Source organism: Bacteroides caecigallinarum (assembly GCF_016901995.1).
Classification (GTDB): Bacteria; Bacteroidota; Bacteroidia; order Bacteroidales; family Bacteroidaceae; genus Phocaeicola; species Phocaeicola cellulolyticus.
Window position 1 is genome coordinate 1 of sequence record NZ_JACJLE010000026.1, and the last position, 51284, is coordinate 51284.

Consider the following 51284-nt stretch of genomic DNA (forward strand, 5'->3'; position numbering starts at 1 on the left):
GCACAGAATACTCTTTTCATACAGGCAATACTATAATTCAGAAATTTCGTACCTTTGCATAAATTCTTAACAATAACAGGATATAAATGGCAGGAATTTACATACACATACCGTTCTGCAAAAGAAGATGCATATACTGTGATTTCTTCTCTACTACGGCTTCCGAAAAGAAAAACGAATATATCAAGGCTCTGTGCAAGGAAATAGCCGGAAGAAAAGACTATCTGGGCGATGAAACCATAGACACTATTTACCTTGGCGGCGGAACGCCATCGCAACTGGAAAAGGATGATTTCACAAATATATTCAGAACCATATATGACAATTACAGCGTAAACCAGAATGCCGAAATCACAATAGAAGCAAATCCTGACGACCTGACAGACGAATATGTGGGAATGCTCTCTACCCTTCCTTTCAACCGTCTGAGCATGGGAATACAGACATTCAACGATGATATCCTGTCTCTTCTGAAAAGACGCCACAACGCACAGCAGGCCATAGAGGCTTTTGGCAGATGCAGGAATGCAGGATTCCGCAATATAAGCATCGACCTTATGTACGGACTTCCAGGCGAAAGTATGGATACATGGAACAAAGATCTTGACACAGCCATCTCGCTGAAACCGGAACATATTTCGGCATATCATCTGATATACGAGGAAGGAACCGCGCTATACAAACTGAGAGAAGAAAACAAAGTGAGAGAAGCCGACGAGGATTTGAGCAATTCACTGTTTGAAACACTCATCACACGTCTGAAAGAAAACGGATATGTGCATTATGAGATTTCAAATTTCTGCCGTCCCGGAATGCACTCACGACATAATTCAAGTTACTGGACAGGGATAAAATACCTTGGATGCGGCCCGTCAGCCCATTCATACGACGGATACTCACGGCAATGGAATATTTCGTCACTTGATAAATACATAGAAGGCATAAACAAAGGTTCGGATATATCAGAAATTGAAGAGCTGGACTTATATACCCGCTACAACGATTTCGTAATCACATCAATCCGTACCGCATGGGGAATGCCACTGGATAAGCTAAAAGCCGAATACGGGAACGCTCTTTACGACTATTGCCTGAAGATGGCCCGCCCACACATCAGTCAGGGAACACTTGAAATAAAGGACAATACCCTGAAACTGACTCAAAGCGGAATTTTCATATCAGACGGAATAATGAGTGACATGCTTTGGGTGGAATAAAAAATGCTCCCCCGATTTATCCATCAAGGGAGCATTTTCATATATATGAACAGTAACAATTATTACTTAGCCAGGCTATATACTATATCCATGATCAGCTTGCCAAGTTCATCGGCAGCCTCCATAGTAGAAGCTTCAGAATAAACACGAATGATAGGTTCTGTATTACTCTTGCGCAAGTGTACCCATTTATCTGCGAAGTCAATCTTGACACCGTCGATGTCGTTGATTTCCTCATTCTTGTACATTTCCTTAACTTTCAGCAGGATAGCATCAACATCTGTTTCAGGAGTAAGGTCGATACGGTTCTTCGCAATGAAGTATTCAGGATATGTTGCGCGGAGCTCTGTCACCTTCTTGCCTTCGTGAGCAAGGTGGCTCAGGAACAATGCTATACCAACAAGAGCGTCACGTCCGTAATGTGATTCAGGATAGATAACTCCACCGTTACCTTCACCACCGATTACAGCGTTTGTAGCCTTCATCTTTGTTACTACGTTCACTTCACCTACTGCAGACGCATTATATTCCATACCATATTTGCGAGTAACATCGCGCAAAGCACGAGTTGAGCTGAGGTTTGAAACAGTATTTCCTGGAGTGTGCTTCAATACATAGTCGGCAACAGTCACCAATGTATATTCTTCACCATACATTGAACCGTCTTCGCTGATGATAGCCAAACGGTCAACGTCAGGGTCAACAACGAAAGCTACATCATTTCCACCCTTCTTCATAAGTCCCATGATGTCGCTCAAGTTCTTTTCAAGAGGTTCTGGGTTGTGCTGGAAGTCACCTGTTGGCTCGCAGTATAGTTTTTCTACATGCTGAACGCCCAACTGTTCGAGCAACTGAGGAAGGATGATACCACCCACAGAGTTCACGCAGTCAATAGCCACACGGAAGTTAGCCTTACGGATAGCCTCAACGTCAACGAGTTTCAAAGCCAATACGCTGTCAATATGGCGCTGGTTGTATGTATTGTTTTCTGTATATTTACCAAGATTGTCTATGTCGGCAAATGTAAATTCTTCGGCAGCTGCAATACGCAACACTTCATTACCTTCGGCAGCATTAAGGAATTCTCCGTGTTCGTTCAGAAGTTTCAGAGCGTTCCACTGTCTTGGATTATGACTTGCAGTAAGGATGATACCACCGCAAGCACCTTCCATAGTAACGGCAAGTTCTGTAGTAGGAGTAGAAGCAAGACCAATGTTTACAACATCGAATCCCATACCCATAAGAGTACCGCAAACTACATTCTTCACCATTTCGCCGGAAATACGTGCATCGCGTCCAACAACGATTTTATTGCTTTTCACAGTTGTTGTCTTACGAATCAGCGTAGCATATGCTGAAGTAAACTTCACAATATCCAACGGATTAAGTCCTTCACCGGCCTGGCCACCTATAGTGCCACGGATTCCGGAAATTGATTTGATTAATGTCATAGATTATATTAATTTAGGTCATAAGTTATTTCATAATAACAAGGATATACATAACGTGTAGCAAATGAAGCCGTACCTTCGCTATGAGGTACAATTAATCTTACACGTGCAATTTTATCAGACGGAGGAGCTGAAATATATGATTTCATTTTCAGATAAGCAAACGGAACAAGCCATCCTGACGGAAAGTCTGCAGTTTCGTAAAAACTATACATAGAACTTTGAGCCATATCTGTAAATGATGCAGAGTAAGATCCGGACGAACCGATAGTGAGCAAGAAATTCTCAGAATATGGTGAATATATGTTATGCGCCAATGTATCTCCTGCAGAAAAACCTAACTCCTCAACATCCTTTATACAAATCTCGAGAAAACGAGAAGAAATATTATACCTCCCTTCCTTGAGAATTTCACCGTCTCCACGATACTGAATGTTCATATACACACCACTCTTGTCGAACAATACAAATTCGTTCTCCTTAGTCACCGTATCATTCTCTATGAATTCCTTCTCAGAGATAACCTTTATATTATTCTCCAGAATAAACTTGTTGATGGCATCGGCCTCTTCTTCCTTCATTTCGGCATAAGTCTTTCCATCATTACAACTCTGAAGTCCGAAAGACAATGCATATAACAATACCGATAAATAGAATAGTTTCTTCATTATTTTAAAAATTTACAGGGCAAAATTAATAAAACTATTTATATCCCCATACTAAATTAGTCGATGTAATAGTTAATTTTGTAGAAAAATATGCTAGAAATCAATTCTTAAGCAGCAGATCTTCATATTTCACAAGTGCCTGCTTGAACAATCCTATAGCTTCGTCCATTGTTCCGTAAAATTCACCACCTGAAGCATTAAGATGCCCTCCTCCATTGAAGAATTCCTCTGCGACCTTGTTGCAAGGGAAATTACCAACCGAACGCAATGACACTTTTATCATATTCTTTTCCGTATCTTCACGCAAGAAGACAGAGAAACATATACCTTTCATCTGAAGAGGTATATTTACAAATCCCTCTGTGTCACCCTTTACATACAGGAATTTCTTCTGCTCGTCTTTAGTAAGCCATATCAGAGCTGAACGGAACTGATGGAATACTTCCATCTTATCGTAAAGTACATAACCCATCAGACGGAGACGGCCTTCGGAATATGTATTGAATACCTTGCGATAGATATCATCCTTGTCAATTCCTTTAGAAAGGAGCTCGCTGATGATGAAATATATCTCACGGTCGTTAGAGTTATATGTAAACCCTCCTGTATCTGTCATCATTCCGGTATAAATACACTGTGCCCCTTCGTATGTTATGTCGTCAAAACATCCCAGACGGCATATCAGACGGAATATCAATTCTGATGTTGAAGATATTTTAGGATGAGAAATTGTAATCTTACAGAATGGTTCCGGATTTAGATGATGGTCTATCATAACCTTACGCGCCTGCGATTCCGCCACAGGTTTTGCCACTGCATCTATTCTCGACAAAGCATTGAAGTCCAGACAGCATATCACGTCAGCCTCGGCTATCAGCTTATCGGCAAACTCGGCATACTTGTCATATCTGATTATATCCTTTGCTCCCGGCATCCATTGAAGGAACTCAGGGAAAGCATTCGGAACTATCACATGCACATTCTTTTCCATTCCGAGCAAGAAATGGTAAAGCCCCAACGATGAGCCCAAAGCATCGCCATCAGGCGAAACATGTGTTACTATAACTATTTTGTCAGCCTTTTCGAAATAGGTTTCTACCTTGTCAATGTTCGCTTGTAAGATTATCTTTGAAAGCATATTTATTGTTTGTGTTAAATTGTTGGCAAATGTACTCTTTTTTTTCTATTTACAGAAGTATTCTAAAGGAAGCTTGAGCGGATTTTTCAATACATCTTATATTAAGCCTCTCGCATTCCTGTTTCAAAAATCTCCTGTACCTTTCACTTATCGAACTATCTATTATCACATTTTTTATCTTAAACAAACCGGACAACCCTGTAATGTTTCCATCAAATCCCTTACATATATATACATAATCAAGTGTAGCAAGTTGCGATGTACCGGCAAGCCGTATGTTTTTCCAGCGACCGGAGTCCATCACCCCTACTCTAATTCCGTTTATCTCATGAAGCCCGTTTTCGGACGTAACGGTATCAAGATTTTTACCATTTCTTATATATAGGCCGGAACGTGCAAAAAACAATGACGGAGCATCATCCGTCCGTATCTTATAGACTTCAATAATGGCAATAATGCAAAGAATGGAAAGCATCTTCAATAAATCTCCAGGACGACGCTTCTTCAAAAATACATATAGTATCAACAAAAGAACTGAAAACAGAAGGACCTGAAGTTCATTGAAACTGACGGAAGTAATCTGTGAGCCTTGCATTCCATGAACAAACTGCATCGAAGCGTTCAGTATCCCGGTCACTCCATCCAACAGCCAGACACAAACATTCCCTACCATAGGTATATACGAGAATAATAAAGAAGCCATAGTAAGCGAAAGGATACAAACCGCCAATGGCCCCACCACTATATTAGCTATTAGGAAGTATGTTGGGAAAGTACCGAAATAATATAATATAAGAGGCAATGTCCCCAACTGTGCAGCCATAGAAACAGACATTGCGCCCCATAAATAGCGTATCAACCTGTTTGAACTCTTTATCCATCCGAAAATGAGCGGATAGAAAAGAATAATGGAAAGCACTGCTACAAACGACAGCTGAAAACTTATATCGAAAAGATACATTGGGTTATATACCAGCATTACGAATGCTGTCAACGACAACGAAAAGAATCCGCAAAAACCGTTTTCCACCAGAACCGATGCCACCAGATAAAGCGTACACATAGTAACTGCCCTTACTACTGAGGGACTAAGACCGGTGATAAATGCAAATATCCATAGAACCGTCGCCACAGCAAGTGACTGAACGATTCTTCCTCCTCTCAATTTTCTGAGAGGCCACAATAAAAGATAAAGAATACCCGACAATATTCCGACGTGCAATCCTGACAATGCCAGTACATGACTTGTTCCCGCCGCACTATACACAGCTTTTAACTCCGGAGTAAGCTCACTCTTGTCGCCAATTGTCAAAGCTGAAACTACAGCCAGTTCATTATCGCCCATGTCCCAACTTTCAAACTTCCCGGCGATGATATCCCTACATCTCAACGCTATGTGCCTTATTGATTGCGGATGTTCAACTCTGACGGCTTCCCAATTGCCGGAGAAAGCCAATGCTGTTCCGGATATTCCTTTGGTGAAAAGGTACCTTTCATAATCAAATCTCATAAATTCGATATCGGAAAGCGGTTTGGATATGGCTGAATAAAAAACAATACCGTCACCGCACTGGGGAATATATGTCGCAGAATCCGGAATATAATATAAAAGAATATTCCGGTTAATTGACTTTCCGTATATACTGTCGGCTGTTGAAGGAATTGCAAGGTTAACCCTTACTTCTGAACATAAGGTTTTGCCACGAACTTCAGGAGTGGTTTCTACCACGCCATAATAACACTGTTCCTTGTCACTCCACTCATATTCTATATTTTTCCTTTTCTGAACAATCAGTATTCCACCTATAAGAAAAAAGCATGCGGAAACTATAACTCCTAAAGAATAATTCAGACGAAGAGTCCTGAATTTAATCACCACGGAAAAGAACAATGGCAAAAAGACTGCCCAAAGTACGAGAAGTAAAAACCGTAAAGACACATCCGGCAGAAACCTGTCGAAGAAAAAAATTCCGGCTGCCATAAAAACTGCCAACCGGAATAAGGGATAGTTAACCAAATAGGAATTTCTCTCCAATCTGAGCAATTATAGGTTTTTCATTTTATGAATCATGTCTATCATGTCCGGAGCCTTGAAAATGGCATTTCCTGCCACAAGCACATCAGCACCGGCATCGACCAGCTGTTTACCTGTCTCCAAATTTACACCGCCATCCACCTCTATCAATGCTTTTGAATCTGTTTCTTTTATCAATTCTCTTAACTGACGGACTTTATTCAGAGTATTTGGAATAAATTTCTGTCCTCCGAAACCCGGATTTACACTCATAAGAAGAACCATGTCAAGATCGGCAATAATATCTCTCAGTGCATACACCGGAGTAGCAGGATTAAGTGTGACACCGGCTTTCATGCCATTGTCTTTTATCATCTGTATCACACGATGAAGGTGCGGACAAGTTTCATAATGTACATTCATCATCATTGAACCCAAGGCCTTTACTTCCTTTATGAACTTTTCGGGCTGTACAATCATAAGATGAACGTCAAGAGGTTTGTTGCAAAGTCTGGACACATATTCCAGGACAGGGAAGCCAAATGATATATTTGGAACGAACACTCCGTCCATTATATCAATATGCAACCAGTCCGCCTCACTGCGGTTAATCTTGTCCAAATCATCTTTCAGACAACCGAAATCGGCCGACAGCAAAGATGGAGAAATCAAAACTTTATTCATTTCAGAACTATTATATATTAGTATAAGAACAAAGATATGAATTCTTTTCCGAAATAAAAAATACGAGGCATGGCTAATATTGTTTAGCGACATCACAAGACCACAAAAAATAAGTGAACAAGACATGAACTGTGCGTTCAGTACTTGTTCACTACTTTTCACTTGTTGTTCAAATAAGATATATAGAGTTATTATTTGTTCAGGTTAAACCTTAATCCCAACTGGAGATTAAAGTTGAAAGGCTTGTCCTTGCGGATAGTTATAATGTCCGTATTATCGTCAAAATAATATATCATACCCGGTTCAAGATACAGGCTCAACAATTTATTGAAGTTTGCCTGCAAACCTACCGATGCTAGAACAGAGAATTGCAACGGTTTCACATCCAGCTTCTCATTTCCGAAACTTTTCCTGTTATTATCATCCACGCAAACTGTCTCTACCGAACCTGAAACACATTTCTCCATCATACCGCCTGCCGAAGCATAAAAAGAAAAAATGCTGTTACTCCATACAGAGCGCTGCACCTTCAAAGGGATACCCACATAATGAAGCTTTTGCTTGTCCTCGATATATGATTTTGCCCCGGAGCGCAATTCAGAATAAAGGTAAGTATAATTAAGTCCGGACTCCAACGCCCAATCCTCATTCAGATTCCATTTGACTGATGCTCCTACAGTGACCGGCATATGATGTTTTATATCCGTATATGTCTGTCTTCCCATGTTATTGAACAACATCTGGCTGTATGAAGCCGTTGCATCAGAAACCTCACCTACCACAACATCGTTTACCTGCGATACAGACTTTGTAGGTATAGCCAGACGCGACATACCACTGAAGCTGTTACTTGAAGAATAAGGTATATTGCCTGTCATCACGCCAAGCTGAACGCCGCTACCTTTACTGCGTTTGCTATCCGACATAGCCAGATAAGAAGCATTGCGTCTCACTGTTTCACGGTCTTCCCTCATTCTTTTCATTCTGTTCTCCTTTATCGAAGCTTCATCCTCTGCATCTACTTCTTTTTTAAGTTCAGAATCCGTGCTTTCAGTGTCAACAGTCTGTATATTTTCAGATAGAGCAATGCGGGCAACGTTCAGACTATCGGCATTATTACCTGAAGCCAAGTTTACAATGGTTTTCGATGAATAATTTACAGCCTCAGCTTGTAGCTGTTTGTCACTACTCTCCACAGTCTGAACCTCCTGGATGACATTATCGGATTTATATTCCTGACGTATTTCATTATTATCTGTCAATGCCGAATTTACCTCTTTCAATTCGGAATCGGTACTCCAATACCATACCGAAACACTTGATATCGCCAATACCAAAGCGGCAGCTGCGGCAACAAACGTCCATTTTCTCCACATCGGTATAACCTTTGGAGCCGGAGTCGATATTTCAGATTCTATCTTCTCCCATAAGCCAACAGGGAGAGGCTCCGAATAGTTGTCCATCCGGCTACGAATATCATTTATCCATTTGTCTTTCATTTCATTCATAAGCTCTTCCTGTATTCATTAATTTTTTTCATTAACAATGTCTTTGCTCTATAAAACTGCGACGACGAAGTATGTTCTGATATACCAAGCATGGCAGCTATCTCCTTGTGGCTTTTCTCTTCGAATACGAACAGATTGAAAACCGTTCTATAGCCGTCCGGCAATTCCTTTATCATCCTCATTAATTCCTTGTTCGGAATATTGTTCACATCACCATCATCGTCAAGCTGCGTATCGGGCAATTGCTCCACCAAGGTTTCCTGTTGCATCTGAACATTTTTTTTTCTCAGATAGCCAAGCGCCTCATTCACCATCACCCTGGAAAGCCAAGCCTTTAACGAACCATCGCCTAAAAATTTAAACTGGCCTATAGACTGATATATCCTAATCATGCCATCATGAAAAACGTCCTGGGCTGTATCACGGTCACCAATATACCGAAGACATATAGCCAATAGCTGACCACCATAAACCTCATAAAGCCGTTTTCTGGCATACGGGTCCGCATCCACACATTTTAAAGCTAATTCTTCTTCGGTCATATTTGATTTTTTGTTCTAATTATATAATGTAGTGATAGCAAAATTACTGCTTTATGTAACACAATTTTTTTTATTCTTTTTTTTTAACATGAATATATGCAGTAATCAACACTATGACACATTTTCAAGACAAAGAATCGTAAATCACACATAATATGAAACTTAAACATAAAATAATCAGTATTATCGGACTTTGCGCTTTTGGTATTTATATGTCATCATGCCTTGACAACGAGAAATACCCGGAACTGCATTCCACAATGGGAACTATCACCGATATAGAAACCCCGTCAATAGAATCCGACTCTTATGGAAAACTCTTACCGCAAAACCCTGATATTATAAAGATGTATGATGCTGACAGCATAGGACAAAGGGTTCTTGTCAGTTTAAGCTTTCCTAACGCTGAAGAAAAGAATAAAGAAGATTCAGGAAAAGAAGTTACTATATACGATTTTTATAAGGTGCTGACCAAAAAAGCAAATGATACAAGAAATCAGGACAGCGAGCCTATAGAGAATTTCGGAGAAGATATAATAAACATAACAAGTGCCTATATAAGCAAAGAGCACTTGAATATTGAGTTTAATATAAATGGCAATAATGAAACAATCCCTCACCGTATCAGTCTGCTTCTTACAGAAGAAACAAAGATAGACGATGAAGGATTGGTATATGTGGAGTTAAGACATAACAAAAACTCCGACTATGGAAACAAACTCTACTGGGGAGTTGTTTCATACACATTATCAAGTATTCCTGAATACAATGACACTGATTTTAAAGGATTCAGAATATCTTACATGAGTTCAGACAACACTAAATCGGAAATTACAGTAAAGAAACAGGAATCAAATCAGGACAGTGCTGTCAGAAGCATGAAATCCACGCAGGAAATCGGCTACAGGCATTCTCTTTTTGCCGGCCAACTGCAATGACAACACATTGACATATCCATCTGTAGAAGCTACATGCAGATAAGTTTTATTGTCTGTTACTATGCTTCCTGGTTTATATTCATGATTGCAGAAAATCTTTTCTGTCTCAAATATCTTCAGCATGACCGGAGCTGAATCGCCCTGATGAAGTTCCGTCCATGCTGCCGGATATGGCGACAATCCTCTTACGAAGTCATACACTTTCTTTACTCCGGCATTCCAGTCTATACGGCATGTTTCCTTGAAAATCTTAGGAGCCGGACGCAATTCTTCAACTTTTACCAGTTCTTCCTGAGGAGTGGTCTTCACATTTCCTTCAAGTATTGCATCAACAGTTTTCAAAACCAAGTCACCTCCAAGCATCATCAGCTTGTCATAGACTACTTCCACATTGTCTGTATCGGCGATAGGCACTCTTACCTGGTCTATAATCTCGCCGGTGTCTATCTCATGTTTCAGGAAGAATGTTGTTATACCGGTTTCTGTATCACCGTTTATCACAGCCCAGTTTATAGGAGCAGCTCCTCTGTATTGAGGAAGCAATGATGCATGCAGATTGAATGTTCCCATAGGAGGCATGTTCCATACCACTTCAGGCAACATTCTGAAAGCAACGACAATCTGCAAATCGGCCTTCAACGAACGAAGTTCCTCTACGAAAGCCTCATCTTTAAGCTTCTCAGGCTGCAACACCTTCAATCCCTGCGACACCGCATACTGCTTTACCGGGCTAGGCTGAAGAACACTGCCATGACGTCCCATTGGTTTGTCAGGCATAGTAATCACAGCCACAACGTTATATCCACCTACCACAAGTCTGCGCAAGCTTTCAACCGCAAACTCTGGAGTACCCATATATACTATACGCAAATCTTTCTTTTCCATAATCATAAGTTTATTCTGCCGAGAAGTCAACAAGCACCTGACGGTAAGTGTTAAGCATCTTCGACTTAGAAACAAATCCTTTATATTTATTATCCTCATCAACTACCGGAAGATTCCAGGCCTTTGTAGAATCGAATTTCTCCATCACCTCTTCCATGGAATCCGTAGTGACAAGTTTGGCCTTCGGAACAGTCATAAAACTTTCCACAGTATATCTGTGATACAACTCCTGACGGAACATTATATTCCTTATGTCGTCAAGATTGACTATTCCTATGAGCTCGTCATTGGCATCTATCACAGGGAACATGTTTCTGCTGGATTTTGAGATAACCTTCACCATCTGTCCCAAATCCATTTCAGGTTTTACGGTAAGGAAATCTGTTTCCATTATGCTCTCTATATTCATCATTGTAAGCACAGCCTTGTCCTTGTGGTGTGTGATAAGTTCACCTTTCTTTGCCAGACGCATGGAATAAATACTGTGTGGCTCGAACACCTTAATGGTGAGATATGCAAAAACCGAAACTATCATAAGCGGAAGGAACAATCCGTATCCTCCGGTAAGTTCGGCAATCAGGAATACACCGGTAAGCGGCGCATGCATAACCCCGGACATAAGTCCTGCCATACCCATAAGAGCAAAGTTTTTCTCAGGTATATACGTACTTCCTATATTGAATTCATTGCATAAATGCGAAAATACAAATCCGGCTATACATCCCAGAAACAGACTTGGTGCAAATATACCACCGCATCCTCCACCACCATTGGTCGCACTTGAAGCAAATACCTTGAACAGGATGATAAGCAACAGATATACCACTAAAAGACTACTGTGTCCATAGAACAATGAATTATTCATCACCGTATCCCATTCGGCGCTCGACGTTCCGTTAAGAAGAAGGGAAATAGTGTCATAACCTTCACCATACAGAGGCGGGAAAAGGAATATCAGCACACTAAGCATTATACCGCCAAGTACAAACTTGGAGTAAGGACTTGAAAATCGTCTGAAAATATTCTCTATCCAGTTCATGGAACGTGTAAAATACCATGCTATCAAGCCGCAGAACACTCCCAAGGCTATAGCATAAGGGATACGCTCAAGGGCAAAAGGATAATCAAGTGTAAACTGGAACATAGCCTCTGTTCCTGTAAGCAGATAAGACATACATGCCGCCGTGACACTTGAAATCAGCAATGGCAACAAAGAAGCCATTGTCAGGTCGAACATAAGAACTTCAAGCGTAAACACCAGTCCGGCTATAGGTGCCTTGAATATTCCTGACACAGCACCTGCGGCACCACAACCTAAAAGCAGCATAAGAGTCTTATGATCCATACGGAACATGCTTCCAAGATTAGAACCTATGGCAGAACCGGTAAGGACTATAGGCGCTTCGGCACCGACAGATCCACCACAACCGATGGTTATTGCTGATGCACATACGGACGACCATACATTATGTCCCTTTATCCTACTCTGACGACGCGAAATGGCATACAAAATCTTGGTCACACCATGACTGATATCATCGCGAACAATATATCTGATGAACAGTCCGGTTATGAAAATTCCGGCTACCGGATAGACCAGATACAGCCAGTTGGCACCTGTTGTATCAAAGTTTTCAGTAAGGAATTCCTTTATATACTCTACAAGGAATTTCAGGACAAAAGCAGCCAGAGCAGTAAAGATACCTACCAGGAAACTAAGTATGAGTATGAACTGCTTATCGGTGATATGCTTTTCTCTCCACTTTAGAAAACTCTGCAAAAAAGAAAATTTTTCCTTAGTCTTCATTCTCCAGCAAATTTATATCAACTATTCTCTGATAACTTTTACAGTACCACCCTTTCCGAGCTTTATTATACTTGAAGGTTTTGCAGGACCTGTCTCATCTCTTCTGTAATCTACGATGTAGTCAACCGCATTCTTTATTTCCTCGCTTATTTCACTGAACACAGCCGGTGCAGGCTGACCGCTTATATTCGCAGATGTAGAAACAATAGCTTTCTTGAATCTGAAACACAGCTGTTTTGAAAATTCCTCTGATGTAACCCTTATACCCACACTGCCGTCTTCTGCAATAAGATTAGGTGCCAGATTTCTGGCTCCGTCGTAAATTATAGTAAGCGGTTTTGTAGTCATATCTATAAGATCCCATGCTACACTAGGAACATCGCTTACATAAGATTCCACTTTTACAGGACTATCTACAAGCACCAGCATAGCTTTGCTGTCTGCCCTGCGTTTAATTTCGAAAACCTTCTTTACCGCTTCTTCATTTGTGGCGTCGCAACCTATACCCCACACTGTATCTGTAGGATATAGAATAACTCCACCTTTGTACATGACGTCGCATGCCTTTTTAATTTCATCGTTCATCATAAGCCCAATATAATTATTTGTGTGTCTGAACTATCTGTGTCGGAGCCATTTCCGCATTACGCTTTTCTGTCTGCTCCACCACATTCTTGGCAAGTTCTATAAATGCCTGGCCTGTTATAGAATCCTCATTGAGAGCTACAGGAGTACCGTTGTCTCCACCTTCGCAAATGCTCTGTACGATAGGAATCTGTCCCAACAAAGGAACATTCAGTTCTTCTGCAAGTCTCTTTGTTCCTTCCTTTCCGAACAGATAGTACTTGTTTTCAGGAAGTTCGGCAGGAGTAAACCAGGCCATATTTTCCACCAGACCAAGAATAGGGACATTTACCTTGTCATTCTGATACATATTTATCCCCTTACGCGCATCAGCCAGTGCAACTTCCTGAGGTGTACTTACTATCACCGCGCCTGTTATTGCAAGGTTCTGCAATAGAGTGAGATGAATATCGCTGGTTCCCGGAGGAGTATCAAGAACAAAATAGTCAAGTTCTCCCCATTTGGCATCTCCTACAAGCTGTTTCAAGGCATTACTTGCCATAGCTCCACGCCAAAGTGTGGCCTGCTCAGGACTGACGAAAAATCCTATAGACAAAAGTTCGATACCGTATTTTTCCACCGGTACAATCAAATCACGTCCGCCAACTTCTTCTGCATATGGACGAGCGTCTTCCACCTGAAACATCTTAGGTACGGAAGGACCGAATATATCGGCATCAAGCAATCCAACCTTGTATCCCAATTTAGATAGAGCTACAGCTAGGTTTGCCGCTACTGTTGACTTACCTACACCACCTTTACCGGATGATACTGCAATAACATTTTTCACCTGTGGAAGGAGTTTACCAGGTTCAGGACGTGCCGCCTGCTTGCTTTCAGTGGTGATTGTAACTTCTACTTCTTTCGAAACGTATGTATGGATAGCTGTTTCAGCCGATTTGACTACTGATTTCATAAACGGATCTGTAGGCTTTTCGAAAATAATAGAAAAGCTAACCTTCATTCCGTCAATTCGAAGATTGTCGGCAACCATTTCTGCCTCGACAATATTTTTTCCGTTTCCCGGATAACGCACTGTTGAAAGCGCGTCAAGAATTAATTTTGGATATAGTGTCATATATTTTTTATTTAAACATCGTTTAAACAGTATTTAAACACCATTCAAACGCCTATATAGTTTATTTATAGAAAATCTTATTTGCTTGTCTTCAGACCACTTCTTTTGCTGCGGTTATAACTTCTGTAATCATCAAGTTCTATTTCCACGTCCGGTTCCTTCAGTTCACCTTCCTGAGACAATCTGAACTTGATATACTTGATATTCAAACCTCTGTCAAGCCACTGCTGTTCGTAATAAGTACGAATGCTTAGAATATCATCATCCATACCCGAATGATAAAGGTCGTCAGTGATAAACTCCACTGGCAAGTTATTGGCCTCTATCATATATTTGGTATATGTAAACATGAAATTACTGTCTGTTTTAAGATGTACGATTCCACCCGGAACAAGGAATTTCCTGTATCTTTCCATGAAATAAGTAGATGTAAGACGCTTTGTAGCCTTCTTCATCTGCGGATCGGAAAATGTAAGCCATATTTCGCTAACCTCGCCAGGTGCGAAGAAACGGTCTATAATTTCTATATTGGTACGCAGGAAAGCCGCATTTTTCAATCCTTCGTTAAGAGCCTCTGTTGCTCCTGTCCACATACGTGCCCCCTTTATATCAACCCCGATAAAATTCTTGTCTGAATATCGTCTTGCCAATCCTACGGTATATTCACCTCTACCACAACCCAATTCCAAAACGATAGGATTATCATTTTTGAAAAAATCACGGTTCCAGTTGCCCTTCATTTCAAAGTTCACTTCATCAACCACCGAATACGGATATTCGAACACATGCGGATATTCCGCCATATCTGCAAATTTAGCCAGTTTACCTTTTCCCATGTTGAATAAAATCTTTTACAATGCAAATGTAATTCTTTTCAACGGATTTGACAACAAAACAGATAACCGGAAAATTTTAAAGCCTAATAAAAACACAATAAAGGCAGACAACTGAAAAACAGTCATCTGCCTTATCGCTTTTTAATTATCTAATATATAACTGTTATTCCTGAACCTGAGTATCTTCTGTCTGTGCTTCTGCAGGAGATTCTTCAACTACCAGGTTACGATAGATTACAGCAGTACATCCCATTGATATAATCACATATGCAATAACCAAACACAACATCAGCAAAACTCCCAATATTGGTATAAGGCCAAATATAGCTGATAATATACCATATATCAGGCCTAAAACAAATTGCACACCAAAAATAGTCCACTTATATCCATATGTTGCCTTATTACTCTGAACCATAGCCTCGCCGGGAGCCACTCCCTTATCCAACAATATGTATATAGCCAAAGACCATCCTATAGAAATTACAATAGCCGGAATAACCATGAAGAAGAAAGCTGGAATGATAGCCATAGCCATCAAGCCTAACAGGGTGAAATACTCTCCCATAAATTTACGATACTTACTGTCAAAAATAAATACCGGAGATATCACTTTGCCTTTACTCAATTCAATAGGAATAGTAGTCATGGCAATGGTAGTACCCACATTTAAATATGGTATCCATATAGTAACTATCCACAAAACTGTTGCCACCAACAATGATACCGAGTTCTTCATACCCAATGAAATTCCCTCTGAGAGAACATTCATCACCGAAATCTTCTTCTGTGCTTCCATAATAAATTAGTTTAAATAATACTTTGATTACAAATATAATATTTTAATTTACATTTTCCAACTGATATCTTTTTATTTAATTAAAAAGATAAATTATTCAGCGTTAAAATAACATTTAGAACAGCGAAAGCCTATGTATATTTATAAATCAAAGTAAATACAAAACTATTCTATTGCAAAACCTTTGCAAAACGGGTTATAAGAAGCGATACAATTGTCAATGAAATGCCAACCATAACAACACCGGTCCATTGCATGTAGTGCCAGAATGATCCGGCAAGGAACGTACCCAAAGCACCGCCTACAAAATAGGTTGTCATAAATATGGTATTAACTCTGTTTGAAGCATTGGGAACAGAAGTCAGAACATAGGTCTGGTTACTCAACTGTACACACTGCATACCTACATCCATAAGCATTATTCCGACTATAAATCCGGTGTAGGTGTTCTGCAAGAAATACATTATCCCCCACGCCACAATAATTATTATACATCCGATATAATTAAGTCTTTTAACTCCCAATATACGAACATAACGTCCAACAAGAGATGCCGTCAATGCTCCTGCAACACCACATAGTCCCATCATACCAATCACATTATTGCCTGCATACAAAGGTGCACCACTTAATTTGAAAGCCAGACAAGCCCACAGACAAAGGAAACTACCGAAACACAATCCCGCACGTAAGGAAGAAAGCCTTATATCAGGACGCTGCCTGAAAATTTTCATCAATGACTGCATCAAATCTTTATATGTTCCTTTGTAATTGACTGTCATATCAGGAATAACCCTAACAACCACAAAGATACAAACGAACATTATTACTGCAGCAATATAATACATGGTACGCCATCCCCAATACTCTCCTACAATGCCGCTTATGACTCTTGAACCTAGGATTCCAGTAAGAAGTCCGCTCACCAATACACCTACATTCTTCGATTTATGTTCCGGCTTCGAGAACTGTGACGCTATCGGTATGAATATCTGAGGCATTACAGAACAGATACCAGTAATTAAAGACGAAGCCAAGACAAGCCCAATATTTTCTGAAAAGGCAATTGACACCATAGAAAGAGAAAGTAACGAAAAATTCACCACAATTATATTGCGCCTGTTATATAAATCGCCCAATGGAATTATAAATAACAAACCGCAGGCATATCCTATTTGAGTCACCATAGGAATAAGATTTGCAGTAAACTCACTAACCTTCAAATCACGACAAATGTCGTTTAACAACGGCTGGTTATAATATAAATTAGCCACAGCCAATCCTGAAATTATCGCCAATATCAATAGCAGATAGCCAGGAATACCTTCATTCTCTATCAGTTTCTTTTTCATGCTGCAAACTTATACAAAAATAAATCATCAAATACACATAACAACAGAAAAAATATAATCAAATGCATTTATAGAAAAATTAGTGTTAACTTTACAAAGAAAAAATATTAATATTTATGATAAACAAAATCTTTAAACGCCTGATAATACTGGCTGCATTTATAGCACCTATACAGTCGTATGCAGCACGAATTGACACATTGAGTGTAAAAAGTGAAAAAATGAATAAGAAAATCGAAGTAGTTGTAATAGTACCCGACAAAGCTATCAACCATCAGGAATGTCCGACACTGTATCTGCTACATGGATATAGCGGAAATGCCCGTACATGGATCAACATAAAGCCCGAGCTTCCTGACATGGCAGACAAGGATGGAATAATAGTAGTTTGTCCGGACGGTGAAAACAGCTGGTACTGGAATAGCCCCACCAATCAGGACAGCCAGTTCGAGACTTTTGTATCGAAAGAGCTGGTGAATTATATTGACTCTAATTACTGTACTGTGAAAAACAGGAATGGAAGAGCTATTACAGGATTAAGCATGGGAGGTCATGGAGGGCTATGGCTATCAATAAGGCATAAAGACATATTCGGAGGAGGAGGAGCAACAAGTGGCGGTGTTGACATACGACCTTTTCCAAACAATTGGGAAATGAAAAAGCAATTGGGGGAACGTGACACAAACAAGGAAGTTTGGGACAACCATACTGTTATCACGCAATTGGATAAAATCAACAATGGTGACCTTGCAATAATTTTCGATTGCGGAACAAGTGATTTTTTCTTTGAAGTAAACAATAATCTACACGCGGAATTATTGAAACGCGGAATAAACCACGATTATATCACTCGTCCAGGAGCTCACGACGGCAAATATTGGAACAATTCAATAGAATACCAATGGCTTTATTTCAGTAAATTCTTTAAAGGATACAAATCAAAATAATAAAAAAAGCGATGGACTAAAATCACTAAATTGTCCATCGCTTTTTCTATAAGCTCTTTTGTTATCAGCATTCTATGATAACTGACTTGCGAGCCGGAATAACAATATTCTCAGTCAAATCAATTGTCTTTCCGCTGGCAATTTCTCTCCCCATAACACTTTCATTCACAAGTCCTTTAAAATGGTTATTCATTAGGATCTGCTCGTTGTCTGTGCTGTTTAAAACAATAAGTTCTGTTCTACCTTCCTCTGTACGTGCATAAACATAAAGTCCCTGCTGAGGAACATGATACTTTACAGTTCTTTTTGTTGTCATAATTTAGTTGTTTAGTTTAATTCGGGCGCAAAGATATTTCAATATTACAATTCGGTTAAAAACGGTCCTGCTAAAAAATACTTAATCAAACAACTTTTTGATATATATCAATTAATTATAATCTTTACAAACATAAAAAACAGGCAAACTACACATAAAGCAGTCTGCCTGTTTTTATTTTAAACCGTTGATTATATACGTTTTAGATCAGGAATCCGAGCAAGATACCGGCAGCTACAGCCGATCCGATAACACCTGCTACGTTAGGCCCCATTGCATGCATCAACAAATAGTTGCTTGGATCATATTCCAAACCTACAATCTGAGATATACGCGCTGAATCAGGTACGGCCGATACTCCGGCATTACCGATAAGCGGATTAATCTTATTGTCTTTCTTCAGGAACAAATTGAAGAACTTGACGAACAATACACCTGAAGCTGTTGCTATGATAAATGACAAAGCACCAAGTGCAAAAATAAAGATTGAATCACGAGTCAGGAACTCAGAAGCCTGAGTAGATGCACCAACTGTAAGTCCCAACAGGATAGTGATAGTATCAATCAGCGGACCGCGGGCAGTCTCTGCAAGACGACGTGTAACTCCACTTTCCTTCAACAGGTTACCGAAGAACAACATTCCCAACAATGGAAGACCTGAAGGTACAAGGAAACATGTAAGCAACAGACCTACTATAGGGAACATCACCTTTTCTGTATGCGAAACGGCACGAGGAGCTTTCATACGGATAAGACGTTCTTTCTTTGTTGTGAGCAGACGCATGATAGGCGGCTGAATCACAGGGACGAGAGCCATGTAAGAATATGCCGAAACCGCAATCGCACCCATCAGGTTAGGAGCCAGTTTGGATGAAAGGAAGATGGCTGTCGGACCGTCCGCACCACCGATAATACCGATAGCGGCTGCCTGCATAGGGTCGAAACCGAATTCAAGCGCAAGCATATAAGCTCCGAATATACCAAACTGTGCCGCAGCACCGATAAGCATCAGTTTAGGATTTGATATCAAGGCTGAGAAGTCCGTCATGGCACCGATACCCAAGAAAATAAGAGGCGGATACCATCCCGACGTTACACCCTGATATAAAATGTTAAGCACTGAGCCTTCCTCATAAAGACCTACCTTGAGGCCGGCTTCCATATTGAAAGGAATATTACCGATCAGAATACCGAAACCGATAGGAATCAGCAACATTGGTTCAAATTCCTTTGCCACTGCCAGATAGATGAAGAATATACCGACAAGAATCATTATCAGATGCTGTGGAGTAGCATTGAAGAAACCGGTATATGTCCAGAAATCTGCCAGGTTATTCTGCAAAAAACTAACAAATTCTCCCATATTATTCAACAATTATAAGGTCAGTACCTTCAAGAATAGATTCACCTTTACTTACTTTGATAGAAGTAACTTTACCGTCACGGTCGGACTTGATATCATTTTCCATCTTCATTGCTTCAAGAACGAGCAAAGTCTGACCACGTTTTACAGTATCGCCTTCCTTTACCTTTATATCAAGAATTACTCCTGGCAGAGGAGATTTGATTCCTGATTTGCTTCCAGCTACAACAGGACGAGACACTGCAGGTGGCGGAGCGGCAGGAGTAGTAGCTGCAGTACGAACTACCGGCTTGATTTTAGGTGTTGCTGATTTTTCCAGTTCTACGGTATATGAAGTTCCATTAACTTCTACCTTTACATTGTTGTCTTGTATATCTCCAACAGTAACCTTATATAAGTTACCGTTTATCTTATATTTATATTCTTTCATACGATTAAATTTTATCAAAGTTATTTCTTGTTCGGAGTTTCACGCAAAGTATAAATCTTAGAACTCCATGGCGAGTAACTGCGTTTTACGCGGCTTATTGTAAGGATAGTTTCTTCCACATCGTGATCAGCACCCTGAGCTTCGTGCAATGCCATAGATATCGCGGCAATAACTTCTCCTGGAGCTTCACCTAGTTTCATTTCCTTAGCTTCCTTATGGTCTGTCACATTCTGTGCTTTCATAGCGTTACGCTTACGCAAAGCAATTGCAGCCTTACCGACAAACTTAAAGCAAATATAAAGCAGAATCAGACCTATAAATACGACAGCCATAGCCGAAATCGCCATACCCACACCAACAGGATCGTGCTGTTCGAACTTATCCATTTTAGGATTACTTTCTATAGTCTTGTTGTTTGTGCTAGGTGTAACATACTTTTCGGCACTGTCATCCTTCACTTCCCATTCGTTCAAGCCATCGCTCACACGGGCATACGAATAGTTTTCTTTAAGTACACCTGCCGGAACAATAACCTGATCAAGAAGCTTCTTGCCAGAATCATAAAGTCCAATCCAGTTTTCGTTTGTTTTGCTCAAAACAAAATTTGTGTGGAAAGTACCACGACGCGGTGCACCGTCCGCCCAAAACAATGTGTGTTGGCGAGGTTTCAACAGAGTCAACACATCACCTTTTGGAATAAAATAAGTGGCAGTATCACCCGGCTGTGAGCTTACACGGAGCAAGCATCCTGCCAAATCAGCGCTGCTATACGATTTGTTGAATATTTCTATCCATCCGCTGTGCAATCCGTAATCATCCTGGAAGTTACTCTGATTATCGACAAGCACTTCATTGATGACTACCTTATTGTTAGGCTTTTGTTCCTTGCAGGACGAAAAAGCCACCAACAGCATCAAAGAAAGGAACATTCCGATATTAAGTTTTCTCATCATATTTTCAGATTTTAATTTATTACAAAGGAATATTACCGTGTTTCTTCGACGGATTAGTAAGTTTCTTGGTCTGCAACTGCTGCAATGCACGTATAATGCGGAAACGGGTATTACGAGGCTCAATCACGTCATCGATATAACCATATTTTGCAGCATTATAAGGATTAGCAAACAGTTTAGTGTATTCAGCTTCTTTTTCAGCCATAAATGCCTTAGGATCTTCAGCTTCCTTGGCTTCTTTAGCATAAAGCACTTCTACTGCACCTGCACCACCCATCACGGCAATTTCGGCAGTAGGCCATGCATAGTTCATATCACCGCGCAACTGCTTACAGCTCATCACGATGTGCGAACCACCATACGACTTACGCAATGTGATAGTAACCTTAGGCACTGTAGCCTCACCGTATGCATAAAGCAATTTAGCTCCATGAAGAATAACTGCATTGTATTCCTGACCAGTACCAGGCAAGAATCCCGGAACGTCAACAAGCGAAACAATAGGAATATTGAAAGCGTCGCAGAAACGAACGAAACGTGCTCCCTTACGTGACGCATTGCAGTCAAGCACACCTGCAAGGAATTTAGGCTGATTGGCAACAATACCTACAGACTGTCCGTTGAAACGAGCAAAACCGATAATGATATTCTTTGCAAAGTCTCTCTGAACTTCAAGGAACTCACCATTATCTACAATAGCACCGATAACTTCGTACATATCGTAAGCCTTGTTCGCGCTGTCAGGAATAATTTCGTTAAGAGAATCTTCCAGACGGTCGATAGGGTCTGTACAGTCAACATAAGGAGCCTCTTCAAGGTTATTCTGTGGAATATAGCTCAAAAGTTTACGTATCAAAGCCAAGCCTTCTTCTTCAGTAGAAGCTGTGAAATGTGTTACACCCGAACGTGTTGAGTGTACGCTTGCACCACCAAGGTCTTCCTGTGACACATCCTCACCAGTTACAGTCTTTACAACTTTAGGTCCTGTGAGGAACATATACGATGTGCCTTCCATCATAAGAGTAAAGTCTGTCAAAGCCGGAGAATAAACCGCACCACCTGCGCAAGGGCCGAATATACCGGAAATCTGCGGAATAACACCAGAAGCCAAAATATTACGCTGGAATATTTCAGCATATCCTGCCAAGGCGTTTATACCTTCCTGAATACGTGCGCCACCGGAGTCATTAAGCCCGATACATGGTGCCCCCATCTTCATGGCCATATCCATTACCTTGCATATCTTCTGTGACATTGTTTCAGACAAAGAACCTGCAGAAACAGTAAAATCCTGTGCAAATACATACACCAGTCTGCCCTCTATAGTTCCGTAACCAGTCACAACACCATCGCCAAGATAATGTTTTTTGTCCATTCCGAAGTTTGTGCAACGATGTTTTACGAACATATCCATTTCTTCAAAGCTGCCTTCATCAAGCAACATAGAGATACGTTCACGTGCTGTATATTTACCTTTAGCGTGCTGTTTTTCAATAGCTTTTTCGCCACCGCCCAAACGAGCCTGGGCACGTAACTCAATAAGCTCCTTTACTTTTTCCAATTGATTACTCATAGTTATAAGTATTTTTAAAGTTTATAATAACATTAGTCGGATTAGCGATATTCCATACAATACAAATTGAAGAGTCGGCTTACATATTAAATATGCAAACTGACTCTTCAACTATATATTATAGAAAACTTACATCAAGCATCACTTTCTTCCGAATTTTCATTTTTCACAAAGTTCTGTCAAAACCCCCATTGTTGATTTCGGATGAAGAAAAGCGATATTAAGGTTTTCCGCTCCCTTACGTGGAGCCTTATCTATAAGGCGGATTCCTTTACCTTCGGCATCAGCCAAAGCATTTGCTACACCATCTTCAATGGCAAAAGCCACATGATGTACACCCATTCCTCTATTCTCAATAAATTTAGCTATTGTACTTTCAGGACCTGTCGGTTCAAGAAGCTCTATTTTTGTTTCACCACATTTCAGGAATGCAGTTCTAACTTTCTGGTCTTCTACTGTTTCGATGTTATAACATTTCAATCCCAATACATTTTCATAGTATGGCAGGGCTTCTTCGATACTGTTTACAGCAATGCCCAAATGTTCAATATGAGATATTTTCATAATGATGTTGTTTTTTTGATATTAAATTAAAGTTTATAAATTCTATAAGACAAAGAAAAGAAATTTGGATTAAAATACGAAACTTTTTCAGTAAATATTTATCCTTATTACTTTTTTATAACGTCTGAACTTTGATTTTGGAAACTTAACTTTGCAATCGACTGTTATATCAAACATATATCTTTTCCATAATCCTATTCAGCCATTTCCATTTCAGTCTGTACCATCGGCGGGTACTCAATTGCTTGCCTCCAAACCTCAATATAAAATCACGGTATCCGTATTTTTTAAAAGGAAGTCCGGCATCAATAAACTCAAAATGACTATACCCCTTCTCCCTTGAATACAGCATAGCATTCCATACAGCCAACACACCTGGATATAGCGAAGGATAACTCTTGCGCATTCCACCGGAAAACAGCAGAAATGCCGTATCGTCAGAGAACAGACAGCACGAGCCTCCAATAATCTTACCATTATACGAAACTGTAAATATTTTTCCCATCTCTCCGCACTCTTCACCAAGTTCCAGTAAATACGTAAAGAAATCCACTCCGGGAAAATATTTGAACACTTTCGAAGAATAATAGTTCTTCAGCATTCTGAAAAGTCCTTGAACCTGCTGTTTGTTTTCTGCTACTCCCATTACAGCACCGTTTTTTAACGCCTGCTGTATCTGTCGTTTTCTTGAAGCCCCCATCCACTTATCCAAAGTTGTGTGATGAATGGAATTAATCACCCTCAAACGTTTTATAGGGAAATATCCGTTCTTCCTGAAATAACGGTATCCGAAAAGCGGCTCGCTCAAGTTTCTGAACTCTATCAGAAAAAAATTATCCTTGTTCCGGGCTGTAAAGTACGAAAGAAGTTCATCGAAAATCAGGTCATGCCTAATATCCGTATCAAAATACTCGCCAGTATCATATATAACACACTCCCTTATAAACCAAGACTTTCTGATTACACATAATAATTTACCTATAGGTCTGTCCCCATCAAAGGCCACAAGCATAAAAGGAGTATATCCGGATGTCCGTTCAAGAATCCTAAACAGGCCTACCGAATGAAAGACGTTCTTCCCAGGAAGCTGAGGCAACGTTTCAGAGTGTTCATATGTAACCAAACGTATTGCCATATATCGCAAATTTACATAAAAAGTTTCAGCCTTTAAAACGAAAATCATATATTTGTGACTATCATTTTAAATTTTCACATATGAAAAATTTCAGCGACCTCATAAAATCAAGGCGCAGTATGCGCAAATTCACTCCACAGGAACTCACTCAGGAAGAAGTAGTCACACTGCTCAAAGCAGCACTCATGTCGCCAACATCCAAACGAACCAACTGCTGGCAGTTCATCGTAGTTGACGACAAGGAAACACTTGAAAAACTTTCATACTGCAAGGAAGCAAGTTCATCGTTCATAAAAGATGCCGCATTGGCAATAGTCGTAACAGCCGATCCCATGGCGAGCGATGTATGGATTGAAGACGCATCAATAGCATCCATCATGATACAGCTGCAGGCAGAAGACCTCGGACTTGGAAGCTGCTGGGTACAGTTGCGCGAAAGATTTACGGCAAGCGGCATTCCATCAAACGAATACGTTCACGAAGTATTGGACCTGCCACTACAGCTACAGGCTCTATCCATCATCGCCATCGGACATAAAGGAATGGAAAGAAAACCTTTCGACGAGTCGCATCTGCAATGGGAGAAAATACACATCAACAAATACGGAGGAAAATAACAGTGGAATATTCAGAAAAACATCCTTCAATAGTAATGATTGGAGCCGGCAACGTAGCTACACATCTTGGAAAAGCATTCCACGAAGCCGGATGCCATATAAAAATGATTTACAGCAGGACTCAGGAATCAGCCAAAGAACTGGCAGAAAGTATAGGTTGCCCCTACACTACAGATATAACATCGACAGACAGTGATGCAGACATCTACATAGTATCACTCAAAGACTCTGTACTCGAAACAATACTTCCACAGCTAGTGAAATGCAATCCCAATGCCTTGTTTGTACATACTGCCGGAAGCGTTTCCATCAATATCTGGAAAGGACTTACAGCCAGATATGGCGTGCTATATCCAATGCAGACATTCAGCAAGCAGAGAAAAGTAGATTTTAATAATGTACACTTCTTTGTAGAGGCAAACAGTAAAGAAGACACAGAATTACTCATCAAGACAGCCTCCCTGTTGAGCAGCCATGTATTCGAAGCCTCATCCGAACAAAGAAAATACCTGCACATATCAGCTGTTTTCGCATGTAATTTCAGCAACCATATGTATTCCATCTGCGAACATCTTCTTTCATCCCACGGTCTGCCATTCAGCGCTATGCTGCCATTGATAGACGAGACAGCCGAAAAGGTACACCATTTATCTCCGGTATCAGCCCAGACAGGCCCAGCCCAAAGAGACGACCGCAACATCATGGACAGCCATCTTGAAATGCTTAAAGATGAACCAAACATAGCAGAGCTATACAAACTTATAAGCAAAAGCATACACAATTATAATACGAACAAAATATGATAGACTACGATCTTACAAAAATCAAGGCACTGTTCTTCGATGTTGACGGAGTTTTAAGTGGCGATACCGTACCTCTCCATCCAAACGGAGAACCTATGCGCATGATAAATATCAAAGACGGATACGCCATACAGTTCGCCGTAAAATGCGGATTACATATAGCAATAATCACCGGCGGACACACCGAAGCCGTCAGATTAAGATTTGAAGGACTCGGAGTGAAAGACGTATGCATGGGAGCTTCCGTAAAGACAAAGGAATACAACGAATTGATAAAAAAATACGACCTCAAACCGGAAGAAGTACTTTATATGGGCGACGACATACCCGACTATGAAGTACTCCGCCTCGTAGGTCTCCCCTGCTGCCCCGCAGACGCCGCACCAGACATAAAAGCCATATGCAAATACATTTCCCATCGTGCCGGAGGTCAAGGCTGCGGCCGTGACGTGATAGAGCAAGTACTGCGCGCACAAGGAAAATGGATGTCACATGAAGAAGCATTCGGATGGTAAAATTCAAAAACTCAAAAACGTATGTTAGACAATCTAAAGAAATACAATATTATTCTGGCATCAAACTCGCCACGCCGCCGCGAACTCCTCTCCGGTTTGGGCATCAATTACGAAGTCAAACTGATAAAAGGAGTTGACGAAAGTTATCCTCCACATCTGAAAGGAAGTGAAATACCTGAATTCATATCACGCATAAAAGCTGCCGCCTACCGACCGTTCATGGCAGAAAACGATCTTGTGATAACAGCAGACACAATAGTCTATGCCAATGGTGAAGTACTTGGCAAACCCAAAGACAGGGAAGATGCAGTAAGAATGTTGAAAATCCTGTCCGGACACACTCACCAGGTAATGACAGGAGTAAGCATCACCACACGAGAATTTCAGAAAAGCTTCTGTTCTGTATCAGATGTTACTTTCGACACACTGACAGACGAAGAAATAGACTTCTATATAGACAATTACAAACCTTACGACAAGGCAGGTGCATACGGCATACAGGAATGGATTGGTTTCATCGGAGTGTCAGGCATACATGGATCTTATTTCAATGTTATGGGGTTGCCGGTGCAGAGGCTTTATAGGGAGTTGAAGGAAATTTGATAAAAAATAAAGAAGTACTAATTCAAAACTTACTTATACGTTTCCAGTAAACCACATATATAATTGAAATTATTCTTTCTTATCTTTAAATAAAGACTCTATAAAATAGACAAGAAGATTGTGCAATTTATCACTGTGGTTTACTGGATAGTATTAATAAAAATACTATATCAGCATCTTATAAATTAATTATCAATCTAATATCATTGAAAATCAATCATTAATATTTATAAGATGCATAATCATTTACTTACCTTATCCAAATATGTTTCTGCTATAAGTTCCTGCTTCTTATATATTTTTATGCTAGGATTAGTCGAACGATGCCATATCTCACAAGAATACTCCTTATAAGCTACAGATTGACACTCATCATCATTACGAAGTACTTTTATATCGTTACACAAACTCATATTTTTTGTTTGCGAAGCTGTTCTTTTAGGCAATATAGCATATGCATATGCTGATTTTTTATCTAAACAATGTTTAATGATACATTTGAAGACTTTTCCTTTACTCCAATCATTTTTAAAGAAAGGATCTATTGCATCCCACTTACCATATTGCATTTCTTCTGTTACAACAAGCTCCTGATCAGCTGCACTAGAATGATCTAATAATATATAACCTCTTCCATCATGCCAAGCCCATTTCTTGCCATACTTTACATCACCAATAAGATTATTTTGTTCCAATGAAGTTTTTATATCTATAATGTCTTTATTATTACTATAGATATCTGATCCTAAAGCTACAACTAAATCTTTAAAGAAAAAGACTGATTTAAAGGCATGTAGCCCATCTCTGTTTAATTCCATGGTTGTACACATAATCTGATCAGACACTAATCCTCCAACATGTTTTGTCTTATTTTCTTTATCGTATCTATTATCGGAAACTTTAAGAGGTTTATTATCATCATAACTGGTAATACCTGGTATTGCTCTCCAATCCCAATGTGCAAAAATATTATCATACTCACTTCCATGCTGCATTATCAAAAGAGCCCCATCTGCAGAGAACCAAGCATTAGTGTTTTCTTTATTTGTAAATTCAAAACCAATAGTCCTCTCTGAATGCATTCTAATAGAAGCGTACCAGTCTTCAGTACGGTAAATGCCACAATCTGAACACAAATAATATTTTGCTCCGGTCAATGTATTCTTATATTTGTCAGGCATAAGATTCTCATTTGATATGTTAATAAACAAGCTACTATCTTTTTCTCCAACCATAGCCATATTTTGAGCTGCAACAGCAACGGAATAAGCCTTACTACGTCCACTGTCTTTAAAAACCTGCCTTCCGCAAAAGCTAGGATCCATAACGCCTTTGAATACACTCCAGCATATTCCTTCTTTCATTAAATTAGCAACAATATCGTATTCTTTTTTACTAAATGCATAAGAAGTACCTTGTAAAACGGCCAACAAGAATGAGACCGACTCAGCATAAGTCTGACCATAGTTTCCAAACTGAATTTGTGGACCATGCTGATGGAAAGACCAATCCTTTTGAATACCTTCTTTATCAGAAATAGATATTTCTTCTGCAATAAATTGTTTTGACATAACCAACAATTGTTCATCGTTTATCAAAAGAGCTTTCATGAGGTTATTCGCAGCCAGCCATACTTTGTTCTGACCTGTCTTTCCAAACTCTGATCGTTTTAACAAATCCAAAGCTCCATTTAACTGCATCGGTGTAATTTCATCCCTTATCATTAAAAATATAGCTGTCATTTTACGAGGTACACCAATATCATTATGCCACCAATTATCACTGGTTGGCTTTAACTTCATCCAAAAATTTACAGCCTTGTGAATATTTTCATGCATCTTTATATCCTTATACCACTTACTTGAAGGAGAGACATAAAGTTTTACCAATGAATAGAGACGAGTCAAATGTAGAGTCGGCTGCCATCTGCCTCTTGTTCGGTCCGTATAATCAATATCTGAAAAAGAGCCATTCTCATTTATCAAAGAAAACAAACGATTTACTTCTACGTCTGGTAAATGTACCGACATGTATAATTGAAGCTGTAAAACATCATTAGCCCTTCCATAATCAGAATATTTAATAAAATTGTCAGTAACCTTATCATTAGGAGAGTAATTGAATGCAGAAAGAGTAACAAAATTTTCCCTCACTTTATCCAAATTATTTTCATTAGAAGCACATACACTATGACATAAAGCCAGTGATATAATTGTTAGTAATATATTTCTTACATCCATATAATAGGTTATTTTTATTTGCACTTAGAATTATTTCTTAAACAACAGTACTTTTTTATGACCAATATTTCCTAAACGATCATTTTGCGGTAAATCAATAATAAAATTCTCTCCATTAAGTTCTATTGTGATTTGTTTAATTGAAGGATCCATAGTAGCATCAGATGCATATATCTGCATACTGTCACCTTCCTTATTCAGCATAACTACGCAAGGAGAAGAGACCTTCATTGAACAGTTATCCCAAAACAATCCGTTATTATTTGGATAAAATATTGCCTGGATAATATTCTTGTCTTCATTAATGACAGCCTGGACAAGAGTGTCATTCCTTAAGATTTCAAAAGGAAACTTAGTATTCGGCATACCATTTCCTGAATACACCACATATCCATATTTTTCGTTTTTAGGGTTCACACCATGCTCTGTCCAAATACGCAAAATTTGACTCTCTTCTGGAAGATTCTTTTTCTTAATATTACCAGGATTTAATTTACACCAATAGTTTTTCTTATTCTCAAGGGCCAAACTGATATTCCTGGTATATTCAGGAATTGCACAATATGCAAACTGTCCCTGTTGTTTTATCCAAACAAAGTCCTTACCTTTATTGTCTAAATGTATTATACTATCATTAACAAATCGTTCATCTTCATTTTGTATAATGGATACTCTATTTTTTAATGAAGTTTGATCTATTGTTGTACGAATAGTTTCATGTCTTCCATAATTATTATTTGTAATTCCAGCACCAAGTGCTATAAAATAATCTCCCAAAATAAAGTATCCTTTATATGCCTTGAATCCATACAATATATCATTCTTAATATGATAATCTCCTTTATCATTGACCCCTTCTTTATCCGATCCATTCATCTTTTCAAAAATAAAACCTGTTACCGCATTCTGTTTAGAATCAGTTGCAGCACCTGCAAAATTATGCTTGCTGCAATATCCCCTCCAATTAGTTACAGGAATAAGTTTATCCATTCCTTCACGTACAGTAGTACCAGGCAATGCAGTTACATCAAGCCCTCCAAGAATACGTTGATACTCATCTCCTTTTCTTTGAAATAACGTAACACCGTCAGCTGTATGAAAGTTATAATTATCGGCAAACAAAGCACTTTCCACTCCATCTGTTCTTACGGATGCCATATTGACTGATATATGACAATCCGATGTTTTCTTTATCAAATCATCATTATTGTAAAACCAGCGTATTCCGTTATACAACCCGAATTCATAATCTTCCATTATGATTTTGGAATTATCTACTTCATATTTAAGTTTTAACAGTTCTTCCTGCTGCTCTTTTGTAAATGAAGACATCCAGTTTTTTACTATTTTATTTAAGATATTCGAATATGGGATTCTCTTTTTCTCAGGTCTGTATTCATAAGTATAACGATTCAATCCTGGTATTACAAAACCGTTATAATAATACAAGCTACCACCTCTGAAATAATTCATAAGCGCTTCTGTATTTTCTCTCGTCAAACTTTTATGCCATGGTGTATCCTGTAATGTCTGCAATGTCTGCAAAGCGAAATCTATTCCACCCATCGGATAATCAAAAAGACAGCACTGCTTTCCATGTCCCCATCCGGCACCATCAGAAGTGAGCCCTTCCGTCCAAAAAGAGTCTTTATTTGTACTCTGGGAAGTAGAACTAATACTTCTCATACAAACCTCAGATACAATCTCTATCATAGAAACAGACTTCAACATTACAGCTACAGGCAGTAAAGACCTATAAGCTATACCATTTGCACCTACCCACCATACATGATTTCTAAAACGCTCAACAGAAACAACATTAATATCTGTCTCATCATTCCTCAACGGCTGTGTCCAAGCTTGCAATGCAACAACTTTCAACATTGTACATGCATCCATTAACAATTTATCTGCTTTTCCTTTCTCTGCTCTATCCATTTCATCAAGCAACGTAAAATATATATTTACAGCTGCTGTAGGAATAGCAAAACATGATGCATGAAAACGGGTTGATACATTAGGACGCTGTATTTCAATTTCGCCATAATGAATTATAGCTTTCTGTATTTTAGGAAATACTTTATCCTTCTCTGCACCTTGAAAACTAGAAGAAGCTGTTATTTGAAAAATTCTTTCAAAGGCTTCCCTTATAAATAGCCCGACTGTATCATTGGTTGTCAATCTACTTCCTGCATGATACATATCCTTTATTTTCTCTTCCATTGTCATCATATCAGAAAAACGTCCTTCAGAAGTCAATGAACTTAAATAAGAATTTATCAATTTAGTATCCTTATTTACTTTTATCCTATATGGATTTTCATGGTAATACGTACGTAATCTATCTAAGGCTCTTATTTCCGACGAATCACATGACTGAATTTCCCTATTATCATACTTATGATAATTATCAAAAGCCAATCTTCTCTCTATGTTTTGTGCATTTGCAAATAAGGAAAGACTTAATAACATATATATAGCATAATATCTCATGTTGAATATCATTTTATTGGTCTATTATAAAATTTATAAATTGTATGGCTTTCGTATTTTTTATTCACATCAAGCATTGTACTTGGCCATTCTTTTTTATTGGGACTGTCAGGATAATGCTGTGTCTCCAAACAAATAGCGGAATGCTGTGGATACCAAATACCATATTTCCCTTTTACCGTTCCGTTCAAAAAGTTTCCTGTATATATTTGTATTCCAGGTTCTGTGGTAAAAACTTCCATCTCTATTCCTGTTTCAGGACAGCTTAACTTGGCTGCCAATTTATTTATATCTCCATCTGTTTTTAAAACCCAGTTATGGTCAAAACCATTTCCATTTTTAATTTGCCCGTTATTAATGTCTATATTTGATGAGATAACCCTTAAAGATGAAAAATCAAATGGAGAATCATCTACAGGAGTAAATTCCCCAGTAGTCATTAAAGTTGAATCTATTGGAGTATAATATGTCGAGTTCACATACAATTTATGATCCATAACACTCTTATCATGATTACCACTTAAGTTGAAATAAGAGTGATTTGTCATATTTACGACAGTTGCTTTATCTGTTACAGCACTATAAAAAATATGTAATTCATTATCATCATTCAATCTGTATTCTATCTGGGCATTAACATTTCCAGGAAATCCTTGGTCACCATCCGGTGAAAATACGCTCATAACAATTGAATTATCATCAAATTTATCAACATTAAATGCTTTGCAGTGCCATCCTTTCTCTCCTCCATGCAAACAATGAGGATAATCATTTTGCGGCAATACGACAGTATCTTTATCAATTACAAAATGTCCATTATCTATTCTGTTTGCATATCTCCCTATTGTAGCTCCAAAATTATTAGGTACAGTTATATAATCATTTATATTATCAAAGCCCAGTACCAGATCCTTTTTATCACCACTTTTGCCAGGAAACAAAATTGAAACGATCCTGGCTCCATAATTGGTAATAAAAACCTCCATACCATTTCTATTACGCAGCTTATACAAACCAACATCAATGCCGTCAATACAAATTTGAAAGTTTTCTTTTACCAATGGGGTGAAACGATCTCCATTGTCAGTATTACAAGCTACAAAGAGCAGTGATATTATCACAATATGCATTATTAAACTTTTCATATAGCATAATCATTTTAAAGTTTCTCCTTTATTTTCAGGATTATAATAACCTTTTGTTCTTGACAGAAACTCTGATTTCATGTTTTTTGTCAATTTAACTTCTTGTTCCGATAAATCATTGGTTTGCCCGATATCCGTCTTCAAGTTAAACAGTGAAAAATCATCGACAATTCCTAGTTCATTACCAGTAAGGTTTCTTTTTTCTCCTTTATATGGCGGAATCAACATATAGTCTCCTTTCCTATATGCAAGTCTTCCCATTGCCTCAGTTATGAAACTTTTTCTACCTACAACAGAGTTTCCCATAAAAACACCCAGTAAATTCTCTGAATCCAAATCTTCTGGAATATCTGCATCAATCAAATCTGCAAAAGAAGCCAACAAATCCAATTGCGATACCAAAGCATCCGAGACAACTGGACTTATATGATTCTTCCAGAATACAAAGAAAGGAACTCTTGTTCCAGCCTCAAACAAGCTATATTTTCCTCCCCTCATATCAGCAGCTGGTTTATGGCCTCCCAACATCTCAACTGCACCATCCTTATATCCGTCATTCAACACAGGACCATTATCACTTGAGAAAACAATCAGTGTATTTTCAAGCAATCCTTTTTTCTTAAGGATACTTATCAGCTCACCTACACACCAGTCAGCCTCCAGCAATGCATCACCTCTTGGTCCCATACCTGATTTTCCTACAAACCTATGATGCGGCGCTCTTGGTACATGAGGCTGATGCAAGCCATAATATAAGAAAAACGGTTTTTCATGGTTGTTTTCAATAAAGTCCTTAACTTTACCAATAAAATAATCAGCCATATTCTCGTCAACCCACTTTGCAGAATTGCCACCTTTCATAAATCCTATACGTGGAATTCCATTTACTATTGAATTATTATGTCCATGCGACCAATGCATCTTCAACATCTCAGGATTGGAAAGTGCAGTAGGTTCACCTTCATAGTTCTTTTCGTAGTTTACTCTTATAGGATCATTCGAATCAAGTCCAACGACATATCCATTTTCTACATATACAGTCGGTACCCTGTCGTTTGTTGCAGCAATCAGGCATGAATAATCAAAGCCTATCTCATTTGCACCGGGAGTCACCTTTTTATTCCAATCAGCATTACCATTTCCCATACCCAAATGCCACTTACCTATTGCCGCAGTTGTATATCCGGCATTTTGAAACGTTTTAGGCATTGTAAACTGTGATTCTTTTATCAGTAATGGAGCATCACCTGGAAGTATTTTTGCATCCTTATTCTTCCATGGATAACATCCTGTAAACAACCCATACCTACTAGGGGTAGATGTAGCAGATGTTGAATGACCGTCAGTAAAACATACTCCTTGTTTTGCCAGATAATCAATATTCGGTGTAGAAATTGTTTTGCTTCCGTATGCGCTTACGTCTCCGTAGCCCATATCATCAGCCAGTATTACAATAACATTAGGACGGGCAATACTATTGTTTTGTCCAAAAACGGATGGCAATGATAATGAAATCATTGCCGTCGAAATTATTCCACCTTTTATTTTTATGTTATTCATAGCCATACTTTAAATCTACTTCACATTAAATTCATATGTATAATTCCATTCAAAACTTTCATTAGGCATAATGTTTATAAGGATTTTGGGTTCCGGACAGAAGGCTTTTTGCCATGACCAAAGGAAAAACGAGTTCACAGGAACATCAAAACCAACTTCGACAGACATTCCCGTTCTTTCATTTACTATCTTAAATGAATTGTCATTTGACAATACATTTATAGCCCCAAATGCCGGACTGAAGTCTTTTATATCCTGCACTATGTCTATTCTATCCTTTCCAAAAGACATTCGTTTCTTATTTATCCATTTCTCATTTGCCACATCTATATCTGAATTTATAAATATCATGGCAAAATTCTTATCATAGTTCTTATAATTAAACTGTATGAAATTATGAGAATACGTTTCTGTAAAAATCTTCTTCTTACCAATATTTGAGAGTTTATGCTTGACAATTAGTTTATTATCATCTATCAAGTAAACTTTTTCAAGTATGTAGCTATAACCTGTTTCTGACTCAAGTCTATGAATTATACTTATACCTTTATCATCTGACTTAATAGTACGCACTCCAGTATTAACAACTTTATATGGCTTTGCAAAATCGTATGGCTCATTATTTTCTTTCAACAATTCTCCCACACCTATTTTCACAAATTTTTCCCCTACCTTAGCTTCTGAATATCCAAAAGCCTCGGCAAAATGCTCAGCAAGTCCTGTTCCCCAATTTGGCACTAACGGATCATGTTTGCCAGTAGGTCCTCGTCCACAATAATCTTTCCATTGCTGCAGGAAAGTACAACCTTTATATGTCACTTGTCCCAGAATACTTCCCCAATCAAATCGTGAAGCCTTATAATAGCTGTTAACACTGTCAGGTAAAAACAGCATTATCTCCATATCACCTTTTTTTATACTCATTGAGGGATATTCTGATGCTTTCATAACTAATGAAAGCATCAGAAAAATATAACAAAGTGTATATCTATTCTTCATTTAAACATCAAAATTATAATATAACCACAATGTTACTTAGTCTTATTTATATAAGATTTCATTATATTATCCAACTCTATAATTTTATCAGAATATTTAGTATATATATTATCTTTCTGACTTATATCTTTCTTTATGTTAAAAAGTTCAGGAGAATCTTTTTCTTCTTTTTTCTTCTTTCCGGTATCAGGCAAATAGACCCAATCTCCTTTTCTTACTCCGGCTATACGTCCATACTTTACATACACATATTCATCAAGTAATTTGGTATTAGGATTATACAGGAACTCTGAAATATCCTTACCGTCAAGATCATAGTCTTTAGCATCACCACCTGAAATTTCCATTATAGTAGGAAATAGATCAACACTTGAAATTATTGCATCGCTTACAGTTCCAGCTGGAATATGGCCTTTCCATTGCATAATACAAGGAACTCTGACACCACCTTCGTAATAAGAGAACTTACCGTCTCTCAACGGATCTGCGCTTCCTCCTTCATCACCATATCTTAACCATGGTCCATTGTCTGAAGTAAACACTACTAATGTATTTTCTGCCAATCCGCTTTTATCAAGATAGTCCAATAAACGTCCCATATTCCAATCTATTTCCTCTACAGCATCACCATATATTCCTCTTTTACTTTTCCCTTTAAATTTATCAGAAACATACAATGGAACATGAGGCATGTTTGGTGTTATATAAACAAAGAAAGGTTTGTTCTTATTTTTATCTATAAAATCTATAGCATGTTCAAAATATCTGTTAGTTGTAGTTGATAGTTCACAAGGATATTCTATTATTTTATCTCCCTGAAATAAAGGACAAAGCCCCATTAACCTACTTTTTATTTTGTCTCTGTTCTTAGTTTCTTTCACAAATTTCTGGTCGCCAATGGCCTTCTCCATATTATAATTATCTCTAAAGAGAACATTCGGAGAGAACTCATGAGTATATCCTATGTACATATCATTGCTATAAGGAATACCATAATACTCGTCAAATCCCTGATCTGTTGGCATATGGCCTTTAATATCTCCCAAATGCCATTTGCCAAAACAGCCTGTTACATATCCACGTTTCTTCAAAGCCTCGGCTATTGTTATCTTGGCTGATGGCATCCCTTTCTCATCCGGGAAAAAGACATTCCTCACCCCATTCCTTGTATTGAACTGTCCTGTCAGCAAACCGGCTCGGGATGGACTTGAAATAGATGCAGCAGAATAGAAATCCGTCAACCTCATCCCTTCTGAACTCATCCTGTCAATATTGGGAGTATTTATTAATGGAGAGCCAAAACATCCTAAATCTTGATATCCTTGATCATCCGTTAACACTATTATAACATTTGTTGGTTTCTGAGCTAATACTACACTGGAACATGCCGAAGCCAATAATAAAATACTTTTTCTCATAATATCATATTTTAATAGTCATAATATCAGGTATATAAAATATACACCTGATATTATATTATTTAGTTATTTAAAACTTTACTTCTTTTTTCTTACCGGAATAAGAAACAACCTTCTTTTCACCTGTTGGCAATTCTACTGTAAATTTTCTTTTTGAAATCATTCCTTTGTATTTTCCGCTTCTATCTCCGATAACTAAAGTTTTTTCATCATCATTCCAAGAAAACTTTATTTCTGTATAATATCCGTTCTCATAATTGTAATTGTCAAACTCGTCCTCATACAAAATAAAATCACCGTCTTTTCCAGGATATACCTTTACAGTCAGATTATCCCATTTCTTTTGTGTAGAATACTGGACTTTAGGACCAAAAGGAATTATACTACCAGCTTTTATATAAAGAGGAATTGTAGCCTTATCTACATTACGGGTTATATATTCTCCTCCTTCTTTTACTTCATTAGTCCAATAATCATACCATTGAACACCCTGTGGTAAATAAATTTTCCAACTGTCAACATTATATTTTGTTACAGGAACTACCATTATTGATTTTCCGAACAAAAACTGGCTTCCGAGATTATGCGTATTCTTGTCTTCAGGGAAATCCATGAACAATGCACGCATAAATGTTCCGTCATATTTTGAGACGTTCCATGAAGTGCTATAAATGTAAGGCAATAAAGCATATCTTAAATTTATACACTTCTCCTGTGCATCAAAACACCAATCTCCTTTTTCACCAAAACGCCATATTTCTCTTGGTAATCCTGTTCCGTGACTTCTCATCATTGTTGAGAAAAGACCGAACTGCATCCATCTCAAATATAGTTCCTGATATTCCGGACATTTGGTTCCTCCCTGTTTATGCCATCCGTAAGCCTGAAATCCACCAATATCCGAGTTCCAGTAAGGCAATCCCATTAACGAGAAGCTAAGAGCAGCCGGTATTTGCTTTTCAAGATTCTCCCAAGTTGAACGCACATCTCCACTCCATGTTATTGATCCGTATTCCTGCTGTCCGACGAAACCAGAACGGGTCAATATAACAACTCGTTTATCTTTATTGGCTGCTTTTGTTCTGGTAGATATTCCCTTATTATGCAATAAAGAATATGCATTCTTAACTGTTTTATATGTTCCCATATAAGTTTTCAGCTCATAATCTTCCGGTTTTGGGAACATGTGATCCGGCTCTGTCGAATCCAACCACCATCCATCATTGTTGATATAGCTATAAATACCTTTGTTCAGAAGATCCCAATATATTTCGCGGGCTTTAGGATTAAACACATCATACGGTTTTACTCCTGATTTTGGCGGGTAAGATATAAAGTCCAACAACATTCCATTTTCCTCAAAAGTTTTACGCTGTGGACTATAAGGAGCAAAACAAGGCCATGCGACAATCATAAGCTTTGCATTCAGTTTATGTATCTCATCTATCCATTTCTTTGGGTTAGGAAAACGTTTTTTATCAAAACTGAATGAATTCCATATACTATCATTTTCATATTCCGGCCAATATCTCCAGTCCTGTATTATGCAATCAATTGGAATATTAAGATCCCTGTATTTTTTTAGGACTTCCAGGCTCTCATCCTGTGTTTTATATCTCTCTTTACTTTGGAAGAAACCGTATGCCCATAACGGTAACATATGAGCCTTACCTGTAAGTGTTCTCATCTGAGCTACTACACCGTCAGCAGTTTTGCCATACATAAAGTAATAGTCCGAACATGTTCCGAAACTTTCTAAAGAAAGGCCTTGCGGATTGTCTTCAAAATCAGAAATTGAATAGTTGTCAAAATATACACCATATCCTTTTATAGACATAAAAAAAGGTGATATTGTATTCATATTCTCATTCTGAAGGTGATGGTTCGAATTACGGCGGTTTAACCTATTGTCTAATATCTGCCCTAATCCATATATAGGTTCATCCTTATCCAACAGGAACTCATTGCGAACTACGTATGCATCTTCCGTATCAGGAGAAAGATTATTAGAAAAACTGGTTCCATAATCCTTGTCCAAAATCAGGTTCCTACCATTTTTATCCAGGAAACGTATTCCACCTGTTTTTGTATTTACTTTAACTATCAAGGCTGGAGAAGATATTTCTACCATACCGTCCATATTCTCAACATTTAATCCGACATTGGATTTTTGTAAATCTACTACCAGACTTTCTTTTCCACACGGCATACCTTGTCGGAGTTTTATGCACCCTCACAATATCATCAGTATAAAACTCAATTTTAAAGTCCATACCTTGTGTTACGAAAGAAATACCGTTATTTGTTTTCTCAATATTACTGCCAGCCCATGCAATATTGGGTAAAAGCGCACAAACAAATAATAATAATTTAAAGTTTTTCATGTTATATTCCTATTATAAATCAACATTAAAAGTGTAAACATATTCCCAAGAAGCCTTTTTACCAGGCTCTATATCAATCATTACCCTCGGTTCTGCACAAAAAGCACGTTGCCAAAACCAAACACAGAATGATGAAACTTTCTTGTCCAAGGACATTTCTACAGATATCCCGGTCTTTTTGCTATGTAATCTAAAATCTCCATACCCTGATAGTACATCCAAATCACCAAAACAAGGAATGAAATCATTTATCTCAGATTTTACATTAATTACATTCTTATTTAAGGAAATCCGTTTTACAGTAGTCCATTTATGTTTTGATATATCAATATCATTCTTTAAGAATGTCAAAGAGTAATCTGGTCCTATATTACTATAGTCCAACTGCATGAAGTTATGAGAATAAGTTTCTGTAACAATCTTCTTTTCTCCTATATTCTTCAATTCATGTCTTACTATTAGATTATTACCATTAATAATATACTCTCTTTTAAGTATATATCCGTAACCTATTTCAGACTGCAAACGATGTCTGAGCACAATTCTGTTCTTTTTCTTATCTACTTTCCAGTCACCATTATCGAGAATCTTGTATGGTTTGGCAAAAGAATATTTTGAGTCATCATCCTTAAGCAATACCCCAACTCCTATTTTAACAAAGCTGTCACCAGGTTTAGCTTCATCATACCCTTGCGGTACAGTAAATTCTTCCGACAAGCCTGTACCTGTATTAGGTACCAGAGGATCATGATCTCCTTTTGGAGGCCTACCTGAATATCCTTTCCATTCTTGCAAAAACGTTTTCCCCTTATATTTTATTTGTCCCAATATACTTCCCCAATCAAATCTTGAAGCACGGTAATAACCGTTATCTTTATCAGGAGGAAATAATAATATCTCCATATCTGATTTTTTTAAGGTAACAGATGTATATTCTATTGCGTTAGAAAGATTCGGCAACAAAATAATTACCAACAATATAAATAAAAACTTTCTCATACTATTTCTTATTTTTTGTTTAATTCTTTCATCCTCAATAACGCCTCAAGATAATAATAATCAGCATAATTCAAAGGTACGTCTATTTCATTACCATGAGGAAGGCTTCCTACAGAGTGCATTAATATGAAATTGCCATTTTCCCCTAATTTGGCCTGATAGTCAGCATTAGACAAAGACTTTAAAATATAATCAGCCTTAACAATATAATCATTATTACCTGTATATCCAGAAAGTTCGTAAAGAGCAGATGCAGTTATTGCTGCAGCTGATGCATCACGAGGCGCATCAGGTATATCAGGAGCATTATAGTCCCAATAAGGAACCATATCTTTGGGAAGGTTTTTATTATTGAATATAAAATCCGCTATTTTCACAGCTTGATCAATATACTTCCTGTCTCTTGTATAACGATAACAAACTGTATATCCATAAAGTCCCCACGCCTGTCCACGAGACCAAGCTGATTCATCAGCATATCCTTGCGCAGTTTGTCTACTGCGAACCTCACCTGTTTCAGGATCGTAGTCAACCACATGATATGAACTATTATCTTCCCTAAAATGATTCTTCAAAGTCGTATCAGCATGCTTTACTGCTATGTCATAATATACAGAATCACCCGAAATCAATGAGGCTTCAAAGAGTAATTCCAGATTCATCATATTGTCAATTATAACAGGACATTCCCATCCACGTTCCTTTTGCCATCCTCCATTTACATTCCAGGACTGTATCACACCTGCATTAGGTCTGAACCTGGTTGACAATGATTTTGCCGCCTGAACTATAACAGGTTTATAATCTTCTTTATCTGCAAAACGTATTCCAGCCAGATATGGGCATCCAACCATAAAGCCTAAATCATGTGTCGTTGTCAAATATTGTAAAGTATCAAGACTCTCGGTAAACTTTTCTGCTTGCACCTTCCATTTTTCATCACCTGTCAATTTATAGGTCATCCATAAATTTGCGGGAAAAAATCCTACACACCAATCTCTTATAGGAGTATAATAAATACCTCCATCCTTTATTGTTCTTGGGTATAATATTTTCCCGGTCTTATTTATTTCTTCAACCTGTAATTTTTGTTGCTCAGCTACAAAAGTTACATTCTTTTCAAAAAAATCATTATGGCCTGTTTCTTTTTGAGTACACGATGTTAATCCCCCTAATATACAACAGACATAAGCTCCTAAACATATAATTTTATTATTCATAATATAAATAATTATTTAATTGTTGTTGTTTTCAGTTACAAATGAAGATACAGGCATACCATTTACACCGAACAGAGTACCTTCAACATAATTTTTATAAGCATATCGAACAGAAACAGGATTCTTCACACCATCATTCCAAACCTCTACAGATTTTCTATTGACAATACGAGCCTCAGCCGGATAAAATATTCCATCCTCACCAGCTATCTCAAAACTTTGCAAAGGTTTATAGTTTGATGTTATACCCAAAGGGGCTCTTTCAAATGAAATAACAATCCTATTTCCTTTTACCTCATGCGACTTATATCTTGGAGACTCGGCATATATACCTTTTATATTATATGTCCTCGACAATGCCATATATGCCAATCTGCTTCCAACCTCTTTCTTTTGAGAAGGATGGATGCATGTCTCATTACCAATATCCATCGTAACTACCATACCGACATTATCAATTTTCTTCTCACAATTATACTGAGCTTCTCTCAATAAGGCTGAAACTATTGCATCCTTATTCCCATAATTATATGGAGCTATTTGTACATAATAGAATGGTAATTTATCATTATTCAACTTAATACGCCAGTCTTTTACAAATGACTGAAAAAGGGATTCATATTGAACAGCATCATATCTGTTTGATTCTCCCTGATACCATATCACTCCTTTAAAAGTATACATCTTTATTGGATTGATCATTCCGTTATAGAGCATAGAGGCTACAGAATGAGGATTCTTTACTTCAGAATTATCTGTCAAATGATTTTGTGAAATTTCCGGATATTGTTTAAGAACTTCGGAATCCATCCACGACTGTATAGCAGAACCACCCCAACTTGAATTTACCAATCCTACAGGCACATTCAAAGAGCGCTGTAACTGAAGCCCGAAGAAATATGCAGTCGCACTAAAGTTTGCTACATTCTCGGGAACATTAATCATCCATTCTCCAGGACAATCTTCAAGTGATACCTTTGAAGGGTTTCTCTTAACAGTAAAAAGACGTATAGGAGTTGATGCTGTAGCATCAGCTATCACTTCAGAAGAATGCTCAACAGGCTGTCCGAAAAAACCTTTCATTGGCATTTCCATATTTGACTGTCCGGAGCATAACCACACTTCTCCTAAAAAAATATCATTAAGTTCTACAGTATCACCATCATTTATGACAATTTTATAAGGTCCACCAGCCTTCGCTGTCTCAATTATTATTTCCCATTTTCCTTCAGAATCTGATTTTGTTTTGTAAACCTTATCATTCCATGATGTAGATACCTTTATATCCGTTTTCTTACTTGATGTACCCCATAACTTAACTCTTGTCTGCTGCTGTAACACCATATTATCTGAAATTATAGATGGTAATTTCACTTTTGCAATTAATGCAACACAAAAAACAGAATATAATAGAAACAATAAAAATCTTTTCTTTTCCATAAATTATATCATAAAAATTTATTTTAAATACTCATGAGCTAAAACCAGGAAAACACTGGACGTCCACGTATAACTGACATCTCTTAATGCTTCTCCGGTTAATGCATCAAAATTTTCAGCAAACCCTGATTTCATACATGTATCACAGAAACGTTTTGCTATTTCTTTTGCCAGTTCTACCTCTCCGCATTGTTTCAATCCGTCTATTACTATCAGTGTAGTAGGAGCCCATATGGGACCTCTCCAATAGCCGTCAGATTCATAAAGTAAACTTTTGGGACTTTCAGATGCTAAGCCATAAGGAGTAAGTAAGAAACCTTCCTTTTTCAAATCCGAAATCATTTTCTCACGTATATTTTTGGGCAGCCTTTTTCCTAAAACTATAGGTAAATAACTCATTAGACTTTGACTGTTTGGATTAACCTCATGAGTACCTGTTCTACGAGTTATAAATTTCTCTCCATTCCAAAATTCTTTTATGAGTCTATCAAGCATTGTTTTGCTGCATTCATTCCATTTCTTTGCCGCTAAACTATCAGATAACTTTTCTGCCAAATCTGACAGGACTTCCATTTGTAATACCAAAAAAGCTGCCAGATCAGGACCTTCAGCAGGCATTCCAACATCAAAACAAGTACCGTTATCCCAACCCGAATCCATTCCATGATAATATTGTGGAAGTCCATTTCCATCATCATCACGACAATTCAACCAGTAGTTGGTCCAGTTTGACAATTTATTATAGACTTCTTCCAGTTTATCTTTTTCAGGAACATATTGTTGTAACAATAATGATAAGGTCCATCCATGAATTGGAGGTTTCTTAACTGTCCATAATTTATTGTTTGCGCCAATATAATCAGGTAAAGCCCCGGTCCGATTATCCTGATGGTCAAACATAATCATAAATTGATCCCATGATAATTTGGGATGACTGTAACTTAATCCCAATGCATTAAAGCAATGGTCCCAACTCCATATATAAAGCATAAATCCTTTAGACATAGACATACCATATCTGGTGATATTTCCTCTTGGTTCATACATACAGGACCAACTCATATAACTTGCCAGTTTACGTCCTTCTTCATATTCAGGACTTACAGATGCTATCTTGTTTTCCCATTCACTATATTCTTTTTTCAATCTATCCAGAATTATCTCTTTGGATGTTGTATAGTGTTTAGGAATCCAATCACCGAAATATTGTTCAACAACAACTTCTATCTTCCTTTTACTGTCCTTTTTTAATAAAAAGCAATTATTATTGTAGCTCAATATGCCTGATTTTACTGTAATTGCTATTCCTTTATCACGGACTATAAATGTATTATTATATTGTCCATTCAAATGGAATACATCTTCTTGAAAAGGAAATGAATATGCGTTACCCTCAAATCTACCTGAAAATTGTAAATCTAGATTATCTGAGCATATATGAAGAACTTGAGGAGATTCAAAAAAGATGCTTATATTTCCGTCTTTCGTCTTACCCCTTAATTCGATTGGAGTTGCTGTATAATGTACTTTTTCATGTTTATTATTGACATTTACCAGATTTATCTGAAACAAAAGTTTATCCGCCTCTCTGCCTTTTGTCAAATCTGTCAATATAAGAGAATCTGTACCCAATACATCATCATAACTACATAAGAGAGACATGTGTGAACCAAAACAGCTAAAAGGATTTTTATACAGATTAAAAGTAAAATCCGATGTTTTGGATATAGCAGCCGATACCTGTAAATTATTGTCACATGAAAATGAATTAATATGGCTGTTTTTACTTGATAATCTTCCGCAAAAAGCTACCATTAAAAATATGGTTCCAAAAACAACTTCTTTTTTCATATTCTAATTTTAAAAAATATGTTCAATCACTTAATAGGAATAAATGAATATTCAAAAGACCATGAAAAATCTTTTTCCGGCAAAACTTCTACCATAATCCAATGCTCGGGACAATATGCATTCTGCCAGAACCAAAGTCCTATTGAAACTACAGGTTCCGAAGATACCACTGTTACAGACATGTTCGTTCTTGAATTAAATAAAGTGAAATTGCCAATGGGTGGTTCCAAATCAAGATTGCCGCAACAACGCTTAAAATCATCTAATGGATGATTTACATATAATTCGTTATGTCCGAATATCATTCTTTCCTTATTAACCCATTCAATATTCTCTGGTATCGAAATTTTACTGTTCAAGAAACGTAAAACCATATCAGAGTCAGTCTTTCTGTAATTAAATTGGAAAAAATTATGAGAAAACATTCTGGTCTTAATAACTTTCTTCCCTTTATTTTCCAGTCTATGATTTACTATTAATTTATTACCTTCCAGTTTGTATTCACGTGTCAGGATATAATGATAACCGATATCTGTTTTCAAAGAATGAATTACTTGAATACTATTATTATCAAAATGTAATGTTCTCTCTCCTGCATCTATTATATCATAATATTTTGCAGGGTCATATTCGGAAGCACCATCTTTTTTCAATAGTCCAACACCTACCTTTACAAAATATCCGTTATTCGTTTTATCCTCATATCCCTGTGGATCATTAAATTCTTCAGCAAGTCCTGTTCCTGTATTAGGTATCAGGGAATCGTGATTTCCAACCGGCGGTCTTCCACTATATCCTCTCCAATCCTGCAAAAACGAACAATCCTTATACTCAATCTGTGCCAACATGCTTCACCAATCAAATTTTGAAGATCTGTAATAACCTTTATTATTATCTGGCAACAGATACGTAATTTTCATATCACCATTATATAAAACATGAGTTGGATATGTATCTGCAAATACTAACATCGAATTTATCAATGTAACGAATAAAAAGACGAACTTTTTCATATCCAGTTTTTTTTATTGTTATAAAAACACAAAATGAATTACATTACAGACAATTTGATAAAATACATCATATTGGAACGCCAATCAAGATCAAGTTCAAACAATCCATTATTCAATTCTATACTAAATACTTCAGGTTTTATTCTTGACACTTCCTTTAAAGCCTCAATTTGTTGTAAACTCAACTGAGAAGGTCTTCCCATATCTATATATATCGAATTTGCATCACAATGTCTATAACCAACTTTGTAAATATAAAGTATATATTTACCATCTCTGACTCCATCAAGCTTTAATTGAATTTTACCCTTTGATGTATCGGGCCTGTCTTTTATAAAATAACTTCTGTTAGTATCAAACTTTTCAAATTCAGGCATTGTAAAATCATAAATTAAAGCTGCATAGTTTCCTTTTTCATCTTTTGTTATCCAAGATGATTTGTCTGAATTCTGGATTTCAGATTTGTATAACTTATTTAAAAATGAATATGCATAAAAAGTAGGTTTCTTTATACTATGCCAATTTACCAGACCAAATCCACCATGGAACGCGTCTCCTACAGTACCGGCTTCTTCAAATATATCAGTAAAAGTCCAATATGACATTGAAGTAACATAATCTTGACTCTTTCTCAATGTATTCAAAATATATGTTGCATTTTGATAGGTATCATGTATAAGGTCATGACTGGAAAAAGAACTGCTAAACTCGGTATAATGAAGTTCCATATCTTTTTTCCCTAATTCTGTCATTGCATTCCTTACTTTGGATACATCTTTTACCATACAGTCATAATCAGAATTGAGTCTCAATTTTTTTACTCCATACTCATCGAAAAAACCTTTCAAACCATAGGTATGAGTAGAAATAAAGTCCAATGGTATTGTATTTTTATCACAAAATTTTATCATATCCTCTACCCAGGCATTACCAGCGGTAGCAGGTCCTCCAACTTTTAGTTTATCCGAAACCTTTTTTTACCGCAGTCGCAGCTATTTTATACATTTCGAAATAATCATCTTGGGTTCCTGTAAAAAAGCCTTTATGGTTAGGCTCATTCCAGATTTCAAAATACCATTTCTTTACTTCATCTATTCCATATCTGTCAACAAAATGCTTGACAACCTCATATATTAACGAAGCATACTTCTCTTTATTAGATGGAGGGGTCTTATTACCTTTCCACCAAAAAACAGTCTCCTCGCCTGATTTTAAAGCATCCGGCATAAAACTCAGTTCCACAAAGGGTCTGACGTCTATACTTAACAGGAAATCATAAAGTGCATCTATATAATGAAAATTATAAACAGGTTTCCCATTCTTTTCTTTATACACTCCCATATCATCGTGCAGAAGTCCATGAAAACGGATATATCTAAATCCGCATTCTTTTTTAATTTCTGCCAATTGTTTCTGCCATTCCGCTCTTAAGTCTTCATGCGCCCTTCCTGCTCCTACACAAAAATTATAATATCTGGATATTGGGGTTGATTTATTTACATCAACATCTATTACTCTAATGTTTTCTGAATGGATTAAAGTTGTTAATGTAAGTACAATGAATAAAAAAAATATTCTCATATCATTCTTTATCTTTTAGTTCAACATTGAAAATATTTTTAGAGTTAGAAGGCAATTTACATTTGAATCCAACCCTTAATGTACCTGGATTATCCTGATCATAATAATGAACAGGCTTATTATCCCAAATATTCATTTCAACAGGTAATTCTGAGTGAACAGTCATAATCATCTCTTTACCATCCTTTTTCAATAAGATTTGATTCTTATTTAATATCGTCGCTTCAGCCGGAGTAACCATTACCCACATTACATCAGCTACAGAGTCATTAGTTTCAATTACATCTTCAATATTAAGTACATCATCTTTATCAAGGGTTATTTTTCTTATTGAACTTTTGACACTTTGAGAGAAAATTGAACTCAAGTCCACTTTTGCTCCTTTCAAATTATCTTTCATGTAAGTCTCCACAATTGGAGGATTCCCGTCAACCAGATGATGTTTCCCGTTTATGGTTAAAGTTGAATGTCCTGTATTGCCGTAACGGAATACATCCCATCTTTGGCCATTTTGAGATGAGTTCCATAAATCAACACCTTCCTTTTCTAAAGAATAATAAGACTGGAGTCCCAGTTCCATTGACCATCTTACACCATTCTTTTCAAAAACGAATGATCCTGCATCCATATGCCCGTGTGGAGCTTTTGCTGAACCACCGACTATACCTAAATAAGTATCATCCGGATTATCCCAACCGCTTCTATAGACATACAAAGGTTTTATTCCACGGCTAAACCAAAAATTACCAGAAGGCTTTTTTATTTCATCAATTGCTATATCTTTCGCATTTATCAAAATATTAGGTAAAAGCCTATCTTTTGATAAATGATTCTTTTTTTCATTTAATTTAGGTAATTCAAACCACAACAAAGAGCTATCACCTATTTTTTTAGCAAACCAGAACAATGCCTGATTAATTCCTACAGAGGAGCCAGCATCAGAATAATTATAGCACTTTCCTGAAGGAGCCAATGTATATAACAAGAAATATGCCGATTTCATAAAGTTTTTATCTTTAGTCAGACCATAATCTGTACCTAATGCAGATTCTAATGCAGAAATCATTATAGCCTCATATCCAGTACCATATCCCCAATATGCAGAACCCTCCTGATATGCACCGTCAGGACCATATGCTTCCATAGCCAATGGAACACTTTCTACAGATGATTTTATAATTTTCTGTGACAATTTCGGATTTTTTTCATAAATGGCTAATGCTCCCATTACCAGACCAGCATTACATACCTGATTCCAGTTATTCGTCCTTTTATAGAAACCATTATATCTGTCGTTTTTGGCATGAGTAAAGCCTTTCTCTATAATAGCTTTTTCTATCAAATCCAAAGTTTCTTTTGAAAGAGCATCATATAGCCAATCGTAACCTATAGAAACAGCCATTAACATATCTGCGACATCTAAAAAATGTTGCGGATTCCAATCTTTGAATTTACATACAGTTATTAATTCTTTTTCTGCTCTTTTCAAATATCTCTCATTATTTGTCAATCTATAAGCATATGAAAGATAAAAAACACGTTGAAAAGCTAAATTAGATTTAGCCAGCAGTCTTTTTCCCTGTAAAACATGTTCTACAGGAGGCTCATTTATAGCCTTATTACAATAATCTATAATCGCATTATGTACTAAAGCCATATTAACATCCTCATTAATCATTTTTTCTATTTTTTTTTCTTCATCTGCCTTTAATAGTAAACGCGGATGAGAAGCTATATTATCTTGAGAAAAAACATTAACAGATGATACTATAGTAATAATTGTCAGTAATAATCTTTGTAAAAGCATATTCATATCATATAATAGTTAAACAATCATTCTTTTACAGTAACTTTAAATTTAAATATATCATTTGATGACAAATCAGCCGTAAAACCAACTCTTACAGTTCCTGGGTTATCCTGATCATAATGATGGACAGGTTTATTATCCCATATTTTCAGATTAATATCTATAGGCGCTTCAACGTGAAATCTCATCTTTTTTCCATTTTTAGATAATTCTATTATATTATCCTTTATTATTTTAGCCTGAGCAGATGTAACCATTGTCCACATTATTTCTGCATTATTGTCATTTGTTTGAATTTCATCAATAATATTTAAATCATCATTTCTATCAAGATATACACTTCGTAAGACATTATTTACATCATCACCATACAACGATGTCATATCTATTTTAGCGCCTTTATAATCTGATTTTTGGTAAGTTTCAATAAATTCAGGATTGCCTGTTACCAAATGTTTTTTACCATTTATAGTGATTGTAGTATGACCTGTATTTCCCAAACGGAATACATCCCAACGTTGACCATTTTGTGAGCTATTCCATAAATCAACACCTTCTTTTTCCAATGTATAATATGATTGAAGTCCAAGATCTATAGCCCACCTTTCACCTTTTTTTTCATATACAAAAGATCCGGAATCCATATGTCCATGTGGTATTGATGGTGAACCTGCAACCACACCTAAATAAGAATCGGTTTTATTAGACCAACCACTTCTATATATAAATACTGGTTTAATGCCTTTTCCTGAAAAAAATTTTCCTTTTGGTTCTTTTAAATTAGCTAAATCAATATCTTTAGAAAAAATTAAAATATTTGGCAATAAACGATCTATATCATTGCCAGTATATTTATTCAATCTTTTCAAATAATAACATTCATACCATAGCAATGATGTATCTTTGTTTTTTGATGCAAACCAATACATAGCCTGATTCAAATCAATTTTTCTACCAGAATCACAAAAATTATAACACCATCCAGATGGAGCAGTCATATATAACATAAAATAAGGTGACTTCAAGAAACCATAATTGTCAGACAATCCAAAGTCTGTCCCTAAAGCACTCTCCATTGCAGCCAACATAGTAACTTGAAATCCTGTTCCATATCCCCAATAAGAGAATCCTTCCGGATATATTCCATCAGGAGAATAACTCTCCATAGCCAAAGGAACAGTCTTAACAGCTTTATCTATTATATAATCTGACTTTTCTTTTTCTTCTTCATATATAGCTAAAGCAGCTAAAACCAAACCTGCATTACAAACTTGATTCCAATTATTTGTTCTATCATAGAAACCTCCTATCTCTGCAGTATTAAAAGCTTTCTCAACTATCGCTTTTCTTAACTTCATTTTAACATTTTCAGATAAGTAATCGTAAAGCCAATCATAGCCTATTGCTACAGCCATTGCCATTTCACCAACATCTAAATAATGAGAAGGATTCCAATCCTGAAAATTACACACAGCTAGCAACTCTTGTTTTGCACGCTCTGCATACTTTATATTTTTTGTCATTCTATAAGAATATGATAGAAAATATATTCGTTGTAATGCAATTCTAGAAACAGCCAACAAACGTTTACCCTGCTTTATCCTATTAACAGGAGACTCGCCAATAGTTTTATCAGAATATTTTATTATATAATCATGAACTGTTTTCATCTGTTCATGCTCAATTATCATCATCTTTATTCTGTTTTCTTCGTCTCTTTTCAATAAAAGTCTAGGATGACTTTCTATTGGAAATAAATTATTCACAAAAC

At 37.3% G+C, this 51284-nt stretch carries 44 protein-coding genes; 7 read left to right on the plus strand and 37 right to left on the minus strand.

Annotation, left to right across the window (positions count from 1 at the left end):
• Positions 1-86 precede the first annotated feature (86 nt).
• The gene (gene hemW / locus H6A61_RS08165) at positions 87-1217 is read left to right on the plus strand and encodes a radical SAM family heme chaperone HemW (RefSeq protein WP_204392745.1); all 1131 of its coding nucleotides are present in this window, start codon (positions 87-89) and stop codon (positions 1215-1217) included.
• A gap of 62 nt (positions 1218-1279) precedes the next feature.
• On the opposite strand, the gene glmM is transcribed toward hemW, so the two are convergent.
• The 7 genes from glmM to H6A61_RS08200 all read right to left on the minus strand — a co-directional run bounded on the left by glmM (position 1280) and on the right by H6A61_RS08200 (position 9222).
• Positions 1280-2668, minus strand: a complete 1389-nt coding sequence (gene glmM, locus H6A61_RS08170; RefSeq protein WP_204392747.1) for a phosphoglucosamine mutase — start codon at positions 2666-2668, stop codon at positions 1280-1282.
• An 8-nt stretch (positions 2669-2676) separates the two neighbouring features.
• Complete coding sequence (locus H6A61_RS08175; RefSeq protein ID WP_204392749.1) at positions 2677-3336, minus strand: DUF4827 domain-containing protein; 660 nt, start codon at positions 3334-3336, stop codon at positions 2677-2679.
• Between the two features lie 100 nt (positions 3337-3436).
• Positions 3437-4474 (minus strand): DHH family phosphoesterase, encoded by a 1038-nt coding sequence (locus tag H6A61_RS08180; RefSeq protein ID WP_204392751.1) that lies wholly within the window; start codon positions 4472-4474, stop codon positions 3437-3439.
• A 49-nt stretch (positions 4475-4523) separates the two neighbouring features.
• Positions 4524-6455 carry a ComEC/Rec2 family competence protein gene (locus tag H6A61_RS08185; RefSeq protein WP_204392753.1) on the minus strand — a complete coding sequence of 644 codons (1932 nt, stop codon included), beginning with the start codon at positions 6453-6455 and terminating at the stop codon, positions 4524-4526.
• Between the two features lie 63 nt (positions 6456-6518).
• Positions 6519-7172: a ribulose-phosphate 3-epimerase gene (gene rpe, locus H6A61_RS08190; protein ID WP_154044631.1), complete on the minus strand. Its 654-nt coding sequence runs from the start codon at positions 7170-7172 to the stop codon at positions 6519-6521.
• A 191-nt stretch (positions 7173-7363) separates the two neighbouring features.
• Positions 7364-8680, minus strand: coding sequence for an outer membrane beta-barrel protein (locus H6A61_RS08195; RefSeq protein ID WP_204392755.1), 1317 nt, complete (start codon positions 8678-8680; stop codon positions 7364-7366).
• Positions 8677-9222, minus strand: coding sequence for an RNA polymerase sigma factor (locus H6A61_RS08200; protein WP_204392757.1), 546 nt, complete (start codon positions 9220-9222; stop codon positions 8677-8679). The genes H6A61_RS08195 and H6A61_RS08200 overlap by 4 nt, the downstream gene beginning before the upstream one ends.
• A gap of 155 nt (positions 9223-9377) precedes the next feature.
• Between H6A61_RS08200 and H6A61_RS08205 the strand changes: the two genes are divergently transcribed.
• Positions 9378-10160, plus strand: a complete 783-nt coding sequence (locus H6A61_RS08205; protein ID WP_204392759.1) for a hypothetical protein — start codon at positions 9378-9380, stop codon at positions 10158-10160.
• On the opposite strand, the gene fmt is transcribed toward H6A61_RS08205, so the two are convergent.
• The 7 genes from fmt to H6A61_RS08240 form a co-directional block, all read right to left on the minus strand.
• Positions 10074-11045 carry a methionyl-tRNA formyltransferase gene (gene fmt, locus H6A61_RS08210; RefSeq protein WP_204392761.1) on the minus strand — a complete coding sequence of 324 codons (972 nt, stop codon included), beginning with the start codon at positions 11043-11045 and terminating at the stop codon, positions 10074-10076. The genes H6A61_RS08205 and fmt overlap by 87 nt on opposite strands.
• Positions 11046-11055: 10 nt before the next feature.
• Entirely contained in the window at positions 11056-12852 is a 1797-nt protein-coding gene (locus H6A61_RS08215) for a chloride channel protein (RefSeq protein WP_154044636.1), read from the minus strand.
• A 21-nt stretch (positions 12853-12873) separates the two neighbouring features.
• Positions 12874-13437: an L-threonylcarbamoyladenylate synthase gene (locus H6A61_RS08220; RefSeq protein WP_154044658.1), complete on the minus strand. Its 564-nt coding sequence runs from the start codon at positions 13435-13437 to the stop codon at positions 12874-12876.
• 16 nt (positions 13438-13453) lie between these two features.
• Positions 13454-14554, minus strand: coding sequence for an Mrp/NBP35 family ATP-binding protein (locus tag H6A61_RS08225; RefSeq protein ID WP_154044637.1), 1101 nt, complete (start codon positions 14552-14554; stop codon positions 13454-13456).
• A gap of 77 nt (positions 14555-14631) precedes the next feature.
• Positions 14632-15390, minus strand: coding sequence for a tRNA (guanosine(46)-N7)-methyltransferase TrmB (gene trmB / locus H6A61_RS08230; protein WP_204392763.1), 759 nt, complete (start codon positions 15388-15390; stop codon positions 14632-14634).
• A 163-nt stretch (positions 15391-15553) separates the two neighbouring features.
• Positions 15554-16189, minus strand: coding sequence for a hypothetical protein (locus H6A61_RS08235; RefSeq protein ID WP_204392765.1), 636 nt, complete (start codon positions 16187-16189; stop codon positions 15554-15556).
• 170 nt (positions 16190-16359) lie between these two features.
• Positions 16360-17541: an MFS transporter gene (locus H6A61_RS08240; RefSeq protein WP_154044640.1), complete on the minus strand. Its 1182-nt coding sequence runs from the start codon at positions 17539-17541 to the stop codon at positions 16360-16362.
• A gap of 116 nt (positions 17542-17657) precedes the next feature.
• Between H6A61_RS08240 and H6A61_RS08245 the strand changes: the two genes are divergently transcribed.
• Entirely contained in the window at positions 17658-18488 is an 831-nt protein-coding gene (locus tag H6A61_RS08245; RefSeq protein WP_204392767.1) for an alpha/beta hydrolase, read from the plus strand.
• 64 nt (positions 18489-18552) lie between these two features.
• Here H6A61_RS08245 and H6A61_RS08250 read toward each other — a convergent pair whose 3' ends face one another.
• The 7 genes from H6A61_RS08250 to H6A61_RS08280 form a co-directional block, all read right to left on the minus strand.
• Positions 18553-18804 carry a cyclomaltodextrinase C-terminal domain-containing protein gene (locus H6A61_RS08250; protein ID WP_154044642.1) on the minus strand — a complete coding sequence of 84 codons (252 nt, stop codon included), beginning with the start codon at positions 18802-18804 and terminating at the stop codon, positions 18553-18555.
• Positions 18805-19006: 202 nt separating this feature from the next.
• Entirely contained in the window at positions 19007-20167 is a 1161-nt protein-coding gene (locus tag H6A61_RS08255) for a sodium ion-translocating decarboxylase subunit beta (protein WP_204392769.1), read from the minus strand.
• Position 20168: 1 nt separating this feature from the next.
• Positions 20169-20597: a biotin/lipoyl-containing protein gene (locus H6A61_RS08260; protein WP_204392771.1), complete on the minus strand. Its 429-nt coding sequence runs from the start codon at positions 20595-20597 to the stop codon at positions 20169-20171.
• Positions 20598-20617: 20 nt separating this feature from the next.
• Entirely contained in the window at positions 20618-21547 is a 930-nt protein-coding gene (locus H6A61_RS08265; RefSeq protein WP_204392811.1) for an OadG family transporter subunit, read from the minus strand.
• A gap of 22 nt (positions 21548-21569) precedes the next feature.
• Positions 21570-23123, minus strand: a complete 1554-nt coding sequence (locus tag H6A61_RS08270) for an acyl-CoA carboxylase subunit beta (RefSeq protein ID WP_204392773.1) — start codon at positions 23121-23123, stop codon at positions 21570-21572.
• 159 nt (positions 23124-23282) lie between these two features.
• The gene (mce, locus tag H6A61_RS08275; RefSeq protein WP_204392775.1) at positions 23283-23687 is read right to left on the minus strand and encodes a methylmalonyl-CoA epimerase; all 405 of its coding nucleotides are present in this window, start codon (positions 23685-23687) and stop codon (positions 23283-23285) included.
• A 169-nt stretch (positions 23688-23856) separates the two neighbouring features.
• Positions 23857-24822 (minus strand): GNAT family N-acetyltransferase, encoded by a 966-nt coding sequence (locus H6A61_RS08280; protein WP_204392777.1) that lies wholly within the window; start codon positions 24820-24822, stop codon positions 23857-23859.
• Positions 24823-24902: 80 nt separating this feature from the next.
• Here H6A61_RS08280 and H6A61_RS08285 point away from each other — a divergent pair, with 80 nt between their 5' ends.
• From H6A61_RS08285 to H6A61_RS08300, 4 genes are read left to right on the plus strand one after another with little or no spacing between them, the layout of a single operon-like run.
• A complete protein-coding gene (locus H6A61_RS08285; RefSeq protein WP_204392779.1) occupies positions 24903-25439 on the plus strand; it encodes a nitroreductase family protein in 537 nt (178 codons plus the stop codon).
• A complete protein-coding gene (locus tag H6A61_RS08290; RefSeq protein ID WP_430746797.1) occupies positions 25436-26242 on the plus strand; it encodes a Rossmann-like and DUF2520 domain-containing protein in 807 nt (268 codons plus the stop codon). Before H6A61_RS08285 ends, H6A61_RS08290 begins: the two co-directional genes overlap by 4 nt.
• Positions 26239-26757 carry a KdsC family phosphatase gene (locus tag H6A61_RS08295; protein WP_204392781.1) on the plus strand — a complete coding sequence of 173 codons (519 nt, stop codon included), beginning with the start codon at positions 26239-26241 and terminating at the stop codon, positions 26755-26757. The genes H6A61_RS08290 and H6A61_RS08295 overlap by 4 nt, the downstream gene beginning before the upstream one ends.
• Before the next feature lie 21 nt (positions 26758-26778).
• Positions 26779-27360: a Maf-like protein gene (locus H6A61_RS08300; RefSeq protein ID WP_154044650.1), complete on the plus strand. Its 582-nt coding sequence runs from the start codon at positions 26779-26781 to the stop codon at positions 27358-27360.
• Between the two features lie 242 nt (positions 27361-27602).
• Here H6A61_RS08300 and H6A61_RS08305 read toward each other — a convergent pair whose 3' ends face one another.
• The 16 genes from H6A61_RS08305 to H6A61_RS08380 all read right to left on the minus strand — a co-directional run.
• A complete protein-coding gene (locus H6A61_RS08305; RefSeq protein ID WP_204392783.1) occupies positions 27603-29600 on the minus strand; it encodes a polysaccharide lyase family 8 super-sandwich domain-containing protein in 1998 nt (665 codons plus the stop codon).
• 30 nt (positions 29601-29630) lie between these two features.
• Positions 29631-32093: a polysaccharide lyase family 8 super-sandwich domain-containing protein gene (locus tag H6A61_RS08310; RefSeq protein ID WP_239469154.1), complete on the minus strand. Its 2463-nt coding sequence runs from the start codon at positions 32091-32093 to the stop codon at positions 29631-29633.
• An 8-nt stretch (positions 32094-32101) separates the two neighbouring features.
• Complete coding sequence (locus H6A61_RS08315) at positions 32102-33238, minus strand: aldose epimerase family protein (protein ID WP_204392787.1); 1137 nt, start codon at positions 33236-33238, stop codon at positions 32102-32104.
• Positions 33239-33247: 9 nt separating this feature from the next.
• Positions 33248-34756 (minus strand): sulfatase family protein, encoded by a 1509-nt coding sequence (locus H6A61_RS08320; protein WP_346342336.1) that lies wholly within the window; start codon positions 34754-34756, stop codon positions 33248-33250.
• A 57-nt stretch (positions 34757-34813) separates the two neighbouring features.
• Entirely contained in the window at positions 34814-35722 is a 909-nt protein-coding gene (locus H6A61_RS08325; protein WP_204392791.1) for a hypothetical protein, read from the minus strand.
• Positions 35723-35829: 107 nt separating this feature from the next.
• Positions 35830-37215 carry a sulfatase family protein gene (locus tag H6A61_RS08330; protein WP_204392793.1) on the minus strand — a complete coding sequence of 462 codons (1386 nt, stop codon included), beginning with the start codon at positions 37213-37215 and terminating at the stop codon, positions 35830-35832.
• A gap of 70 nt (positions 37216-37285) precedes the next feature.
• A complete protein-coding gene (locus H6A61_RS08335) occupies positions 37286-39424 on the minus strand; it encodes a glycoside hydrolase family 31 protein (protein ID WP_239469155.1) in 2139 nt (712 codons plus the stop codon).
• Positions 39425-39611: 187 nt separating this feature from the next.
• On the minus strand, positions 39612-40598 hold the full coding sequence (locus H6A61_RS08340; protein ID WP_204392795.1) for a hypothetical protein: 987 nt from the start codon (positions 40596-40598) through the stop codon (positions 39612-39614).
• 8 nt (positions 40599-40606) lie between these two features.
• Positions 40607-41818: a glycoside hydrolase family 88 protein gene (locus tag H6A61_RS08345; RefSeq protein ID WP_204392797.1), complete on the minus strand. Its 1212-nt coding sequence runs from the start codon at positions 41816-41818 to the stop codon at positions 40607-40609.
• A 15-nt stretch (positions 41819-41833) separates the two neighbouring features.
• Entirely contained in the window at positions 41834-43162 is a 1329-nt protein-coding gene (locus tag H6A61_RS08350; RefSeq protein ID WP_239469156.1) for a sialate O-acetylesterase, read from the minus strand.
• A 114-nt stretch (positions 43163-43276) separates the two neighbouring features.
• Positions 43277-45109: an amylo-alpha-1,6-glucosidase gene (locus H6A61_RS08355; protein ID WP_204392801.1), complete on the minus strand. Its 1833-nt coding sequence runs from the start codon at positions 45107-45109 to the stop codon at positions 43277-43279.
• Between the two features lie 26 nt (positions 45110-45135).
• Positions 45136-45957 (minus strand): hypothetical protein, encoded by an 822-nt coding sequence (locus H6A61_RS08360; RefSeq protein WP_204392803.1) that lies wholly within the window; start codon positions 45955-45957, stop codon positions 45136-45138.
• 203 nt (positions 45958-46160) lie between these two features.
• Positions 46161-47033, minus strand: coding sequence for a GH39 family glycosyl hydrolase (locus tag H6A61_RS08365; protein WP_430746796.1), 873 nt, complete (start codon positions 47031-47033; stop codon positions 46161-46163).
• A gap of 49 nt (positions 47034-47082) precedes the next feature.
• Entirely contained in the window at positions 47083-47703 is a 621-nt protein-coding gene (locus H6A61_RS08370; protein ID WP_204392805.1) for a GH39 family glycosyl hydrolase, read from the minus strand.
• Between the two features lies 1 nt (position 47704).
• On the minus strand, positions 47705-49516 hold the full coding sequence (locus H6A61_RS08375; RefSeq protein WP_204392807.1) for a DUF4962 domain-containing protein: 1812 nt from the start codon (positions 49514-49516) through the stop codon (positions 47705-47707).
• A 20-nt stretch (positions 49517-49536) separates the two neighbouring features.
• The coding region (locus tag H6A61_RS08380) for a heparinase II/III domain-containing protein (RefSeq protein ID WP_204392809.1) at positions 49537-51284 on the minus strand (1748 nt) is incomplete at its 5' end.

What these genes read in the sequence shown, in the direction of transcription:
- H6A61_RS08360 (WP_204392803.1), bottom strand. Translation starts at nt 45,957, where the DNA reads ATGTTGGCACAGATTGAGTATAAGGATTGTTCGTTTTTGCAGGATTGG.
- H6A61_RS08370 (WP_204392805.1), bottom strand. Translation starts at nt 47,703, where the DNA reads ATGAGAATATTTTTTTTATTCATTGTACTTACATTAACAACTTTAATC.
- H6A61_RS08235 (WP_204392765.1), bottom strand. Translation starts at nt 16,189, where the DNA reads ATGGAAGCACAGAAGAAGATTTCGGTGATGAATGTTCTCTCAGAGGGA.
- H6A61_RS08185 (WP_204392753.1), bottom strand. Translation starts at nt 6,455, where the DNA reads ATGGCAGCCGGAATTTTTTTCTTCGACAGGTTTCTGCCGGATGTGTCT.
- H6A61_RS08345 (WP_204392797.1), bottom strand. Translation starts at nt 41,818, where the DNA reads ATGAATAATAAAATTATATGTTTAGGAGCTTATGTCTGTTGTATATTA.
- H6A61_RS08315 (WP_204392787.1), bottom strand. Translation starts at nt 33,238, where the DNA reads ATGAAAAGTTTAATAATGCATATTGTGATAATATCACTGCTCTTTGTA.
- H6A61_RS08320 (WP_346342336.1), bottom strand. Translation starts at nt 34,756, where the DNA reads ATGATTTCATTATCATTGCCATCCGTTTTTGGACAAAACAATAGTATT.
- H6A61_RS08355 (WP_204392801.1), bottom strand. Translation starts at nt 45,109, where the DNA reads ATGAAAAAAGAAGTTGTTTTTGGAACCATATTTTTAATGGTAGCTTTT.
- H6A61_RS08270 (WP_204392773.1), bottom strand. Translation starts at nt 23,123, where the DNA reads ATGAGTAATCAATTGGAAAAAGTAAAGGAGCTTATTGAGTTACGTGCC.
- H6A61_RS08250 (WP_154044642.1), bottom strand. Translation starts at nt 18,804, where the DNA reads ATGACAACAAAAAGAACTGTAAAGTATCATGTTCCTCAGCAGGGACTT.
- H6A61_RS08305 (WP_204392783.1), bottom strand. Translation starts at nt 29,600, where the DNA reads ATGGATGTAAGAAATATATTACTAACAATTATATCACTGGCTTTATGT.
- H6A61_RS08350 (WP_239469156.1), bottom strand. Translation starts at nt 43,162, where the DNA reads ATGGTGTTACAGCAGCAGACAAGAGTTAAGTTATGGGGTACATCAAGT.
- H6A61_RS08220 (WP_154044658.1), bottom strand. Translation starts at nt 13,437, where the DNA reads ATGAACGATGAAATTAAAAAGGCATGCGACGTCATGTACAAAGGTGGA.
- glmM (WP_204392747.1), bottom strand. Translation starts at nt 2,668, where the DNA reads ATGACATTAATCAAATCAATTTCCGGAATCCGTGGCACTATAGGTGGC.
- H6A61_RS08225 (WP_154044637.1), bottom strand. Translation starts at nt 14,554, where the DNA reads ATGACACTATATCCAAAATTAATTCTTGACGCGCTTTCAACAGTGCGT.
- H6A61_RS08265 (WP_204392811.1), bottom strand. Translation starts at nt 21,547, where the DNA reads ATGAGAAAACTTAATATCGGAATGTTCCTTTCTTTGATGCTGTTGGTG.
- H6A61_RS08280 (WP_204392777.1), bottom strand. Translation starts at nt 24,822, where the DNA reads ATGGCAATACGTTTGGTTACATATGAACACTCTGAAACGTTGCCTCAG.
- H6A61_RS08285 (WP_204392779.1), top strand. Translation starts at nt 24,903, where the DNA reads ATGAAAAATTTCAGCGACCTCATAAAATCAAGGCGCAGTATGCGCAAA.
- mce (WP_204392775.1), bottom strand. Translation starts at nt 23,687, where the DNA reads ATGAAAATATCTCATATTGAACATTTGGGCATTGCTGTAAACAGTATC.
- H6A61_RS08340 (WP_204392795.1), bottom strand. Translation starts at nt 40,598, where the DNA reads ATGAGAAAGTTTTTATTTATATTGTTGGTAATTATTTTGTTGCCGAAT.
- hemW (WP_204392745.1), top strand. Translation starts at nt 87, where the DNA reads ATGGCAGGAATTTACATACACATACCGTTCTGCAAAAGAAGATGCATA.
- H6A61_RS08365 (WP_430746796.1), bottom strand. Translation starts at nt 47,033, where the DNA reads ATGATAAAATTTTGTGATAAAAATACAATACCATTGGACTTTATTTCT.
- H6A61_RS08245 (WP_204392767.1), top strand. Translation starts at nt 17,658, where the DNA reads ATGATAAACAAAATCTTTAAACGCCTGATAATACTGGCTGCATTTATA.
- H6A61_RS08205 (WP_204392759.1), top strand. Translation starts at nt 9,378, where the DNA reads ATGAAACTTAAACATAAAATAATCAGTATTATCGGACTTTGCGCTTTT.
- H6A61_RS08200 (WP_204392757.1), bottom strand. Translation starts at nt 9,222, where the DNA reads ATGACCGAAGAAGAATTAGCTTTAAAATGTGTGGATGCGGACCCGTAT.
- H6A61_RS08375 (WP_204392807.1), bottom strand. Translation starts at nt 49,516, where the DNA reads ATGAATATGCTTTTACAAAGATTATTACTGACAATTATTACTATAGTA.
- H6A61_RS08330 (WP_204392793.1), bottom strand. Translation starts at nt 37,215, where the DNA reads ATGAGAAAAAGTATTTTATTATTGGCTTCGGCATGTTCCAGTGTAGTA.
- H6A61_RS08175 (WP_204392749.1), bottom strand. Translation starts at nt 3,336, where the DNA reads ATGAAGAAACTATTCTATTTATCGGTATTGTTATATGCATTGTCTTTC.
- H6A61_RS08255 (WP_204392769.1), bottom strand. Translation starts at nt 20,167, where the DNA reads ATGGGAGAATTTGTTAGTTTTTTGCAGAATAACCTGGCAGATTTCTGG.
- H6A61_RS08240 (WP_154044640.1), bottom strand. Translation starts at nt 17,541, where the DNA reads ATGAAAAAGAAACTGATAGAGAATGAAGGTATTCCTGGCTATCTGCTA.
- H6A61_RS08215 (WP_154044636.1), bottom strand. Translation starts at nt 12,852, where the DNA reads ATGAAGACTAAGGAAAAATTTTCTTTTTTGCAGAGTTTTCTAAAGTGG.
- H6A61_RS08335 (WP_239469155.1), bottom strand. Translation starts at nt 39,424, where the DNA reads ATGCCGTGTGGAAAAGAAAGTCTGGTAGTAGATTTACAAAAATCCAAT.
- H6A61_RS08310 (WP_239469154.1), bottom strand. Translation starts at nt 32,093, where the DNA reads ATGAGATATTATGCTATATATATGTTATTAAGTCTTTCCTTATTTGCA.
- H6A61_RS08260 (WP_204392771.1), bottom strand. Translation starts at nt 20,597, where the DNA reads ATGAAAGAATATAAATATAAGATAAACGGTAACTTATATAAGGTTACT.
- fmt (WP_204392761.1), bottom strand. Translation starts at nt 11,045, where the DNA reads ATGGAAAAGAAAGATTTGCGTATAGTATATATGGGTACTCCAGAGTTT.
- H6A61_RS08195 (WP_204392755.1), bottom strand. Translation starts at nt 8,680, where the DNA reads ATGAATGAAATGAAAGACAAATGGATAAATGATATTCGTAGCCGGATG.
- H6A61_RS08180 (WP_204392751.1), bottom strand. Translation starts at nt 4,474, where the DNA reads ATGCTTTCAAAGATAATCTTACAAGCGAACATTGACAAGGTAGAAACC.
- rpe (WP_154044631.1), bottom strand. Translation starts at nt 7,172, where the DNA reads ATGAATAAAGTTTTGATTTCTCCATCTTTGCTGTCGGCCGATTTCGGT.
- H6A61_RS08300 (WP_154044650.1), top strand. Translation starts at nt 26,779, where the DNA reads ATGTTAGACAATCTAAAGAAATACAATATTATTCTGGCATCAAACTCG.
- trmB (WP_204392763.1), bottom strand. Translation starts at nt 15,390, where the DNA reads ATGGGAAAAGGTAAACTGGCTAAATTTGCAGATATGGCGGAATATCCG.
- H6A61_RS08295 (WP_204392781.1), top strand. Translation starts at nt 26,239, where the DNA reads ATGATAGACTACGATCTTACAAAAATCAAGGCACTGTTCTTCGATGTT.
- H6A61_RS08325 (WP_204392791.1), bottom strand. Translation starts at nt 35,722, where the DNA reads ATGAGTATAAAAAAAGGTGATATGGAGATAATGCTGTTTTTACCTGAC.